This window comes from Flavitalea flava (assembly GCF_054461575.1).
Genome location: NZ_JBTLQH010000031.1, coordinates 1 through 57,671, shown reverse-complemented (window position 1 = coordinate 57,671; position 57,671 = coordinate 1). Strand labels below are relative to the sequence as shown.

At 46.3% G+C, this 57,671-nt stretch carries 50 protein-coding genes (1 of these 50 running past the window's edge); 17 read left to right on the top strand and 33 right to left on the bottom strand.

From position 1 onward, the window contains the following. On the bottom strand, positions 1-35 hold the 5' portion of the coding sequence (locus ACX0G9_RS22735; protein ID WP_459067262.1) for a VOC family protein. Its footprint begins 433 nt before the window's first position; only the first 35 of its 468 coding nucleotides appear in the window; the start codon lies at positions 33-35; the stop codon falls past the left edge of the window. 280 nt (positions 36-315) lie between these two features. Here ACX0G9_RS22735 and ACX0G9_RS22730 point away from each other — a divergent pair, with 280 nt between their 5' ends. Both ACX0G9_RS22730 and ACX0G9_RS22725 read left to right on the top strand, forming a co-directional pair. Next, positions 316-711 (top strand): cupin domain-containing protein, encoded by a 396-nt coding sequence (locus ACX0G9_RS22730; protein WP_459067261.1) that lies wholly within the window; start codon positions 316-318, stop codon positions 709-711. A gap of 45 nt (positions 712-756) precedes the next feature. Then, positions 757-1,137, top strand: a complete 381-nt coding sequence (locus ACX0G9_RS22725) for a putative quinol monooxygenase (protein WP_459067260.1) — start codon at positions 757-759, stop codon at positions 1,135-1,137. Positions 1,138-1,151: 14 nt separating this feature from the next. Here the strand turns inward: ACX0G9_RS22725 and ACX0G9_RS22720 are convergent, their stop codons facing one another. The 14 genes from ACX0G9_RS22720 to ACX0G9_RS22655 all read right to left on the bottom strand — a co-directional run bounded on the left by ACX0G9_RS22720 (position 1,152) and on the right by ACX0G9_RS22655 (position 18,431). Continuing rightward, on the bottom strand, positions 1,152-2,195 hold the full coding sequence (locus ACX0G9_RS22720) for a cyclase family protein (protein ID WP_459067259.1): 1,044 nt from the start codon (positions 2,193-2,195) through the stop codon (positions 1,152-1,154). Positions 2,196-2,355: 160 nt separating this feature from the next. Beyond that, entirely contained in the window at positions 2,356-2,604 is a 249-nt protein-coding gene (locus ACX0G9_RS22715) for a DUF4287 domain-containing protein (RefSeq protein WP_459067258.1), read from the bottom strand. A 50-nt stretch (positions 2,605-2,654) separates the two neighbouring features. Further along, on the bottom strand, positions 2,655-3,053 hold the full coding sequence (locus tag ACX0G9_RS22710; protein ID WP_459067257.1) for a VOC family protein: 399 nt from the start codon (positions 3,051-3,053) through the stop codon (positions 2,655-2,657). Between the two features lie 168 nt (positions 3,054-3,221). Further along, a complete protein-coding gene (locus ACX0G9_RS22705; RefSeq protein WP_459067256.1) occupies positions 3,222-3,650 on the bottom strand; it encodes an AraC family transcriptional regulator in 429 nt (142 codons plus the stop codon). A 74-nt stretch (positions 3,651-3,724) separates the two neighbouring features. Further along, positions 3,725-7,420, bottom strand: coding sequence for an alpha-L-fucosidase (locus ACX0G9_RS22700; RefSeq protein WP_459067255.1), 3,696 nt, complete (start codon positions 7,418-7,420; stop codon positions 3,725-3,727). Between the two features lie 308 nt (positions 7,421-7,728). Beyond that, positions 7,729-8,052 carry an ArsR/SmtB family transcription factor gene (locus tag ACX0G9_RS22695; RefSeq protein WP_459067254.1) on the bottom strand — a complete coding sequence of 108 codons (324 nt, stop codon included), beginning with the start codon at positions 8,050-8,052 and terminating at the stop codon, positions 7,729-7,731. Next, positions 8,033-8,485: an SRPBCC family protein gene (locus ACX0G9_RS22690; RefSeq protein WP_459067253.1), complete on the bottom strand. Its 453-nt coding sequence runs from the start codon at positions 8,483-8,485 to the stop codon at positions 8,033-8,035. Before ACX0G9_RS22690 ends, ACX0G9_RS22695 begins: the two co-directional genes overlap by 20 nt. Before the next feature lie 45 nt (positions 8,486-8,530). After that, positions 8,531-9,301: a ceramidase domain-containing protein gene (locus ACX0G9_RS22685; protein ID WP_459067252.1), complete on the bottom strand. Its 771-nt coding sequence runs from the start codon at positions 9,299-9,301 to the stop codon at positions 8,531-8,533. 70 nt (positions 9,302-9,371) lie between these two features. After that, the gene (locus ACX0G9_RS22680; protein WP_459067251.1) at positions 9,372-10,373 is read right to left on the bottom strand and encodes a nucleotidyl transferase AbiEii/AbiGii toxin family protein; all 1,002 of its coding nucleotides are present in this window, start codon (positions 10,371-10,373) and stop codon (positions 9,372-9,374) included. Beyond that, the gene (locus ACX0G9_RS22675) at positions 10,345-10,983 is read right to left on the bottom strand and encodes a DUF6088 family protein (protein WP_459067250.1); all 639 of its coding nucleotides are present in this window, start codon (positions 10,981-10,983) and stop codon (positions 10,345-10,347) included. Before ACX0G9_RS22675 ends, ACX0G9_RS22680 begins: the two co-directional genes overlap by 29 nt. Before the next feature lie 399 nt (positions 10,984-11,382). Then, a complete protein-coding gene (locus tag ACX0G9_RS22670) occupies positions 11,383-12,825 on the bottom strand; it encodes a RagB/SusD family nutrient uptake outer membrane protein (protein WP_459067249.1) in 1,443 nt (480 codons plus the stop codon). An 18-nt stretch (positions 12,826-12,843) separates the two neighbouring features. Next, positions 12,844-16,149: a TonB-dependent receptor gene (locus tag ACX0G9_RS22665; protein WP_459067248.1), complete on the bottom strand. Its 3,306-nt coding sequence runs from the start codon at positions 16,147-16,149 to the stop codon at positions 12,844-12,846. A gap of 214 nt (positions 16,150-16,363) precedes the next feature. Then, complete coding sequence (locus ACX0G9_RS22660; RefSeq protein WP_459067247.1) at positions 16,364-17,695, bottom strand: FecR family protein; 1,332 nt, start codon at positions 17,693-17,695, stop codon at positions 16,364-16,366. Between the two features lie 124 nt (positions 17,696-17,819). After that, positions 17,820-18,431 (bottom strand): RNA polymerase sigma factor, encoded by a 612-nt coding sequence (locus ACX0G9_RS22655; RefSeq protein ID WP_459067246.1) that lies wholly within the window; start codon positions 18,429-18,431, stop codon positions 17,820-17,822. Between the two features lie 169 nt (positions 18,432-18,600). On the opposite strand from ACX0G9_RS22655, the gene ACX0G9_RS22650 reads away from it, so the two are divergent. Further along, positions 18,601-18,846: a DUF2911 domain-containing protein gene (locus ACX0G9_RS22650; protein WP_459067245.1), complete on the top strand. Its 246-nt coding sequence runs from the start codon at positions 18,601-18,603 to the stop codon at positions 18,844-18,846. A gap of 13 nt (positions 18,847-18,859) precedes the next feature. Next, positions 18,860-19,078 (top strand): hypothetical protein, encoded by a 219-nt coding sequence (locus tag ACX0G9_RS22645; RefSeq protein ID WP_459067244.1) that lies wholly within the window; start codon positions 18,860-18,862, stop codon positions 19,076-19,078. Between the two features lie 74 nt (positions 19,079-19,152). Here the strand turns inward: ACX0G9_RS22645 and ACX0G9_RS22640 are convergent, their stop codons facing one another. Then, on the bottom strand, positions 19,153-20,460 hold the full coding sequence (locus tag ACX0G9_RS22640; protein WP_459067243.1) for an acetylxylan esterase: 1,308 nt from the start codon (positions 20,458-20,460) through the stop codon (positions 19,153-19,155). 291 nt (positions 20,461-20,751) lie between these two features. Between ACX0G9_RS22640 and ACX0G9_RS22635 the strand changes: the two genes are divergently transcribed. Together ACX0G9_RS22635 and ACX0G9_RS22630 are read left to right on the top strand one after the other, a co-directional pair. Next, positions 20,752-23,961, top strand: coding sequence for a SusC/RagA family TonB-linked outer membrane protein (locus tag ACX0G9_RS22635; protein WP_459067242.1), 3,210 nt, complete (start codon positions 20,752-20,754; stop codon positions 23,959-23,961). A gap of 18 nt (positions 23,962-23,979) precedes the next feature. After that, positions 23,980-25,425: a SusD/RagB family nutrient-binding outer membrane lipoprotein gene (locus ACX0G9_RS22630; protein WP_459067241.1), complete on the top strand. Its 1,446-nt coding sequence runs from the start codon at positions 23,980-23,982 to the stop codon at positions 25,423-25,425. A 59-nt stretch (positions 25,426-25,484) separates the two neighbouring features. On the opposite strand, the gene ACX0G9_RS22625 is transcribed toward ACX0G9_RS22630, so the two are convergent. Beyond that, positions 25,485-27,341 carry a hypothetical protein gene (locus tag ACX0G9_RS22625; RefSeq protein ID WP_459067240.1) on the bottom strand — a complete coding sequence of 619 codons (1,857 nt, stop codon included), beginning with the start codon at positions 27,339-27,341 and terminating at the stop codon, positions 25,485-25,487. Positions 27,342-28,604: 1,263 nt separating this feature from the next. On the opposite strand from ACX0G9_RS22625, the gene ACX0G9_RS22620 reads away from it, so the two are divergent. Both ACX0G9_RS22620 and ACX0G9_RS22615 read left to right on the top strand, forming a co-directional pair. Beyond that, complete coding sequence (locus tag ACX0G9_RS22620; RefSeq protein WP_459067239.1) at positions 28,605-28,826, top strand: hypothetical protein; 222 nt, start codon at positions 28,605-28,607, stop codon at positions 28,824-28,826. 68 nt (positions 28,827-28,894) lie between these two features. Then, complete coding sequence (locus ACX0G9_RS22615; RefSeq protein WP_459067238.1) at positions 28,895-29,878, top strand: ThiF family adenylyltransferase; 984 nt, start codon at positions 28,895-28,897, stop codon at positions 29,876-29,878. Positions 29,879-29,917: 39 nt separating this feature from the next. Here the strand turns inward: ACX0G9_RS22615 and ACX0G9_RS22610 are convergent, their stop codons facing one another. The 15 genes from ACX0G9_RS22610 to ACX0G9_RS22540 all read right to left on the bottom strand — a co-directional run bounded on the left by ACX0G9_RS22610 (position 29,918) and on the right by ACX0G9_RS22540 (position 46,816). Beyond that, entirely contained in the window at positions 29,918-31,216 is a 1,299-nt protein-coding gene (locus ACX0G9_RS22610; RefSeq protein WP_459067237.1) for a metal-dependent hydrolase family protein, read from the bottom strand. Positions 31,217-31,397: 181 nt separating this feature from the next. Continuing rightward, positions 31,398-32,033, bottom strand: a complete 636-nt coding sequence (locus ACX0G9_RS22605; protein ID WP_459067236.1) for a peroxiredoxin — start codon at positions 32,031-32,033, stop codon at positions 31,398-31,400. Positions 32,034-32,180: 147 nt separating this feature from the next. Further along, positions 32,181-33,398 (bottom strand): DNA polymerase IV, encoded by a 1,218-nt coding sequence (gene dinB, locus ACX0G9_RS22600; RefSeq protein ID WP_459067235.1) that lies wholly within the window; start codon positions 33,396-33,398, stop codon positions 32,181-32,183. Then, the gene (locus ACX0G9_RS22595) at positions 33,374-34,336 is read right to left on the bottom strand and encodes a PfkB family carbohydrate kinase (RefSeq protein ID WP_459067234.1); all 963 of its coding nucleotides are present in this window, start codon (positions 34,334-34,336) and stop codon (positions 33,374-33,376) included. Before ACX0G9_RS22595 ends, dinB begins: the two co-directional genes overlap by 25 nt. Before the next feature lie 268 nt (positions 34,337-34,604). Next, complete coding sequence (locus ACX0G9_RS22590) at positions 34,605-34,961, bottom strand: hypothetical protein (protein ID WP_459067233.1); 357 nt, start codon at positions 34,959-34,961, stop codon at positions 34,605-34,607. Between the two features lie 174 nt (positions 34,962-35,135). Continuing rightward, on the bottom strand, positions 35,136-35,525 hold the full coding sequence (locus ACX0G9_RS22585) for a hypothetical protein (RefSeq protein WP_459067232.1): 390 nt from the start codon (positions 35,523-35,525) through the stop codon (positions 35,136-35,138). 32 nt (positions 35,526-35,557) lie between these two features. After that, positions 35,558-36,034 carry a hypothetical protein gene (locus ACX0G9_RS22580; protein WP_459067231.1) on the bottom strand — a complete coding sequence of 159 codons (477 nt, stop codon included), beginning with the start codon at positions 36,032-36,034 and terminating at the stop codon, positions 35,558-35,560. A gap of 5 nt (positions 36,035-36,039) precedes the next feature. Further along, positions 36,040-37,104, bottom strand: a complete 1,065-nt coding sequence (locus ACX0G9_RS22575; RefSeq protein WP_459067230.1) for a FecR family protein — start codon at positions 37,102-37,104, stop codon at positions 36,040-36,042. 37 nt (positions 37,105-37,141) lie between these two features. Further along, on the bottom strand, positions 37,142-37,732 hold the full coding sequence (locus tag ACX0G9_RS22570) for an RNA polymerase sigma-70 factor (protein WP_459067229.1): 591 nt from the start codon (positions 37,730-37,732) through the stop codon (positions 37,142-37,144). 209 nt (positions 37,733-37,941) lie between these two features. Continuing rightward, a complete protein-coding gene (locus ACX0G9_RS22565; RefSeq protein ID WP_459067228.1) occupies positions 37,942-38,757 on the bottom strand; it encodes a hypothetical protein in 816 nt (271 codons plus the stop codon). A 112-nt stretch (positions 38,758-38,869) separates the two neighbouring features. Further along, positions 38,870-39,469, bottom strand: coding sequence for a short chain dehydrogenase (locus ACX0G9_RS22560; RefSeq protein ID WP_459067227.1), 600 nt, complete (start codon positions 39,467-39,469; stop codon positions 38,870-38,872). Positions 39,470-39,646: 177 nt separating this feature from the next. Further along, entirely contained in the window at positions 39,647-41,119 is a 1,473-nt protein-coding gene (locus tag ACX0G9_RS22555) for a RagB/SusD family nutrient uptake outer membrane protein (RefSeq protein WP_459067226.1), read from the bottom strand. A gap of 62 nt (positions 41,120-41,181) precedes the next feature. Continuing rightward, on the bottom strand, positions 41,182-44,490 hold the full coding sequence (locus ACX0G9_RS22550) for a TonB-dependent receptor (RefSeq protein ID WP_459067225.1): 3,309 nt from the start codon (positions 44,488-44,490) through the stop codon (positions 41,182-41,184). Positions 44,491-44,743: 253 nt separating this feature from the next. Beyond that, positions 44,744-46,015 carry a FecR family protein gene (locus ACX0G9_RS22545; protein ID WP_459067224.1) on the bottom strand — a complete coding sequence of 424 codons (1,272 nt, stop codon included), beginning with the start codon at positions 46,013-46,015 and terminating at the stop codon, positions 44,744-44,746. A gap of 189 nt (positions 46,016-46,204) precedes the next feature. Then, positions 46,205-46,816 (bottom strand): RNA polymerase sigma factor, encoded by a 612-nt coding sequence (locus ACX0G9_RS22540; RefSeq protein WP_459067223.1) that lies wholly within the window; start codon positions 46,814-46,816, stop codon positions 46,205-46,207. 275 nt (positions 46,817-47,091) lie between these two features. Here ACX0G9_RS22540 and ACX0G9_RS22535 point away from each other — a divergent pair, with 275 nt between their 5' ends. From ACX0G9_RS22535 to ACX0G9_RS22495, 9 genes are all read left to right on the top strand, one after another. Next, on the top strand, positions 47,092-48,501 hold the full coding sequence (locus tag ACX0G9_RS22535) for a DHA2 family efflux MFS transporter permease subunit (protein WP_459067222.1): 1,410 nt from the start codon (positions 47,092-47,094) through the stop codon (positions 48,499-48,501). 134 nt (positions 48,502-48,635) lie between these two features. Then, complete coding sequence (locus ACX0G9_RS22530) at positions 48,636-50,078, top strand: PAS domain S-box protein (protein ID WP_459067221.1); 1,443 nt, start codon at positions 48,636-48,638, stop codon at positions 50,076-50,078. A gap of 72 nt (positions 50,079-50,150) precedes the next feature. Next, complete coding sequence (locus ACX0G9_RS22525) at positions 50,151-50,519, top strand: transmembrane 220 family protein (RefSeq protein WP_459067220.1); 369 nt, start codon at positions 50,151-50,153, stop codon at positions 50,517-50,519. Between the two features lie 30 nt (positions 50,520-50,549). Continuing rightward, the gene (locus ACX0G9_RS22520) at positions 50,550-51,440 is read left to right on the top strand and encodes an EboA domain-containing protein (RefSeq protein ID WP_459067219.1); all 891 of its coding nucleotides are present in this window, start codon (positions 50,550-50,552) and stop codon (positions 51,438-51,440) included. Positions 51,441-51,470: 30 nt separating this feature from the next. Next, positions 51,471-52,475 (top strand): TatD family hydrolase, encoded by a 1,005-nt coding sequence (locus ACX0G9_RS22515; protein ID WP_459067218.1) that lies wholly within the window; start codon positions 51,471-51,473, stop codon positions 52,473-52,475. A 53-nt stretch (positions 52,476-52,528) separates the two neighbouring features. Then, positions 52,529-53,482 (top strand): UbiA-like protein EboC, encoded by a 954-nt coding sequence (gene eboC, locus ACX0G9_RS22510; RefSeq protein WP_459067217.1) that lies wholly within the window; start codon positions 52,529-52,531, stop codon positions 53,480-53,482. Positions 53,483-53,554: 72 nt separating this feature from the next. Next, a complete protein-coding gene (locus tag ACX0G9_RS22505) occupies positions 53,555-54,694 on the top strand; it encodes a 3-dehydroquinate synthase (RefSeq protein ID WP_459067216.1) in 1,140 nt (379 codons plus the stop codon). A 12-nt stretch (positions 54,695-54,706) separates the two neighbouring features. After that, positions 54,707-55,933 carry a metabolite traffic protein EboE gene (gene eboE / locus ACX0G9_RS22500; RefSeq protein WP_459067215.1) on the top strand — a complete coding sequence of 409 codons (1,227 nt, stop codon included), beginning with the start codon at positions 54,707-54,709 and terminating at the stop codon, positions 55,931-55,933. Between the two features lie 2 nt (positions 55,934-55,935). After that, positions 55,936-57,321, top strand: a complete 1,386-nt coding sequence (locus ACX0G9_RS22495; protein WP_459067214.1) for an alkaline phosphatase family protein — start codon at positions 55,936-55,938, stop codon at positions 57,319-57,321. Here the strand turns inward: ACX0G9_RS22495 and ACX0G9_RS22490 are convergent. Beyond that, on the bottom strand, positions 57,277-57,671 hold a 395-nt coding region (locus ACX0G9_RS22490), incomplete at its 5' end, for a phosphatase PAP2 family protein (protein ID WP_459067213.1). The genes ACX0G9_RS22495 and ACX0G9_RS22490 overlap by 45 nt on opposite strands.

Genomic DNA, 57,671 nt, shown 5'->3' with positions numbered 1-57,671 from the left:
TTGTCGAACCAAAGGAAAGGACTGATCTTTTGCATAAAATGATTTTTTATGGTTTGTCATTAACTACAGCAAACCTTGTTCCCCGATCTGATTTCCTGACGTCTACTAATCTCCGAAAAAACATAATAATTTCGGATTACAAACCCATAATAGCATAATTATTTCGGGATTGGAAAAAGGAATTGAATTAAATAACTGTAAATGAGCTGTTTATATTTAATAATCAAATAACCTATCTTTCAGGGATGCTCCGCTTCCCGTTTATCGGTTTCATAAACAGGGGAGTCTTTTATAAATTTTTTAAAAATAACAGATATGGAAACGCAGAATTTAATAAGCCAGGGTTTTAAAGCCGCCCCCTCGGAATATTTTACCGGAAAAGTTTTTTTAAAGGTATTGGTTGCGGCTGATGCCATTACCAATTGTAATATCAGCGATGTAGCTTTTGAGCCGGGTAGCCGCAACAATTGGCATACCCATCCATCCAACCAAATATTGATCGTAAAAGAAGGAACTTGCTATTATCAGGAAGAAGGCAAAGGCATACAAAAAATTGCTGCCGGTGGCGCGATAAATATCCTTCCCGGAATCAGGCATTGGCATGGCGCTTCACCCGATGCACCTATGGTACATATCGCCATCAACATCAATACGGAAAAAGGACTGGTAAATTGGATGGAGGCCGTTACAGATAAAGAGTATGACCAATAAGAATACCTAAAAACGAAATATCCTAACCGCAAGATCATTCAAACCATGAAAGTTATTTTACTGATCGCCGCATTATTCATTATGGAAAAGAACGTTTCAGCACAGGATACCAAACCGGTAACCCGTATAGCCAGGATAACAATAGACCCTTCCAATCTGGAAATCTATAAGGCATTCCTGAAGGAGCAAATGGAAGCAGCCGTCCTGGTTGAACCAGGGGTAATTAGTTATACCGTCTATGCGGATAAAGACAACCCCGCTAAATTAACCCTAGTAGAAATTTACGCAAATAACAAGGCCTATCTGGCTCACCGGGAAACGCCGCACTTTAAAAAATATAAAGCCGCAGTTGCTGATATGGTCAAGTCCCTGGAACTATCGGAGGTTGATGCTATTCTGACTTTAAAAAAAGAAAACAAGCAGTAACCGTTCCATGCTGTTTATTTATTTTTCCCAAAGGGGATGGCCATAGGCCTCATAGGAGCCGCGCTGGCACCCCGTAATTTGAGGGGTAAACCAATAAAAAGAAACTCCCGGATATCAGCTTTCGATAGTTCTTCCAGATATACCAGTTCCATAAACATGACTCCTTTTTGGGCCAGCAAATAAGTATGTACCGGTAGCCAATTGGTGCTGTCTGAAGAAGGAAGTGCCTCCAAAGCCAGATTGTCTGCTCCCAGGGTCATAACGCCTTTTTCCTCCACCAGCCACTTCACGGCCCCCAGACTGATACCTACGCCGTTGGCTGAAAATTTTTCTTTATCCGTATAAAAATATTTCATCAGCCCTGTGCGGATAAGCACGATGTCACCCTTTTGAATCTGGATATGTTGCGTCTTCAGCAGGTCCTGCAGATCGTTCAGGGTGATAACATAATTTGCAGGAAGTATATCCAGGCCTTTGTATTTGGCCATATCTATCAGGACACCCCTGCCAATGATGGGCGGTATATTTTCTGCTCCTGCCTTTTCCCATCCCCTGTCACTGAGATATTGTTCTGCAGCATAGCCATTCCATATTTTACCATGCAAGCCAAAATGGGCTAACGCATCGATATGGGTACCGGTATGGGTATACATCGATAGGGCATCGCCGGTATAACTCACTTTGTTGTTCATGCTATCGCCAAGATGGGTATGATTGCCCACCAGGGTGCCATGTGGTGTGTGGGTCATCCAGAATTGGTAAGGCGGATCACCCAAGGCGGTAAAGCTGGGCATACCGATAAAATATTCCACGCCCAGGTCATACACTTTCCCCGTCCTGATGGCTGAGAACAGGGCCAGGTTGTTGCTATCGCTCATCATATGTAAACTGCCAATTTCATCTGCTTCCCCCCAAGGACTCACGCCAGGCTGGTCGCGGGTATTGACAGTTTGGGCGAAACCGGAAGAGTACAGGGTAACGAAAAAAGAAAAAAATAACAACCTGGCCCAACCCGGCAACGAGTTTTGGGGGTTTTGGATTTTTAAAATAACCTTCATAACTATTGATTAACTATTTTACTAAAAAATGCTGGGGCCGCCTTTGAGCTCTTTTTATAAAACTCCTGATGAGTAGCGTCCGGCATTCCAAAAGTAGAATATGTCGTAGAAGGGTATTTGTAATAAAAGAGGTATTTGTTGTACAAACAGAGGTTTGGCTTTAAACCTGATTTCCCTGGAGAATGTGATAAATAGCCATCGCATGACCGCGCCCTAATCCAAATTCATCTTTTAACCAGGTAAATATTTCCGTAGATTTTATTTTCGGATCAAGAGTTCCTTTAACCATGAACCCCTTTTTCCTGGCCAATTTCTTAAAATCATCCGGAGTATTACCTGTTTTAGTTTTGATGGTTTCAAAATAGGCTGTTAAATTAATACTCATATTTTCTGTTTTTTTAATGGTCATTCTTTTCTACCAGATCCCTGTCTATTTTTGTCCAGGGCTGTTTATGGTTGTTATGCCTGTTGCTGTAAGGAGAACCAATTCCCCGAATCGTCTTTAAATAAGGCTTCTGTGCCGTAAAATTCTTTGGTAGGCGGTTTCATAAACTCTACCCCTTTGCTGTTTAGTTCTTCATAAGTGGCATAAATATCTTTGCAGGAAAAGATTCCTGGCCCGAATGTTCCTTTCCTGATAAGAGTTGTCATTGATTTTACTGTTTCTTCGTCAAACATTTTACCAACAGCAACAGGGAACAAGGCAATTTCTAAATCAGGTTGTTCTGGTGGCGTTACGGTAAGCCATCGGGCATTTGCACCTATCGGAACATCAGTCTTTACCTTAAAACCGAGTTTGTTCGTGTAAAAGTCAAATGCGCTCTCCTGGTTGAGGACATAAACGCACACGTCTGTCATTCTGCTAATCATTTGATTTCCATTTTTTATGATGAGATAAGGATTGCGAAACAGGGCTGCTATGCACTGATGCTTTACAGGGTTACCTTAAAGTAATACTGTCTTTGATACTGTATTGTGATGTGCTAAAGGTCAGCAATGATTTAGTAAGTGGCTATTTCAAAATTGCTATTTTTCGCCCCAGCCGTGTTGATGGATAAAACAACCCGGAACAAACTTCAAGGGGGTCTCTGAGATTTGTATTTTCATTTGCAGTTGTTCTTCCAGGAAAGCAGAAGGTGTCCGGCCAACAAGCCGTTTGAAAAGGCTGCCGAAGGAGCTCAAACTTTCGAAGCCGACAGCATGGCAGACTTCAGAAACAGATTTATCCGTACACAACAATTGGACAGCTTTTTCGATCCGCACAAAAGTCAAATATTGATGAGGCGTTTTCCCATAAATATTTTTAAAAAGGCGGATGAAATGAAATTTTGAAAAGTAAGCCTCGTCCGAAATGTTGCCAAGATCTATATTGTCTGCATAATGACTGTCAATAAAAAGTTTTGCCTGAACTATTCGTTTGTATAAATAAACCTTTGGGTATTGTTCAGTTGTCATTTCTTCTTTTGTTAATAGCTTGCCGGGGCTCCAGTTATTAACTTAAAAGTAGCGATTATTTTTAGGTTTAGCATCTATAAAACCTTGTAAAGTCTTACCGATGCTATGACCGGGCAAGCCAATGCATTCAAAAAGGTAATTCTCACTTTCGAAGCGGTGACATTATCAAACTTTGCTAACTTTTTACTACCGATGGTAGTTCCCTTGAATACCTGCATCCATTTTCCTTGTTGGTCGACTTCAATAAGGAAGGACTGGATACGTTGCCCCAATCTTATATATTCCTTTATCTCAAAACAGTTAAAGGTGTTTGCCTGGGGAAGGGTAAAGGTGAGCGAAGCGGTCCTGGTTGAGTCGTTGACAGTCCAAAACAAAAGGTTGTCTTTATCAGGTTCCTTGGCAGAAAGCACCTTGGGAGATGGTACATGGGAAGCAAGTACATTGGAAGCCGCATATTCTTTTGAGTTCCCCCTTGTTTCAGAGGCCTGGACTTTTGCGCCTTGCAAAAGATCTTTTGAAAATGATTTTGTCAAATAATCCTGAAAGGCATCCAGGGCCTTGATATCATTCGCATTGATCCGGCCTGTCCGGTCGGGAGGAAGGTTCAGGTTCCAGCAGGCGCCGTTGCCAATTGATTTAAAATAGATTTCCTGCAAACTTTTCAAACTTCTCACTTTAGAGTCTTCGTTCTGGTGATAAAACCATCCCGGACGAATAGAAACATCCACTTCCGCAGGAATCCACGCTTCTCCATTCAGCGTGCCGGTCTCCCCTTCCTCAGACCTGGTGTTTCCTATGCCCGGTCTGTCACCATTTGGTCCATGAGCCGTATAGGGCGCCCAGCAGGAATCATTGGTATAACCGCTTTCGTTTCCGCACCACCGCGCATCCGGGCCGATATCACTAAAAATGCAGGCGTTGGGTTGTAATTCCCGTATGATCGACCAGGTATTCGCCCAATCATAATAAGTAGTGCGGTCGATCTCCCGTTTCTCCTTAGCTCCTCCATAATAGCCATCCCCACCATTGGCACCATCCAGCCACACTTCGAAAATGTCGCCATAGTTGGTCAGTAATTCCCTGAGCTGGTTCCGGTAATAGGTAATATATTCAGGCTTGCCGTACAAGGCGCTGTTCCTGTCCCAGGGTGAAAGATATACGCCAAACTTTATACCGTATTTTTTGCAGGCAGCAGAGATCTCCTTCACCACATCACCCTGACCATTTTTCCAGGGGCTGTTTTTTACAGAGTGCTCGGTATATTTTGATGGCCACAAACAAAAACCATCGTGATGTTTACAGGTCAATATAGCTCCCTTAAACCCATGTTTGGCAATCGTCGATACGATTTGATCGGCATCGAAATTTGTTGGATTGAATACGCTCTCTGATTCGTCTCCCAAGCCCCATTCACGGTCTGTAAACGTATTCACAGTAAAATGAAGGAAACAATAGCCTTCCATTTCATGCCATTTCAATTGGCGTTCGGAAGGTAATACTCCATAAGGTTTAGGCGCAGATGGCTGTTTGTTGAGCAGGCTGGTATTTTCAGCCATCAGCGTGGCTTCCACTTTTTGCCCCCGGGTCACTTCCACTTCATAAATATCGCCGGTCTTCTTTACATGCTTTACATTCCATTGCGGAATTCTTCCTTCAAAGTTGTCCTTTATCCGGAGCGTTCCATTTTTGCCGGCCTCAATACTGAACCAGGTGGTCATCTTATTTTTCCGTACAGCGGAGACCTTATACCCTCCTTCAGCCCTTAAATCATGAAAAGAAACATCCGCCCATTTCTGCGGCGTTGCCGGGAAAATTCGGATTATTCCGGTATTGATCTCACCTGGTGTCGCGCTCCAGCTTTGCAACAACATTTCATGAACCGCCTGGGATGCCAGGAAGTTCCCTTCCAGGGTGAATGGCCGATAGGTCATATCGGAATAACCGCTCCTGGTCTGATCGCCGTTGGCATGAAACCCGTTACGTAATACGAAGGCCTTTACGAAAATATCCAGGTCCTTTATCGCGGTTTCCGCGTCCCCTATTCTTGCTCTCAGGCAACTCATCCACGAGAAAGTATAACCGCACCATTGGCTGGTACCCAGGCTGTCCCACCGGTGCAAACTGGCATTGATCGTTTGTCCGGTTTTTCCGCCGCCTTCGCTGGTAACCAGGTTAAAAGGGTATAGACCCATAAGATTGGATAAATGACGATGGCTGGCTGGCAATTCATTCCTCTCATCTACCAGGAGCGTGCCGTCTGCCCGGGTATGAAAATCTCCCAGCGCTGACGCGGCGTCTGCCCATTTTCGGATGTCCCTGGTTTTGCCACTGGCAGTTGCCATTTCCTTCAAAGAAAGGAATAACATTTTCAGACACATCAGGTCATAATTGCTATTGGGTTCAACCCAGGCTCTGGGACTATTGTCGAAAATTTCCGGAGATGAAGACAGCGGCAATTTCAATAGTCCGGCAGCATCCGGTTTCAACAGACCCAGCATACATTCCCCGACGGCAGAACACCAGGGATAAGCCTTTTCCTGCAGGAAATGATCATCTGCCGTATACAACCAATGGAGATAAAACAAATGCGCGCTCCACGCGCTCATGGTTGGGGACATACTATATTGCCCCCATCCGCCCAATGGCTGTCCGGAATAGGACATCACTCCCGGGCAGGCAAGACCGCCAGTTCCATAAAAATCCCTGGCAAAAGCACGAAATGAATTGCGGCGGTCCCAGAGAAAATCCAGGTAAGAAGAGCCTTCCTCAAACCGGCCGGCTTCCTGGTAAGCGATATAGGTCATCTGGGTATTCAGGTCATTATGATAGTCGCCTTTCCAGGGCGGAAGCACGCCGTTATCTGCCGTCCAAACGCCCTGCAGCGGCATGGGTGGTGCTTTTAAACGGGAAGCCGCCCCGTAAAAGTATTGTACCAGGTTGTATTGTTTTTGAACAGCCGTATCTGGTACGTTCACGCTGGATTTCTGCCAGAACGCATTCCACCATTGTATATGAGGGACACGAAGCGCGTTATAACCCTTATTCAAAGCCGAGGCGCAACGCCCGCGTGCCAGGGACAAAAAATCAGCCGCATCTGTTGTAGAGGTAATGCTAACGGCCAGCAAGGTCTCGTTACCGGATTGTTTGGTTTCGACATACACACAATACTTTAGCCCTTCGGCAGCTTCCTGTATATACCATTGTGCATGGCCGGATCTTCCCTTTAAGGCTTCCGGGTAACCAAGCTTGTCTATTGATCCGCCGCTGCTCAGCCCGGCGTCTCCTCCGGCATTTTTACGATATACGTCCAAGGTACTTAAAAGATTGACCGAATCCGGAGCAACCCCTTTGATCAGCAGCAGGGCGACCGGTTCACGGGCACTGTATATCGCCCTGATGACCGCACCGGAATTCAAACGGGCCTCTCCTTCTGCGGTAGCCAGTTTCAATTCAAATTCTTTCACCAGTTGATTGACCGGCAATTTGATTTCAATACGACCGGCGGGTAGTTTGGTTGGGGTGACCCCGTTATATGGCCCGTCCCACCAATTATTCACCTCATCGAATTTCTTTTGGGCGACCATCTCCGCCCCTTTTTGATAGGTATATTTTTTCCACCATTCCTTTTCACCAGAGGTCCGGTCATCCCACAAATCCCCCCTGTCCAAAGACAATCTGATCGTGTTATCTTCCCCCCAGAGTAACCCGCCCATTAAGCCATTGCCTAAAGGAATAGCCTCATCCCAACTGCTAATGGGAGCCTTAAGCATCAAATTATAGCGTGCATCCGGCAATCCGGGTAATCCCGAAGATCCAGAGGATCCAATTAATCCGGAGGATCCAGGTAATTGAGAAGATCCAGGCAATTGAGCCTTCGTAACCAATCCGCACGCAAGAAGTAAGAAAACCAGGGAAGATCTACAGGAAGACCTAAACGGAAGTAGCTTATGCATCATTTATTTACAGTTGAGGGGATGATCGGTCAACCCGCAACCAAGATAAGAAACCCACCACTGTAATCTTCCTTGTAATCCAAAATCACGCAAACGATTGCATCTCTCAAAAGGCCGTACCAGGCTTAGTTTTTCATTTTTTTACTTAACAGTGCTTCCAATTTTGTCAGTTTTGACGTCCAGAACGCATCAAAGTAATTGATCCATTCCTGCAGTTCCCTGAACCCTTCCTTTTTGAGCGTGCAATATCTTTCCCGGCCAATGTCCTGGATAGAAATAAACCCCGCTATGTTCAATATTTTTATGTGTTTTGAAACTGCGGGACGGCTCATGTCGAAATTGTCTGCCAGGGCATTGATCGTTAGACTATCCTTTGAAAGCAATCGTAATATCTGCCTTCTGCTCGGATCGGCAATTACCTGGAAGGTATCAAGTGTTGGTTGTGCCATTTTTTGCAGCGTTTATATGTTTTTCTATCTTTTGCAGATTTTTAAGCCAGCCATCGGTCATGCCTGTGAAAAAGGAGAAGTTTTCCGGTATCGAAAAACCGCCATGCATCAGGGAGAGTTCCGTGCCTTCCCCTTTTCGCTGCAATGTCCATACGACTAAGGTATCAAGCGTAATCTTGCCTTCCCCGGGACCGCCCTTCCAGGAATAAGAAAGTTTTTGGAAGGGAACGAGCTCCAATACCCTGCAATAACAAATACCGTCGAAATCGAGACTGGGTATCGGGTTTGTCCTGAACTGAAAGTCATGGCCTATGACTGGCTGAAAATCATTTTTCATCAGCCATAACTGCAACAAATCAGGGTTCGTCAGGTATTCCCAAACCACCTCAGGAGAATGATCGAAGAAATACTGTTGATTTATACTTTTCTTCATTATACGTAACTTTTAAGTTACTCAAATATATAAGTAACATTTGGATTACGCAAATATTTTTTGAAAACAATAATTCCGCTGGAACATTCGGACCAGGTAATAGGTAGCAGCAGCAGCAGCCAGGTGTTTCAGGGTATGGCCGCTGACAAAACCTGTAAGAGAATAGATCTCTTTGTCGTAATGTTCGAATATCTTGGCAACAGCATAACAAATAATGGCGCCGGGCAATTGCCATAATCCCCGGTTGTAAACCGGTGCGGGAAACAGCAGGAGAATGAGGGGAAGGAAGACCATTGGGTAGTATTGAACCAATCCGTATAAACGAAGATCCCCCTTTCCGATACTTTCGGTATAATACCAGTAAAGCGCACTCACCAAACCCAGGGCGATCAGCGGCCATACTATCAGAACGCCGGCTTTTTCATGGATATGTTCTGCGATTGTTGCCGATAAGAGAGCCATAAAAACAACGGTCATCGGAATACGATCAAAGATCAATGTATTATTACCGGGGGTATAATGATAATAAGCCGATCCCCAGCCGACCAGAAAGATTCCCGTAAACAATATGGCATAAACGGTTTTAATGCCGGGTGAGCCATTGGCCTTACGCAGCAGGCCAAGCCCAAAAATTCCTACAAGGACAAAGGGAAGATTACTTAACACATTCCAGCCATTTCGTATGCCCAGTATAATTCTTTTGCCCGCAAGATCATGATAGGATGAGGCTTGAGGATAAGTGCTGTGTCTGAATACAACCACTATGGCAATAAGGGTCAGCAAGGCCAGGAAAAATAATTTAGTGGATTGTTTCATAGAAAAAGGTTTATTTTCTTTCGGTAATAATACAAAATGATTCCGGCCGGGGAATTATCTTTTATAGCCTTTATATCGAGTTCTTGAAACGTACTAAGAGCTCTTTTAAACGTTCCATTATTACTGGAAATGGTTTGGTATTTCCATAGAACATTGTTTCCCGCATTGAATTATAATCCGACTCCCAGGCATCGATAACATTGGCTGGTGGCAGAAATGAAATGGTTTGCTTTGAATGGGTATTATAATCCACACCAGGTAATCGATTAAATATTGACCGATGCTCAATGATAGACTGGTATAGGTCTTTATCCTCCAATGCGTTGATACCGTGAGCTGTATCCATAAGCATATCCAGATCATATAAATGCCTGGACATTCTGTTGCTTCTTATTTTTTCAACAGGTTTCATAAATTCTTCATGTAATAGAAATGCCTTTTCAAGGAATGTCCTTCTTGGCTCTACCGTAGGTACCTTAAAGTTAGGCCCGGCAAAAGATTGATCAATATAAACGACATCTATTAAAGAATGTATCGGCCTATTGCTCCAGGGTTCCTTTAAGGATCGGCTTCCAACCTCAATCTGCACTTCACTTTTGATATAGGGTAGAGTATCGAGCAGGGACTCATATCTCAAAAAGAGTTGCTGAGGATCTTTATCCGGATCTATTGTTTTCGCTGCTGTAAGAGAATATATATCCGCCGGAACTCCCAATTGCAAGAGTTGTTTCTCTATAGCCATCCTTAATTCGGTGCTGATAAATTCACAAGCCTTTCTTTTGAGCTTTTTAATCTGAGAATTGGTTGGGTTGCCTGAAAATCCCAATAAGTCCCGGTCAATGGCCATGTCGATATCCTCAGAAAAACGCTCTACCAGGTTCCAGGACTTACTTAGCGACGTCCCTCCTTTAAAAAGCAGATAGGGTTCATATGGCGTCTGGAAAGTAGCTTTTAGTGCGAGAGTTACCCACCAATCCTTTTCAATAGCTTGTAAAGGCAGATTAGTTTGCCTGTTGACTTCGAAAAGAGTATCCAATCTTTGCTCATTCGTTAGCTTTAGCCAGTTTGTCATCCTTTGTTTTTTGTTGAAGTATGTTGTAAAAAAGCCTCGCAATCCAGGCAGAAGTTAATTTTGCGTCATGCCTGAGAAAAACTGTTTTTTCCATTTTAAGGAGATCTGTTATTTTATTCAGGATCTCCGGTGTAAGTTCTTTTGGGCCCAGTTCTTCCAGTGCCTGAATAACAAGCCCGCTGATTGGGCCTTTTGTTGCCAGTTTTTTTGGTATTGTCGCCTTAAATTTGATATTTCTTTTACCAATTTTTATACTTCGCGCCGCTCCATCTGTTATATAAACATAATTCATGGGAACCTGGGTTGATAATCCAAGACGATTGAGTGCGTATGCCCCTGTAGGTTTTATATTCACGTTATCACGTTCCGCTAATGCTTTGGCTATTTCTTCAGTGGGTGGGTATATTTTACCGAGCATTGGATCTACTTTTGGGTTTATATAAATACCATGTGCCAACCGCTCTACCTTATTTTCTTTGACTAACCTCGACAAACTCATTTTAATGGCAGACTCACTCCCTATTTCAAGAAATTGCGAGGGAAAGATGAGGCTTCCTTTAGGTAATTTCCCCAAGGAGCCTGAAATCTGGCGATGAATTGATTTTATCATTATTTGGTCTGTTTTGTTACAAATTTATTAAAAATAGGTAACAAATAAAAATTTAACCTGTTACTTATTATTATAAAAAAGGTAACAAAAATTTATTTAATTTAAAACTTAAGTACATGATTTACAATAATTTAAGATAATAGTATTTTTTTATATTATACGTTACCAAGATCATTTCTTCCTCAAAACTATAATGAACTATAAAAACACTTCTACCAGAAAAAAGTACTAGTCATTTTGCAGTTATTTTTTCATTTAACAAAACTCTCCCCAGATCAAGGTCATAAAAAAACCCGGCCAGAAGATCAAGTCTTCCGGCCGGGGTCAATCAGGATACAAATTCACTTAGGATACAAACTCAATTCGGATAAAAAATCAATAGGGTACTAAATCAATCTATTATTGTACATAGCCGGGATTCTGTCCGGCAAGGGTATTCGTTTGCGTTTCTGTCAAGGGAAGCGGAGCGATCAGCTGATGGGCGTCGATCACGATACCGACTCCGGGGAATTCATGAGCCAGATTCGAATTCATAATACTGAGTGCTTTGGCAGTACCCATTCTCAGCAGATCATGCCAGCGATGGCATTCGAAGGCCAACTCCACCTGGCGTTCATGCATGACCTTGTCGATAAAGGTTCCCGGTGTGGCGGCACTGATCGGTCCCAGATTGGCGCGGTCACGGACCAGGTTGATCAGATCGTAGGACTCTGTTGTCTCTCCCAGGGCTTCTGCCAGCAGCAGCATGGCATCCGCATAACGTAATATGGGAAAATTATTACGGGCATCATTGCCCACGGAAACAGCCGGGTCCTTGAATTTCAGAATATAGGGCCGCAGGACGGGATCGTAGGCTAGCGAAGCGTTCAAACGGATATCGCCGGGTTCATAAGCATCGATCAGATCCTGTGTAGGCGTATTGGGGGAAGTGTTTCCATTGTTGCCACCCGGTACACCGAGAGAAGTGGGTGCGAAATAGTTCCAGAGATTTGAACCATTCAACGGCGGCAGGAATTGCAGCTCGAAGATGGACTCTGCCGAATTTTTCGTAGCCGGATTCCAGAGATCGGCATAATTGGGGAGCAGGGAATACGGAGATCCGGGGAACACCACCTTCCGTAAGGCGGCAACGGCAGCGGTATTGTCTCCTTTTTGCAATTGAACCTTGCCCAGCAATCCATAGGCGGCATAAGAAGTGGCGCGTCCGATGTCAGCTCCGGTATAGTTTGCGGGAAGCGATGCCGATGCTGTCGTCAGATCCCCGATGATCTGCAGATATACTGAATCTACCGAAGACCTGGCCAGATTATTATTTCCGCTCAGGGCCACGGTCTCATGCAACCGAAGGGGAACGCCGCCGTAATCCTGGAGCAGCAGGAAATAAACCTGGCCGCGAATAAACAGGGCCTCTCCTATCAATTGTTTTTTCTTCGTATCATCCATCTGAACGGCCGGTGCCCGGTCGATCAGTGCATTGCATAAATTGATACAGTTATAAGCAGACGACCACATACCGGAGACGGTAGTACTGCCGGCCTGCATGGTGAAGTTATCGGCGGCCTTATGTTCGGTCTGCCTGCCGTAATTCTGATTGGTGTTATCGGAACGGGTCTCCTCCAAATTGTAAAGAGCCAGTTCGTTGGAAATATAGAGGGTCTTCTGCGCAGAATAGATCCCATAGATCGCTGCGGTCAGATCCGATTCTGTTTTATAGAATTCCTGTTTGGGGATCCTGTCCGTCGGAACGACGTTCAAAAAATCTTTGGAGCATGAGGCCAGGATGGAAATGCATAAGACGGCCATCAGCAAGCTCCCGTTTGAATATTTATATTTTTTCGACATAATAAAAGTCTTTACAGGTTAAAAGGAAAAATTGATACCGAGCGTAAATACACGCGGGATAGGTGCAGTAGCCACGGAATTAAGTCCTGTTGTCCGTTTGTCACCGAAGATCCGGGTATCAAAACCATTCCGGCTTGCCTGCGGATTTCCACCTCTGTAATTGGTGAACGTATACAAATTCTCCACAGAAATATAGGCTCTCAGATCGTTCATCCAGAACTTTTTGCTGATGTCGGCGGGAATGGTATAGGAAAGATTCAGATTCCTGATCCGGATAAAATCCGTGGATTGTACTTCCCAGGAAGAAACGGCGCCTACATCGTTATATCCTGCCCTTGGTGTTCTTCCGTTACCCGGCTCTGCTTCGGAAATATAGCGGCCGTCAAAGAAATTAACATCCATATTGGTGTTGTTGGTATGAAGGCTCATGATCTGGTACACAAAATCCAGGATCTTTCCACCGGCCTGTCCCTGTAACAAAGCGGAGAAACGGAAATTTTTATACCGCACCGTGGTATTAATACCATATAACCATCTGGGATTATTATCGCCCACCAGTACACCATCCGCTCCGTTAAAGGCATCGATCAGCCCGTCTTTGTTGTAATCGAGGAATTTATAATCCCCTGCCTGATCGCCCACTGCTTTTTTAGCAACCCCGGCATCGATATCTTTCTGCGAAAGGATCCCGATCTGTTGCAGGGCATGTTCCTGCTCCAGCGGACCGCCGATCTTGGTCACGAGAACGGCAAAGAACTGGTAAAGCGGAGCGCCGGTTGGTCCAAGGGTCAGCACTTTCTGGCGTTGATGCGACACGTTGAAACCGACATCCCATCCGAAATCCCGTTGTTTGATCACACTGCCATTCAGCGAGAGTTCATAACCCCATTTTTTCATACTGCCGATATTCATCAGGTTACTGCCGTAGCCGGTGGAGGTTGGTACATTCACTGCCAGTAACAGATCCTTGGATATATTATTATAATAATCGAAGGTCAGGGAAATACGGTTGAACAGCCCGAGATCCAAACCTATATCGGTTTGTTTGGATTTCTCCCAGGAGAGATTCGGATTGCCCGGATCTGCATTGACAAACCCGATCACCGAATTATTTCCAAAAGAATGATTGACGAAGGTCATACTTGCCTTCGAGGTAAAATCACCGATGAAATTACTTCCATTGCTTCCGTAACTGGCCCGGATCTTCGCATTGTCGATAAAACCGACTTGTTCCATAAACCGCTCTTTGGATAAATTCCAGCCTGCTGCCACGGAAGGAAATACACCCCAGAGATTATTGGCGCCAAAACGGGAGCTTCCGTCCCGGCGGATAGTAGCCGTAAGGAGGTATTTATCCTTATAGGAATAATTCGCCCTGGCCAGATAGGATAACAAAGTATTTCCGCCTGACTTGGAGAAAGGCGTTTTCACCGTTCCGAAATCGATGGTCTGCGCCAGGTTGCTGGGAAAACCGCTGGCATTGGAACCTTCCATTTCATAGGTTGCCTTTTGAACAGTATAACCACCTAACAGATCGAGCCGGTGATCGTTGTGAAAAACAGCTTTATAATTCAGTGTATTTTCACTCAGCCAGTTCACCGTCCGAGAAGAATTTAATTCCAGGGCAGTAACCGGGTAAAGGGCCTGACCGCGCATTCCCTGTGGTTGGAAAAAACGATAGCGGTTATCGGATACATTTCCGCCTATGGAACTTTTGAAGGTCAGTCCTTTCAGAACCTCGATCTGCGCATACGCATTCGCGAGGAGGAAAAAATTCTTTTGGGTATTATTATAATTAGCCGCAATGGTCAGGGGATTCACCATAGTATTATTCAACACGCCGAAGGAGTTAGGATCCGATGGCGTACCATCCTTGTTATAGACCGGGATAACCGGAGGAAGTAAAACTGCAGCGCCGGTAAGGGCGGAAAAATCATCCTCCGGAGCGCTCAGCCGCTGAACGGTAAAGTTGGGCGCCATATTGATCCCGATGGTGATCCTTTTGGAAGCCTTGTAATCCGCTCTGAAACGCGCGGAATATTTATCGAATCCGGCCTTCAGCAGAATATCTTCCTGGTTCAGGAAACTTCCGGAGAACAAATAGGTTAATTTATCGGTTCCACCGGAAACCGTTACCCCGTAGTCCCGGAAAGGAGCAGTCCGGTATATTACATTCTGCCAGTCGGTACTCGTTCCATCCCAATTGGTAACCCAGGATGGAACAGGGGTTCCCGCAAACTGTGCTTTTTCCTTATACCATTCTACATATTGAGCGCCATTCAATACCTTATAAAAATCGTGTTTGTTAGCCTGTGAGAAACCTGTCTTCAGACTTACATCTACCTTGGACTGTCCGGCTCTTCCCGATATGGTGGTAATGATGATGACCCCATTGGCACCTCTTGAACCATAAATGGAAGTAGAAGAAGCATCCTTGAGGATATCTACGGAATTGATATCCCCTGGATTGATGGCAGCAGCATTTGTGGCATCCGTTGGAAAACCGTCTACTACATACAAAGGCTCGCTGTCTCCCGAAATGGTCCCTACCCCGCGAATTTTGATCTGGGCGACATTACCCGGGCGGGCGCTTCTGGGCGTTACATCGATACCGGGCGCAACGCCGGCAAGAGCGTCCTGGTAAGCGCTCACGGGACGCTGTTCCAACTGGGCGGAGCCAACCGAGGCGATCGAACCGGTTAGGTCTTTTCTTTTCTGGGTGCCATAACCAACGACGACAACTTCGTTTAATTTTTGGTTATTCAAAGCGAGGGTAATCGTTCCGGCATTTTCATCACGTACCCGTAATTCCCTGGATTGATAACCCACATAAGAGATAATCAGGGTGATGCCCTTGTCCACCTGCCGGATGATAAAATTTCCGTCATTATCGCTGAGCCCGTTCTTGTCGGAACCCTTTACCAGGACCGAAGCACCGGCTACAGGATTACCGTTCTCGTCGATTATCCTTCCTTTGATATCGATCAACGGAGGAGGAATGGGCAACAGCGGCGTTGAGATGATCTCTGCTGGTTTCTCTTTGACGATGATTAATTTATTCAGGATGGTATAGGTGAATTCCTGGCCTTTAAAACACAGATCCAGCACTTCGGCTAAAGGGAGGTTGGACACGTGGAGCGTGATGGTTTTGGCTTTTTGCAGGAAACCCTGGGTATAGACGAATTTAAAATCCGTCTGTTTCTCAATCTGATCGAAAACCCGTTGCAGAGAGGCATCCCTTTCTGAGATCGTTATTTTCTGGGCCAGTCCTTTGGCGTTGACCTGCAGGAGAGTGGCCAGAAAAAGAACCACGGTTAATTTCATTTTCAAGCAATTTAGTTCGGCCAATAACAGCCGGTAACGACTGGCAGGCCTGTCTTGGCAATTAGCAATCAATAGCATAACTTAGCGATGTTTGGGTTAAACAATAAGCAGTCTCTCAAAAATTGTTTTTGGATTGATCCAAAATTTACCGGATCCTGATGGCGTCAGGGTTCGGTTTTTTATTTACTTTTTTTTATCCATCCATTCCAGGGTTTTAGGGTTTGATAATCACTTTCTTTCCTTCAATGGTGAAATGAACTTTTTCTGTAAGTGATAAGGCTTTTAATACTTCTGAAATATTTACATTCCGGGGGATCTTCGCATAGAATCGTTCCTGGATTTCCGCCGTCCCGAAATCCGGATCGATATCATACCAGCGGGATAGCTGCCGCATAACGGTATGTATATCTGCACTTTTAAAATAGAAAAGCTGGTTTTTCCAGGCTACGATCTCATCTGCATTGACATCGGTGGTCACCTTTATTCCTCTGCCCTGCCCGCCTCTCTCCTGCTCCACCCGGGCCTGTTCGCCGGGCTTTATCAGCCGGGTATCCTCTCCATGGGTGACACTGACCGCGCCTTCCAGTAAGGTGGTCGCAATGACCGTTTCATTGGCATAGGCATTCACATTAAAATGAGTGCCCAGGACTTTAATATCCGTTCCTGCCCCTTTTCCCGAAGATGCCGCAACCAGAACGCGGAAAGGCTTACCGGGATTTTTGGCTATTTCGAAATAGGCTTCTCCCGTGATCTCCACCGTTCTTTCCCTGCCGGTAAAAGCAACGGGGAAACGGATGGATGAAGCTGCATTGAGCCAAACCTGCGATCCATCGGGTAGTACGATCTGGTACTGGTTACCCCGTTGGGTCTGAATAGTATTATAAGGGATCTCGTTGGCTGTTGATGAGTTGGAGTTTGCACCTGATGGATTGGAGCCTGCGGCTGAAGAGTTGGAACCTTCTGCTAATTGTCTGGAGCCTGCAACTGATTTATAAGCCAGTTGACCGTTCAGATTAACCACTGACATATTACCCTGATGGCTGATGATCCCGTTTGCCGTACTGTCCAGGGCGATCCGTTTGCCATCGGCCAGCGTGAGCACTGCCGCCATCGTTCCGGGGGGAATATCCTGTTTGACCCGGGGGCGGCTGGAAATAAGATCTGCAGGTTTTGTTTTTGATAAGGACAACCACCAGGCGCCCGAACCGGCCAGTAACAGGAAAACGGCGGCAGCAGCCCACCCGATCCATGTCCGTCTTTTTTTGTAAAACGGAGCGCCCATCGGAATAACAGGGGTCTGGTTGTCTTTTCCCGCCAGCAGGATCCCCTCAAAAAGTTCTGCGGCCCGCTCTTCATCCAGCGGGTCCTGCATTTCCAAACCCTCTTTTTCCAGGAAGGTCATCTCTTCGGTTATCAGTTCTTTTACCATTTCCCGCCGGGAAACCGAATTGATCATTTCGAAAAATGCCTGTCGTTCTTCCGGGGAGGCTTCCCCGGACCTAAACCGTCTGAACAAATATTGTAACCTGGAGAAAATGGGATCCATATGCAAGTGTTTAAACGTTTAACACGGACAGGTGTTATCCTATCAGACACGCGGGAAAGAAAAGGGGGGTAGAAAAAAGGGGACGATTTTTAAGATTTATCAAAAAACTGGTATCCAGGCGGATTTACAGGCTGGTAAAAAATAGCAAAAACAACAGTTGGACAAGGCTTTCATGAGTCCGGAGCTGTTTACGGAGGGTATGAAGCGCCTCTGAAATATGTTTTTTGACGGTCTCTTTGGAAATATTCAATAAAACGGCAATTTCATCATGCCGGAGGCCTTCCAGGCGGCTTAACTCGAATGTCTTTCTTTGCTGGGGGGTAAGGTTGGCGATCGCCTTCTGCAGTGCGCCTTGCAATTCCTGGTAGGATAAGGTTTGGATAGCAGTGCTTTGATCGGTCCCGGCAGGGGTCGAATTATACCGGGTTGCCAGACCGCCAATGAGTTTTTCTTCATTGGCCAATTTTCGCAAGGCGTTATAAATATGATTTCGGGTGATGGTATTCAGATAGGCCCTGAAGTTGTTGATTTCCGGCAATTGTTCCCGGTGTATCCAAATCTTTAAAAAAATCTCCTGCAGGACGTCTTCTGCCAGACTATCTGATTGCAACAATTTGCGGGCTATATAAAAGACCTTATGACGATACCGGGCAAAAAGCATACGGAAAGCGTTTTCATCGCTTTTCGCTACTTGAGCAATAAGAGCCTTTTCCTCGTGTATGGAGATATCGTTCACAAGCAAGCTAATCAGGTTATGGATTTAAAAGTACGAAAAAACCCGAAACCAGAAACTTTCTCCTAAAAGACCTGTAATCCCCAAAATAAGACCGTTAGGTAATTGGCGGGTCAGGATGGCCGCCTCGCAAGTTAGCTTTATACTCAAGAAACGTCCTTAATTTATACATATGAGAGAATTCATTTTTATCTGGCTGCTTTTAGCCTGCACCGGGCATCTGCCGGCCCGCGCTCAGGAAATAAAGATTCCGCAGCCCAGCACCACTCAAAAAACAGAACAGGAATTCGGATTGGGCAAAATTGTCATCACGTACAGCCGACCGAATACAAAGGGCCGTAAAGTATTTGATGGCATGGAGCCGTATGGAAAGGTTTGGCGAACGGGAGCAAATTCGGCAACCATTATTAAATTATAACCATATCAAAGACATGAATACGGCGCTGTCCTGGATAAAGGAATTCGAACGACAGGTTCCTGATGCGGATAACGCCAAATACTGGAAGGCCAGGATCCAGTTACGACAAGGAGATAAGACAGGAGCCATAACAACGGCAACCGAAGGTCTCAAACTGGCAACGGATGGACATGATACAGAATATATCCGGTTGAACAAAGAGGTACTGGCAGAAGCTGGCAAACAAAATTAACATCAACTACTACAGAAGAAAAAATGCCCGGCTAAAGCCAGACATCTATTATTTTTATCTTTAATGTTACTTGCTTATTTAGCAGACTCCTTCCGCAGACTTTCGATCAGCCAGTTGGTTAATTTTTCGTTTTGTTCCGGATAGGTCCAGTGGCCGGTTTCCAGGGCCAGCATCAGGGTCTTGGGAGCCGATATTTTATTATATGCCGCATACAGGGAAGTCGGCGGGCATACCTCGTCATTATAACCCCAGCTATAGATACCCGGTACTTTCAGCCATTTGGCAAAATTTACGACATCATAATAAGAGGAGGTGTTGATCTCCGTTTCGACCCGGTGCTGGGGATTGTTCTTATCGAATACATGCGGCCATCCACCCGCCCGGCCATGGAGGTAACCGGTCATATCGGAGAGCGCAGGATAATAAGCGGCCAGGTATTTCACTCTCGGGTCCAGGGAAGCGGTAACGATCGATAAGGCCCCACCCTGACTTCCCCCCATCACACCGAGATTAATGCCATCGAATTGCGGCAGACTGATCAGGAAATCATTCGCCCGTACACATCCCAGGTAAACTCTTTTATAATAATACTGGTCCCGGTCCTCCAGGTTATAGGCCCAGTAGCCGCTTAAGGCGCCGGCGCCCAGATCGTCGTAAACCTGTTTATCCATCGTGACCGGGATTCCGTGAATGCCGATCTGAAAAGTGATCACTCCTTGTTCCGCTAAATGTATATCTCCGCTATAAGGCCTTATTCCTGCTCCCGGTACTTCCAGCACGGCAGGATATTTCCCTTCTTTTTTGGGAATACATAATATTCCATATTCTCTGGCGCCGGGCCGGTAATTCTGCAGATTGACCTGGTAAACATCCACCAGACCGGTACAACGGTCCGGCAATAAGGTCATCCGCGCATCTATCGGGATTTTTGCATTAGCCGCCTTCGCTCCATCCCAGAATTGGATAAAATCTGCAGGCTCCTGCACCGTGGCCGGAATGCTTCCCGGTTCGAATCCGGCGGTTGCCAGATTACGGTAGGACTTCCCTTCCACAAAGGCGGTCACGATGCAACGCAGGAAACCAGGGGAGTTCATGGTCCCACCGTCCAGCACAATTTGTCCGGCTGAGAGGGATATGGAATCCACCTTGACGGCATCCATTTTTTCAGGACCGATCTCGTAGCGGATCCCGGCATTGCGCACCGGGTTCCCGTTCTGAAGCACAGTCACGGTAAAATTGACCTTTTCGCCACGGGCATAGGTCCAGTTGGCATGATCCGGGGATACAATAACCTTTACCATTTGCTGGGTTGGCTGGGCAAATGATCCAATGGCTATCAATACATAAAGACAAGAGAAGACAATCGTTTTGATTTTGTGCATGCTACAGGGTTTTAAAAATAGGGTCTATGACTATTTGCCTGGAAATTACAAAAATATTGGTGTAAAATCTGCATATTCCCATCGTTTTGTCAATTGAATACTCATTTTGACAGTTGTTTACAGCCACAAAATCGTTGAATACTACCAAAACACAAATCGCAGCAAGCCCTGACAATTCGTCGCATTTATAAATTTTATCGGAGTGGCAAAAAAATAATAGTCTACAAATCAAGTAGGGATATTTATATTTGCAGTTCGAAAAAAAACATTGAGTCACTTAAAAGAACGGGAATGAAAAAAATGCTAACTGGGAATTGGAGAAAAAAACCTGGCCTATGGTTTAGTCTGCTGATCTTATCGCTGTTGCTCGCCGGAAACACCGCGCAGGCGCAGTCTTTCCGAATCAACGGCGTTGTTACCGCCAAAGCCGACGGGCAATTGCTCCAAGGCGTCACGGTTGCCGTTAAAGGCGCCCGCGGTGCAACGCAGACCGATGCATCCGGAAAATTCGGCATCGCCGTTTCACCCGGTTCGGTCATACAATTTAGCTTTATCGGCTATCAGACAAAAGAAATAACTGTCAATGCTGCAGGCGAACCTTTGTCGGTTTCGCTGGAGCCGGCACAAGGAACCATGAATGAAGTAGTGGTTACCGCCTTGGGTATCGCCAAACAAAAAAGATCCCTGGGTTATGCCGTTCAGGAATTAAAAGCAAAAGATATTTCTGAAGCACGCGAGAATAATCTGGTCAATGCGCTGGAAGGTAAGGTCGCCGGTGTGCGTGTAACCAGCAGCCAGGGCTCTATGGGGTCTTCCCGTATCGTCATCCGCGGGGAAACTTCCATTTCCGGAAATAATCAGCCCTTATTCGTCATCAATGGTTTCCCGGTGGATAACACGCAGAATGTCCCTGCAGGCAGTTCGCGCGATTTTCAGAATGCCATCGCCGATATTAACCCTGACGATATCGAGTCCATCAGCGTGCTGAAAGGCCCCAATGCAGCAGCCCTTTATGGTTCCCGCGCTGCTCACGGCGTTGTGCTCATCAAAACAAAGAGCGGAAAAAATAAAAAGGGATTAGGCATCACTGTTAATTCCAATACCAGCTTCGAGAATCTCCTTACGCTTCCAAAATACCAGAATGTTTTCGGTCAGGGTTCAAACGGAGAATTCGCGTATAAAGATGGTAAGGGAGGCGGCACCAATGACGCCGTCGACGAAAGCTGGGGACCAAAAATGGACGGGCAGCTGATCCCTCAGTTGTTTGACGGTACACCTGCTCCATTTGTCGCCCATCCGAACAATGTAAAAGATTATTTCAAAACAGGGGTAGGCTACAGCAACGGGGTTGCCATTGCAGATGCCAGCGATAAATTCGATTACCGTTTCTCGGCCAATACCCAGAAGAATTTCGGGGTTATCCCCAATACCGATCTGGGAAGAAATTCCTTTTCGCTGAATACGACCTTGCGGATAGATCCGAGGCTTACACTGACGGCAGCGGTCAATTATATCCAGACCAATGCCGGCAATCTTCCCGGCTCAGGCGGCAAACGTTCTACCAGCACCATGCTCCAGTTCACCTGGTTCGGACGGCAGGTGGATATGAACCAGCTCCGTGACCATTATAAAAAGACGGGAAGCCCGCTGAACTGGAACAATGCCTATTACAGCAATCCCTTTTTTATTGCCGAACAGAATACGGTTGGTCAGACCAGGGACCGCGTAATCGGTAATCTCGGGCTGAGTTATAAGATCATCGACGGTCTTACCGCCAATCTGAAGACCAGCACCGATTATTATACGGATCGCCGTAAGGTCCGCATCGCCTATGGCACCAGCGGAACGCCTTTCGGTTCTTATGAAGAAGATGCTTATACCGTACGGGAATCGAATACGGAAGCTACCTTGAATTATACCCGCAAACTGAATTCCGATTTTAACCTGGAAGCGCTGGCAGGCGGCAATTTACGCACCACTTCCTTCCAGGACAATGACCAGAAGGCGCCCAAACTGGCCGTTGCCGGTCTGTATACCCTGACCAATTCAAGAGATCCCCTGATCTCTTCCGATTCATTTGCCCGCTCAAAAATTTACAGCGCATTCGGTTCCGCAACCCTTAGTTTCCGGAATTATGCGTTCCTGACGTTCACCGCCCGCAACGACTGGTCTTCCACTCTTCCTGTCGAGCATCAGTCCTATTTCTACCCTTCCGTTTCGGGATCGGTAGTGCTGACCGACGCCTTTGATATAAAGAGCGATCTGCTTAGTTATGCCAAGGTCCGCGGAGGATGGTCCAAGGTCGGTAACGATGCCGGACCATATCAGCTGATCAATTCGTATCCATTTATTACGCCGCCTTTTGGCTCGAATCCGCAGTTAACGACTGGTTCCCTGAAATTGAACCCGAATCTGAAAGCGGAGACGACGACTTCCTCCGAAGTCGGTGTGGAAGCGGGCTTTTTTAAAAACCGCATTCGTTTGGACGCCAGTTATTACAGCTCGAGCAGTTATGACCAGATCCTTAAAGTGGATGTAAGTTCCTCCACCGGTTATCAGCAGGAGCTGATCAATGCGGGCCGTCTGAACAATCATGGTTTTGAAATACAACTGGGTCTTACCCCTGTCAGGATCAAGGATTTCACCTGGGATATCAATCTGAATTATGCCCGCAACCGGAGTAAGCTGATCTCCCTCGATAACGGAGGTAATCTGAAGAATTATTCCCTGGGTAACGACGGAACGATCCAAACCATCGCCACAGTGGGCCAGGCCTATGGCTCCCTGTTCGGTCTTGCTTTCCTGCGTGATGATAAAGGACAGATCATCGTCAATGATGACGGATCTCCTGCAACCAATCCCACTGAAAAGATCCTGGGGAAATATACCCCGGATTGGACCGGTGGTATCACCAACACCTTTACTTATAAAAATATCAGCCTAAGTGTCCTGATCGATGCCAGCATCGGCGGTTCACAATATTCGGGTACCAATGCGACCGGTTCTTATACCGGCGTCCTGGCTTCCACACTAAATGGCCGTGATGCTCAACACGGCGGCTTGTCTTATTATTTTCCCGGCAACGATAACTCCCAGGCTGCTGTAGCCGGTAGTTCCGCTCCCGGTGGTGAAACCATTCACGATGACGGGATCATCTTCAAAGGCGTAACAGCCGACGGCAAAGCCAATAAAAACATTTTGCCCGCACAGCGTTATTATGAAGGTCTTTACGGTTTTGATGAAGCCTGGATCTATAGTTCTTCTTTCGTGAAATTGCGCGAAATAAAATTAGGTTATGATCTTCCCACTGCCTGGCTGAGCCATATCGGTTTTGTCGGAGCACGAATCGCCCTGGTAGGACGTAACCTCCTTTTCATTCACAAAAATATCCCGAATGTGGATCCGGAGACGGCCTTCAATACCGGCAACGGACAAGGTCTGGAAGATCTCAGTCTCCCCGGAACCAGGAGTTTTGGATTTAATATCAATCTGCGGTTTTAAAGTTTTAAAAATACTAGTATGAACACGATGAAAAAATATATAATCCTTTTACTCGCCGGTATGGTACTCTTGGTATCCGTATCCTGCAAAAAAGAGCTGGCGGATGTCAATAAGAATCCAAACGGCACGGAAAACCCACAGCCCGATTATTTGCTGACGGCTGCGGAGAAACTAACGGCCGACGCCTATTGGGGAGTAGATATCAATATCAATTCCTCCCTGTTGTTCGTTCAACATTGGGCAAAGATTCAATACACGGACCCCGATCGGTATATTCTGACCAACAGCAGCTTTGTGACGCTGTGGAGAACAGGGTACACACAAAGCATCAGCAATTTGAATAAGGTGATCAGTCTGAGCGCAGATCAGGGTATTCCTAATTATAAAGGGGTGGCGCTGGTCCTGAGGTCCTGGGTTTTCCAATTACTGACGGATTCCTATGGAGCGATACCTTTCCGCCAGGCCGGTAATATCGATTCCTTTCTGACCCCTGTTTACAATACGCAACAGGAAGTATATCATGGTTTGCTGGACGATCTGAAATCCGCACAGGCTTCGCTCGATCCTGCAGGAACGGGGATACAGGGCGATCCCATTTATAATGGAAATATCCTTTCCTGGAAAAAGTTTGCCAACTCCCTGCGTCTGCGTATCGCCCTGCGTATCGCCGACAGGGAGCCAACCCTGGCCAAACAGGTGCTTGACGATATCCAAAGTGAAGGCGGAACGTATATCGATGGCAATGCGGCGATCGCAGAACTGATCTATCAGAATTCCCCGAACCAGAATCCGATCAGCAATACCTTCGATACCCGGGATGATTACCGGATCAGTAAAACGATCGTAGACACGCTGGCCGCTCTGAACGATCCCCGTTTGCCCATCTTTTGTGCCCCTACAAAGGATGCTCCTTTCGGATATGTAGGTATTCCCAATGGTCTGACCGTCGGTGATGCCGCCAACCTGGGTTTTACCAGGACTTCCAAACCCGGCACCTATTTCAGTGCCCCGCTGGCACCGGCAGTCATCATCAGTTATGCCGAAGTACTCTTCGATCTGTCGGAAGCCGCTGCACGGGGTTTTACCAATGATGATCCTGCAGCACTTTATGGCCAGGCTATCGGGGCTTCACTGAACCAATACGGGATCACCGATGTAACGATCGTCAATAATTATAAGAATCAGCCTGCCGTTCAGTACAATGCGGCTAATTATAAAAAATCGATCGGTAATCAGAAATGGATCGCTTTATTCGGCCAGGGATTGGAAGCCTTCGCGGAATGGAGAAGACTGGATTATCCGCAATTAAAACCTGCCGTGGCAGGAGTACTGAGTGGAAGCCTTCCGGTACGGTTCATTTACCCTGGCACCGAACAATCTCTTAACGGTGCGAATTATACCGATGCCGTTACCAAACAGGGAGCGGATCTGCTGACGACCAAACTTTGGTTCGATATGTATTAGGATAATACTACACCTGAAGATAAAAAGCAGCGGTTACAGAAATGTAGCAGCTGCTTTTTTTATTCTACTACTTTCTCGAAATGTAAGGCATATCCCCTTTTATCAACCCCTTCCAGAACTACTTTAAAGGGGCGTATATTCGGATTTGGCAAGGTAAAGCGGTAGGTTCTTTTATTACAGTAAGGTACCCATAACAGCGTGGTCCTGTCCGGATGTTCCCACCGGAGTGGTTTATCGTAACCTTTAAGACCAAGCCGGTTCAGTCTTCCCGGAATCGCCCGCAGATCTTTGTCCTTCCGCGTGTAGATGCAGATCATACAGGAAGGGGCATTGTCTTTTCCTGTAGGGTTATTAAATGTGGCAAATTCATCTCCCCCGATTCCCGATAATTGGCGGATAAACCGGCCATCGTCTACAAAATCCTCGATTACCTTCACATAGGCTATTTCCATCATCCTGGATGCCTTCAGGTCCTTCCAGTTGATCAGTTGTTCGTTCAGGTAAAAGGTGGCAGGCTTGCCCCGGTAGGTCGGGTACAAGGGCTCTCCCTTTATCATTTCCGCTGCCGGAGGCGGCAGCCTAAAACCTGACAATTCGTGCGTCAGGTAAGTTAGTATATCTGTAGGGTATCGCATATCCGCCTTGGTCAGGTCGAAGGAAAAATGGACGGGCGCTGTAAAACGTCCGGCAGAATAACGTCTGTCGATAGCCTTATTCCGGTCTGCATAACGGGACGTTACGATGGCCGCCTTCAAATACTTAAGGGTATCAAAGGTGGGCATTTCAAAAACAGGACTATTATTCAACGTATCGAGCCGGAAGTGCAGACTATCCGGAGGGGAAAAGACAGGATATTCCGGTGGAGTCATTACCCATTTAATCTCTTCGGGACGGGTATATTGCGATCCGTTCAACATGTAATTGACATAAACCGTATCAAAAAAATACATATTAGATAAGGTAGCCTGGCCGGCAGAATCTATATCAACCACCCGTGTACTTTGGGAAGAATCTTTTTCCGTCACCACCACCATCTCTTCTGCCTGGATAACAGGAGCTCTCCGCGTATTAAGTCTCACCGTCCCTTTAAAATTAAGAAATGAAGTATCCATCTCCTTTATCTTTCCCGGCGGAGCCAAAGCGTACAGGATATCCGGAGAATGAACCTCCCCGGTAAACCGTGACACCGAAAGCGAATAGTTCCAGGTATTGGTCGTATCCAATATGGTCAGCAGGTAACTACCAGTATCCCGGGTCAACTCCACAGGAAACTGCTTTTGCGGAATGAACAGGTCCTGGCGGACCACCAGGGTGTCGGCATTATAATAGAGCAAACTGGCATAACCCCGGAAAGACCCGCTAAGGCTATCTGCCTCCAACAGGAAATTTCGTTGATGCCCTTTATTCAGGATAAAAGGATACTGCCCCGTGATCGAGTCATAATATTTCAGCACGAGGGTAAAAGGTTTGTCGTTATAGATATTACCCGAATGCGGGAAGATCGTACTCGATATTCCCTGGGGGGTGTTGGACGTAACAAAGGTCAAACCACCCGTATCGGTCATAATCGGAGTTCCTTTTTCGTTTAGGATATTCCGGACGATCAAGGGCTTGTCCGGGTCCCGGATAGTGACCGACGTGAGGTAAAAGGAAGAATTCCTGGTGTAGCTTCTTAGCCAATAAAGACCTGGTCTTTTTGGCAAAGGCAATTGGCCGATAATAATGCTGCCGGAAATAGGGAAAATTTCCCGATTGACCAGCTTATTTGAATCGTCGTAAAGTTCCAGGATTAAGTTAGTGCTTATATCGGAGAGAAACTGGTTATTAAACAGAAAACCTCGGAACCAAAGTGAGTCCGATGGGTAGGCCACTGTTTTGTCGAGTTGCAAATGCAGGCTCTCGGTTTGAGCCGACAAAGTTGTTGTGAAATAAAGTAGGATAAAGGATATACTAGCAGATAGTAAGGTTTTCAAATGTCACCTGTTAAAAAAATTTTTAATATTAGCCGGATACCTAAAGTCCCTTTTGAGGCAGATTCCCGAAGACGCTGTACCAGGATAAAAAAAGGGAATAATATTACATTCAACCTAATATTTGTCTTCTTCGATTGAAAATTTTCAATATTCCTTAAAAAATGTCCTGAGCAACAGCAGAAAGAATGTATTTATAAATGTATCTATAAATACGCCATATCAATGGTGTATTTAATTGAAATGCCAGAAGCAGCATTTCATATTCCCAAGCGGGAAGGTTTAGAGACGGGGGAGATGGCAAATTCTCGGTTTGCCAGTATGGTATTGTTTTGTTTTGGGCTTCGTTGAACAGAAAATTCAAAACAAGAACATATACGCAAAAAAAACATACGAATTTGAATGCGTTTTAGATTTTTTGCTGTCCATTATTTCATTTTCCTTTTTTTGTTGATGGAGTATTTCAAATCGAAATAACCAACTAAGAAATTGAAAATAAGAAATTGAGAAATCGAAACCCAGGAATTATCCCGACCTAAAAAATCGAAATCCGAAAAATGGAAACCCGATCAACAAATACTGCGTTTGATTTTCTGACAGCTCAAATCTTCACGTTGGAAATGCGAAAGAAATACTGATTATTCAAAAGGAAAAAATGATAGGGAATCACAAAAAAAGAAGAAGAAAAGAGGACGAAAAAAGGATGAAAAGAAGAAGAAAAGAAATGGAAAACAAAGAAGATAAACCAGCGTTTGCCTTTCAAACACATCCTTAATCAAGCTTCCACGCATCCTTAATCACCCGATAAACTATAGTTTTCATGATTTTCCGAAAGTAAATCCAAACTTTTTTAAAAATATATTTCAAGTCACTATCGATGCGAAACCTGAAGGAATCAATGATAGTCAGTTATGCAAAATTCAAACGGTAAGCAATAAGCTATTTTATGGGTACGACTACTGAAACACCAGTTATATCAATGCTTTCAACGATTCACTACCGATATAAGCAATCAAAAAATTTCAACAATACTCAAAATTAAAAACACATTAACGACGTAAAAATCATTTAGAAACGATTAATGTCCATAACAAAAAAAACGCACTTTAACAGTTGCATCACGAAATTTATCTTTCAAATCAATATATATAATGTTTTTATACTTATATTTGCCTAGCAATTATTTACTAACCATAAATTCGCAACAAAATGGCAAAAGCAAAAAAAGCTGCACCAAAAAAAGCCGCTAAAAAAGCAGCCCCAAAGAAAGCAGTAAAGAAAGCCGCTAAGAAAGCAGCTCCTAAAAAAGCAGCTAAGAAAGCAGCTCCAAAGAAAGCCGCTAAAAAAGCAGCTCCCAAAAAAGCAGCAAAGAAAGCAGCAAAAAAAGCCGCACCTAAGAAGAACATCGGTGGTGGCGCTGTAAAAAATTAATAAATTTTAAAGCCTCCTTCGGGAGGCTTTTTTTTATCCTATGTTTTTTTTAGATGACGCAAAAATAGATGACGCAAAAAGAGGTATTTACCCACTTAGGTTTCATTACAGAAGATAATTTTTTACGGTCATCTAAAGGCCGGTTGATCGGACTCATCAATCCAGGCGCACATCTTCGGTTCCAGGATCACAAATCCCTCCATATTTACGCTCACGGAACCCTTGGATTCTACCGGATCGATAACATTCCCCAAAAAGAACTGATCAGACGATTATTCTCCTGTAAATTTTTATTGCGCTGCCGGGAAATCGATATTCCAACCATCACTCCCCTTCTCAGCCATCATCCTTTAAGCAGAACCATCTCCTATCTGATGAATTTTGTAAAGGATTTTTCTGCCTTTCAGGTACTCTTTACCCGAATCATGCAAAGCCGTGTGTTTATCGTCGGATGTGGTGGAATAGGCTCGAATGTATCCTTTTTACTGGCAGGTCTGGGTTGCCGGAATTTCCATCTGCTCGACGGCGATAAAGTAGAGCGAACCAACCTGAACAGACAAACGCTCTATGCAGGCCCCGATATTCACCGGTATAAAGTGGATGTCCTGAAAAAAGAGCTCCGGGAGCGTTTTTCAGATCTTTCTATCGTTTGCACTCCTCATTTTTTTGATCTTAGTGCCTTTAAAAAAAGAACTCTCCCTTACGATCAACCTTATGACCTTATCATTGTCAGCGGGGATAATCCCCCGGATCTCTACAAATCCATTGCTGCCAACCGAAAGAAAAGCGCCGTTTTTTTAGGCGGCTATCAACTGCTGGATGGAATAGTCGGGGTTTTTACCGGGGAGGAGAAAGGAAACAGGGACCGTAGTTCCCATAGCCATCACGAATCTTACGCCTTTCCTGCAATAGATATTCCCCCCAGTTCCGGCCCCATTAATTTTAAAGTAGCGGCAAGTCTTACAGAAGCGGTCATCGATTATTTGCTGCATGCCCGCAAAAAGAACCAGATCAGGCGGATCGGATTCCTGGATGCGGCGGGTAAATATTAAATGCATATTAGATCCTACAAGGTAGGATGGGGTCAACGCTTATTCGTTCTTATACACCACACCATCCTTCATGACAAAGGTCATTTTTCCCATGACATGAATATCCTGGGTGGGGTCTCCATCAACAGCAACAATGTCCGCCAATTTTCCTTTTTCGATGGTACCCACTTTATCATAGATCCCGATTAAGGTAGCAGCATTGATGGTTGCGCATTTTATAGCTTCCAGCGCAGGCATGCCACCTTCGGTCATATAGATGAATTCCATCCAGTTCTTGCCATGGGCGTATACACCGGCATCTGTGCCAAAGGCAATTTTGACACCGGCCTTATAGGCCCTGATAAAGGTGTTCTGAATCATCGGTCCGATAGCAATGGCTTTACCGGCGATTACCTCCGGATAATAGCCGGGTTTCCTGGCCGAATCGGCGACGGATTTTCCGGCGATCATCGTTGGCACATACCAGGTACCATACTTTTTGAATAAACCGATCGCTTCCTCATCCATGAGCGTACCGTGTTCGATGGAGGTTACTCCTGCACGGATGGCACGTTTCATGGCTTCTGCCCCATGCGAATGCGCAGCTACTGCCATCCCATAATCCTTCGCCGTTTCAACAATAGCCCTGATCTCTTCTTCGGAGAATTGAGGGCCCGTTCCATCTTTCTCGAGGCTCAGTACGCCGCCCGAAGCAGTGATCTTAATCAGATCGGCGCCTTCCTTATACATCTGGCGGACGGCCCTGATGGCTTCGTCTTTTCCGTCCACTACAGCCTCGGTATGTTCGGGGTCGGTGCTCAGACCTTTGCGGTATCCATTGGTTGGATCGGCATGACCGCCTGTTGAAGCAAGCACTTTACCAGAGGTATACATTCTCGGTCCGACGATGATCCCTCTTTTTATGGCATTGCGCAAAGAGATATTCACACCGTCGCCGCCCACATCACGTACCGTAGTGAAACCTGCCATCAAAGTTGTCCGGGCATAACCAACAGAAAGAAAGGCTTCATCGGCATCATTCTCGGTAAACCGTTTGAGTTGTTGGCCGGGGCTGGTCTCATGGGTAAGGTGGACATGCGCATCGATCAGACCGGGCATTACGGTCCGTCCCTTGAGATCGATGATCTTATCACCTGCCGCAGCAGTGATATACCCTTTTTGAAGATCGCTGATCTTGTTACCGTCCACAATGACAGACATCTGGGTAAGTACCTGCTGCGTCGCAGGATCGATCAGTTTGCCGCAATAAATAATAGTCTTTTGAGCGAAAAGGAAGGGAGTCAGGAAAAGCAGTTGCAGAACGCAAATAACGATGCTTTTTGGCCAGAATTTTCTCATATCAGGGATTGATTTAAAGCAATTTGGTAAAGCGCTAATTATAATCAATATACCGATAATCGGCGGAAAATGGAAGGGATTCATCAACCAGGGCACAAAAAAAGGACAAGCCGGTTGAACAGCTTGTCCTTTATAAAATATCCGGGCTTGCCCGAAAGATAGTTTGCCTAATCCGACGTTCTTATTTATTCGGTTGCGGCGTATACCGCAAATAAGGTTTGATGACCTTTACGCCCTTAGGGAATTTCTTCTGTGCATCTTCTGTGCTGATGGAAGGCACAACGATCACATCTTCGCCTTCTTTCCAGTCGGCAGGAGTAGCTACGCTGTGATTGGCAGTCAGCTGCAGGGAATCGATTACCCGCAGTACTTCGACGAAATTTCTTCCGGTGGAAGCAGGATACGTGATGATCAGTTTCACCGTCTTGTCCGGTCCGATAATGACTAAAGAACGGACAGTTGCCGTAGCCGAAGCATTCGGATGGATGAATTCATACAGACCACTTACTTTCCGGTCATCATCGGCGATGATGGGAAATTCAACGCTTACGTTCTGCGTTTCATTAATATCTTTTATCCAGCCTATGTGTTTGTCAACAGGATCAACGCTGAGCGCCAGAACTTTTACATTACGTTTGGCAAATTCATCTTTCAGACCAGCGGTCCTTCCCAGTTCGGTTGTACAGACAGGCGTATAATCTGCGGGATGGGAGAATAAGACACCCCAGGAATTTCCCAGGTACTCATAAAAATCAATCTCTCCTAAAGAGGTCTTTGCCTGAAAGTTGGGAGCTGTATCCCCTAAACGTAAACTCATATACAAAAATTTGAGGTTAAAAAATGCCCGGATTTGACGCCAGCCGGATTGCGAAGATATTAATTCCCTATCAATAAGGTAGACTGGAATGTATTTTTTTCGTTAATTTATATATTAACCCTAACCCCTGAAGGGGGTTTGGCGGGGTTAGGGGGTTTGGGGGCGTCCCCCGGCTTTCACGACCGCATCTTTCCCAAAGCGGGATTTGACGTCATCGATAGCTTTATACAGTTCATTTTTCTTTTGGTGGTTCTGGAACAGGTTGGTTTGGACAGAACTTCGTCGGAGCATCGTCCCTTGCTCCTTCTCGTTCGGAACCTTCGTTAACTTGGTTCCACCGTTAAGTTCGCTTAACCGGACGCCAAGCAGACGGATGGGCTGGCCCTGGCGGTATAATTTGTGGAAGAGCTCTTTTGCCTTGGCAATCAATTCGTCATCGTAAAAAGTATAGGGTATGGCCACCTGCCGGGAGGTGGTCTCGAAGTCGGGATAACGGATCTTGACCGCTATACAACCGGACGTTTTATTATCCTGGCGTAGTTCAAAAGCTATTTTTTCGGTCATCCGGACCAGTTCCGCCATTAAAAAATTAAGATCGGTCTTATTTTCTTCAAAGGTATTTTCTGTTGAAATGGATTTTGCCTCATAATAGGGAATTACCTCCCCGGTATGCTGTCCCCTGGCCTTATTCCAAAGATCGTGTCCGTATTTACCGAACCTCCGCTCCAGTTCTTCTATGGGGTGCCGGCCCAGATCACGGATCGTCCGGATATCCATGGCCAGCAAGGCCTGATAGGTATGATCACCCACTCCGGGGATCTTGTTCACCTTCAGCGGCGCGAGGAATTCTTCCTCCATACCGGCCGGAATATGTAGATAGCCATTGGGTTTGGCTTCGTCGGTACCGATCTTGGCGATCATTTTATTGGAAGCCAGCGCAAAGGAAATTGGCAGTTGGGTAGCCCGGATGATCTCTTCCCTTAATTCGATCGTCCATTTATAGGGATCGAAGAACCGGTCCATACCGGTCAGGTCCAGGTAAAATTCATCGATGGAGGCTTTTTCAAAAAGAGGGGCTTTTTCAGCGATGATCCCGGTAACCCAGCGGGAATACTTGCTGTATTCGCCCCGTGTGCCGCCGATCACAGTGGCATGCGGGCAAAGACGCATGGCTGTCTTCATCGGCATGGCGGAATGGATACCATATTTTCTGGCCTCATAACTGCAGGCCGCCACTACGCCGCGATCGCTGTGACCGCCTACGAGCAAAGGTTTGCCCTTGAGCGACGGATCGTTCAGGCATTCGACGGATACAAAAAATGCATCCAGGTCAAAATGGGCTATGGTTCGATGTACTGTGGACATTCTTCGGGGTGGACCAGCTGACGACGGCCGCCGGGCCCAAAGATACTAAAGACATTAGCATATTCCTTGCTATTACGTAATAAGCGCAGGACGTCTTTTTTATTCCCGGTAAAAGGCCCTGAAGATTCGATCTTCATGCTCGCCATGGCAGAGGCGAATTCCCCGGATTCCTGTATGGAATTCCCGTTGACGCGCTGATAAAGATAGCCGGCCATATAAGTATCCCCGCAGCCGGTGGCATCTACTACCGGAGTCAGGGGAATAAAGGCAGGTATATTATAATAGGTATCGTCGCTGTAAATTACGGACCCTTTGCTGCCCAGGGTGATCACTACTTCTTTTACCCCCCATTCGGCCAGGATCCTGGCGCTGGTGCGGACATCCCTGTTGCCGGTCAGCACAAACATCTCATATTCATTGGCTTTCAGGATATCCACATACTGAAGAGCTTCCTTTTTAGCCGGCCAGTCGATGGCCACTACGTTCCCATTCTGCACTTTGCGCAGATAACCCTGAACATCGAGTGAGACCCTGCCTTTTGCAGCGAGGGCTTTGATCGATTCTACGGGTATATCGTCCGCCAGTAAGGGACCGAGATGAAAAAATTTGGCCTGAAAGGGTAATAATTGTTTGGCGGTAAAGGGATCCGCCTTCTGCGATACTTTTTGGGTTCTGTGATCCTGGTTGCCGGAATAGATATTTTCGAAATAAACGGTATGTTTACTCGGTAACACATTCACATTGATGCCTTTAGCACGAAGATCGGTAACGATACTCATTTCCTGTTCCGCCAGGGCAGTGACCAGCGTATAACTCAGCTCCATATTCCGGATAGCATTGGAAAAATAGAAAGAAGTGCCGCCTGCCATGTGGACGACTGATTTGGTCGTGACCACCTTGTCTAAAGTGATGTGTCCTATACAACAAATTTCGTACATGTACCCTGTTTAAATTCAGAATTATCTAGTGTCTTAGTCCCGGGCTTATGGCAAACAATGGGCAAATTTAACAAATAGAGCCGAATTTTGCCCTAAACGCTGCTTTTTGGCCTGCTTTAATCGGCAATTCCCTTGCTTTTGCCGGTTAATCGATGACTTTTAGCCGTTTAATCACTTATTTAGCCTGCTATTCGACTGCGGCGGCCTTCCCGGGTTTAATGGGATAAAACACATTTGATGCCAATAAGTTCAAGGGAGGGGTGGGGAATTAATGATTTTGATAGCTAATGGTTCCATCGTTTTTAATCATCATTGTCATGCCAACTCCTACATCTGTCAATGGAATAGAAATGCTATAATCCAATTCAATAGAACCATTTGATATGGCCAATGATGGACAACGTAAAGTTGCATAGTCTTTTAGCGGGGAGTCAAGAAATTTTTCAAAATCCTCCTTATAGATCGTTCTTTGAAGAATTGTCTTATTATTCTTATCCAGTCTCACCTGGGTAACGAAATTGTGTGTGACAAAGCTGTCTAATTTATACATATAAACATATGCTTTGAATAATTGATTTGGCGTGGTAGACTTATATGAACCAATTTGTTCTTGATAATTACTCAAAGGTTATATGGTTCTCATCTGCCTTCTTCCCATCCACCTGGCAGCAAAAAACAAAAAGGCCGTGATAACAACCGCATTCATATTGGCGACTTCCGGATAATCTATGAGATTCATGATGGCCGGCATATCGTTACAATCATTCCATCGGTCATAAAAGAGAAGTTTATGAATAGCCTATAAATGCCCCTTATAGTGCCGTAAAAATTTTAAACCAACGAACATAATAATCAACCCAACAACCAAGGCGTAAGCAATTAAATAATTTACGGCTTTATGTACAAATTCTTTTGTGATCGTATATTCTTTCAATGCATCCTCTTTGATTGTAATTCTAAGTACGAAAAAAATAAAACCAAGTGTTAAAATAGAAGACAGGAGAGATGGCATTCTAGGATCGACACTAAGATAATATTCATAAAATTTTGGATAAACTGCTGTAAAAATAAATAAGACCATTAACAAAGTTATAATTACGTAAAAAGTAGCCATTATAAGTGCCATAAAATAATTCATACCCCGAAATGAATATTTTGAATAATTCTCATTAGCATAGAATATTCTCATAATATACTTTAAAAGTTTTATCATTTCTATTTTTATTTATCGCCGAATATGCTTCCAAGCCCTTTATAAAATGCATCTGTAGTACCCGTTAAATCAAGAATAGTAAGTCCTATTCCAATTAAAGGATTTAATCGTTCAAATCCTGCAAGAGCCGTTATAACGACATTCCCTACCACCTTAAGTCCATTTCCTAAAGTGGGTTCATTATAAAATTCCTTACCCGCTTCATATGTAGCAATTGCCCCGGCGGCCGACACCTTTTTTTGTTGTAGCGCCAGTTCGGTACTATAGGCAAATTTAAAAGGGATCTTATATTCAATGATGGATAAGGCTTCCTGAAATGGGCTGTCTTTCAGGGTGACCGTAATATGGATTTCCGTAATTTTTTTTTCCTGTCCTAAGACCTGAGCGAAGGATGATGGAGAACTTAAAAAGAAAAGGGAGAACAATAATGCCAGGACATGGTTTTGGTAACGCGCAGGAAAGAAGGATAGTTTATATACAGACATAGATTTTAGGGATGGGCCTCGGTATCTTTGGTTTTTACCCAATACACTCCGTCCGTTTCCGCGTATTCCAGGTTTAAAGAAGCACAAATAATTCTAAGGTCATTATCAAAGGTCTCTCCATCCAGGTGAACGGTCAGTCTTTTTTGTGCGATCGCCGTATCATTCAGCCTTATCTTTTTGTCGAATACCTTTTGCAGGGCATTGATCACCTCCGACAATGGGGCATTATCAAAACGCAGGGAGCCGCCGCTGTTTGCCGGATCCGTTGTCCTCAGTTCCCCGAAATGGTGTTCAGCAATATAATAACAAAGGGAATTGCCTGCGGATAATTCCCTGGATTCCCCGGTCTCCTTTTTTATAAAGGCTACCTTACCGCTGGATACGATGACTTTTATACTGTCTTTCGTTCTTTGAATGGTGAACCCGGTTCCGATATCCTTAACACTGGCGCCGTCCATCTCTACCGTAAAAGGGAGTTGCTCCCGGTGAGAGATCTCAAAATGAGCCTCCCCCCCGGCGAGGATAATTGTCCTGCCGGTTTTATTATAGCCGGGTACAATCCGGATATGGGTTTGCGCATGTAAAGACATGGTCGAACCGTCCGGCAGGGATATTTTTTTCTGCTCGTTAAACGCCGTCTCATACAGCATAGCGGAACTTTTCCCGGAAATATACCACCAGCCCGCTCCGGCAACGAGTGTCAGGACTGCCGCCGCGGCTGCCAGGCGTCTGGCCAATGTCCTTCTTTGATTAAAGGCGCCGTCGATTTCTTTGACACCGCTGATTTTTTGGACACCGCTCATAGCTTTGACGCCGCTGTTTGCTTGGGAGGGTTCGATCCTTTTCCGGAGCGCGTCCCAACCCTTTGTCGCATTCGCTTCCCGGTAAAAGCCATAATCCTCCATTCCATCCTTCCAGCTATGCTGCAGCTGATCGTATTTTTGTCGATTCTCCTGGGAAAGAGCCAGCCATTGACCGAACCGAAGGTCCTCGTCAGGAGTTAACCCGCCCTGCAGGGCGGCTGCGATCAGTTCCCAGGGAAGATCATCATATGAAGGCTGCAAATCCATAGTTTCGGTTATAAGACATAAAAAATAGCCCATGGACCTAGTGTCCGGGCCAAAATATTTCTTTTATTACCGCCAGAACAATTACGGGGATCGACCCCCAATCCCGCAGGGCGATGGTCAATTGTTTCAGGGCATGGGTGATATGGTTCTTTACGGTTTTAATGGAAATGCCAAGCTGGTCAGCAATCTCCTGTTGTTTTAAGGCTTCGAAACGGCTCATTTTGAATACCCTTTGGCACTGCTCCGGTAATTGGTCGATCGCCCGGTACAGCCTTAGCTTCAATTCATTTTCTTCCATTTCCCTTAATTCGACGACCGGTTCCGGTAAACGGTTCAGCTCTTTCTGCAGTTGCCGTTCCCGTTTGTTTTTATTCAAGGCATTCAGGCTTCTGTTAATGACGGCACGATAGATATAGGATTTCAGGGATGAATCGATATGGATCTTCTCCGCATCCTCCCAAATGGTGACAAACACATCATTAACGATTTCCCCGGCAAGCCCCGCATCTTTAAGATACTTACAGGCCCCCAGGAAAAAATAGGTATAATGCTCCTTGTAATAATTTTCAAATACCTGCCCGTCTTTTTGCTGAATGGATCTCCAGGTTATTGTTTCGTCCGGATTCATTGGCCTGAAAAATATGAAGTTGCGGTTAATAATGGTCTGTGAGGTCGGGCCTCCCTGCTTATGGCAGCAATATTATAATATTTTGAGGAATTTCAGGATTTTCTGTGGCTCTTCCGCGGTTTCTTCACTGGTTCTTCCGTATCCGTGGAAAATTATCTACACAAAATGGGGAATCCATAATTCAGAGAATTATAATTTACAAACCTGCTCTATTCATGGGTATTAAATAAGGAGGCAGTTGTTTTTTCCAGCATGGTATTGGCCAGGCTTTGACGAAAAAGTCGGGAAACGGCCGTTCTTCCGTAGGCACCCATTACCAGGATCTGGCTGCCGCCAAACCGGTTCACAAAACCAGGTAACTCTTCCGAAACTTTCCCGGTTAATCCTTCCACTTCAATATGATCGAAATGCATACTTAACCAATCACCAATATGTTTCTGGTAATCGGGTTCTTTATTTTCCTTTGTGCGGATAGTAACCAGGTAAGCAGGCAGGGAACGCCAATAGGGAAAAAGATAGCAAAAAAGTTTAAAAGCATAAATGCAGGAAAAGTGACCATCATATGCCAGAATTATCCTTTCTATCTGGCTGATGTCCTCCCTGAGTAATAACACGGGACAATGGGCATCCGAAAGAAGATCCTTAAAGGTGATATTCAGCGGAAAGTACAAAAGATCCGAAAGACTGATCCGGGCATCAGCCAATATAACATCAGCGAAAGCAGTGTTTTCCAAGACTTCATCCAGGGTGAAATTTCCTTCCTCTATAGAATGGCTCACTCCGGTTCCCGAAAAGGTATGCCGGATCTGAACCAGGTTATCCTCCAGTAATCGTCTGTCCTTTTCCTGCTCTTTTTCCATGACAGAAAGATCGGTGGTCAAAGGATGTATAAGGTTCGAAATATAAGACCGGCGTAAAAGAATGACCTGTACAAAAGATTTATCCGATTGCACGATGCTTAGCACCGAAGTTAGCAGGTGCGAGGAATTATGTACTCCATCCAGCAAGAGCAGTATTCTTTTCATACGGCGTTTATAGGACTGCCGCATATCCTATGCCATGCGGGTAATGGACCGCCAAAATATAGTTGTATCAGGCCCCAGCCCTCTGTGGCGTAACGACATACTAAAATATCGCTCAATACACCCGAAAAATCTCCCCGGAATTCAGCCCCTCGATACTGTTCTTATAGGCCTCGACTAAACGTGCCATCGTAACAGGTTTCAAATCAGGGAACAAATGCTGGTAATCGCCAGCCGAGTCCTCGGCCATTCCAGGACTTACAACATTTACCCGGAGACTGTCTTTTAGTTCCAATGCCGCAGAAAGAGCAAAACTATGGAGAGCTCCGCTGATCATCCCGCCGCCTGTAACTCCGTGAGCCGGGTAGTCACCAAAAACCCCGGATGTCAGGGTAAAACTCCCACCCGCATTCAGGTATTGCTGACCGATCAATACCAGGTTGATCTGTCCGAATAATTTACCCTTCATATTTTCCAACAGGTCTTTTTCCGTCAGGGTTAGGAAATTATCCATCGCCCCGGAAGCGGCTACACAAACACAGGCATCAAGCCCCGTGACCTTTTCATACAATTGGCGAATGGAATGCTCGGATGTAATATCCACCTGCACATCCCCGCTAGTCCTTCCTGCAATAAGAATCTCATGTTTGGGATCAAGACTTTGAACGATTTTTTTGCCTAAAGTTCCACCTCCGCCTATTATAAGGATCTTCATATGCGTCTATTTAAAAATAAGGACAACCTTAAATCAAGATCAAACTCAAATCAACAACAAAGTTAACGATCCATCCCAAAAAAAATGGAGCCCCTGGAAAAGGGCCCCAAACTGCATGATTAGAAAATTCAAAAGGGTAGATCAAAAAATAAATATTCGGAAATTGGATCCTAAAAACTATAGATTCGGATTAATACTGGCGTCGGATAACGGAACGGGGAACCAATAATTGGCCTTGGTGATCGTTCCGATCGGTTTCAGATCTGCGGAATTTTTGTTGGCATTCACGGATTCCACGATTTCCAAACGTTGCAGATCGAACCAGCGGGTCGTACCTTCTCCGGCAAATTCCCAGGCTCTTTCGTTCACAATGGCATCGGTAAAATCAGGACCGGAAAGGCCGGCGGCCAGATCGGTTAATCCTGCCCTGGCACGAACGGCATTGACTGCTGCATAGGCATCGCCATTGGGCGCTCCGTCTGCACGGGCCTGTGCTTCGGCATAGATCAGGAGTACATGCGCATAACGGATCATATGAACCGGCATGGAGGACCACCAATGGTCGTTGTGTTCGATCCGGAATTTGCCATAATATGGATGACCGGATACGCTGTTCTGCCAGGGCACCTGTGTTCCGTCTCCTTTGGTGAAGATGGTATGGAAAGTAATATCTTTTCTTTTACCTGCCGGGAAATTGAGGAAGAAGTTGATCTCGGATTCATAATCTTCCCATCCGCCTTCTTCAGCAGGAATGGTCGGCGCACCGGCCAGGGAGTTCGTGGAACCACCATAATTCTCCGAAGTATGGAAGGCCATTACTTCTTCTTTCGTTCCGATGGCGCTTGCATTACCGGCCCAAAGGACGGCGAAGTCGACCAGGTCAAAACCATAAAGTGTTTTATTATCAATCACTTCCTTGGCCTTGGATGCCGCCAGCGCATATTTGGAATTATCCTTGATGGGCCATCCGGCTTCGGTCAGGTATACATCGGCCAGCAGGGCTTTAGCCGTTCCTTTGTTTGGTCTGCCCGGATCGCGTTTGGCATCGGGTAATAAGTTTTCAGAAAGAGCCAGATCGGCTTCAATCACCTTATAGACATCGGCGGGCTCTGATTTTTTCATGTTGAGCAATTCCGGCGTGATGGCATCGGCAGGCTCGGTGATCAGGGGAATGGGGCCCCAGCCTCTTGTCAGCCAATAATAACCTAATGCCCGCAGGAAATGGGCTTCTCCGACAATACCATCTATTTTGGTCTGGTCGCCGGAGATCGTTGGCGCACTGGCGATAACTTTGTTGGCGCCCTGGATCATTTTATAACAGCCATTCCAGATCATGGCAATATGCGAATTGGCAGAAGTAACGCTGAACTGGTCGATCTGCCGGAAATCGGCTTTATTACCTCCCACGATCGTTGTCAGATCATCGCCTCCCATGGAAAATCCCTGTGTGCTGGAATTGATAAATCCCCTGGCCCAGGTCCTGGTCACTCCTTTGTAAGAACCCGTCAACGCAGCATCGAGGCTGGTCACGTCGAAGATGGCGGTTGGCCCGTCGATCAGTCCCTTCGGATTTTCATCCAGGAACTTTTTACAACCGGTCATCGATCCGGTTGCAGCGATATAAGCAAAAATGATAAGATACTTTTTCATGTTATACTTTTAAGAACGGTTAATCTATCAGGTTACCACTCATTGGTTTGGTACCCGGCTAATTAAAATACCAGCTTTACGCCTAACGTATAGGTTTTGTTATTTGGATAAGCACCCTGGTCTACCCCTTGCTGGGTATCGGACACAAAACCGCTTCCATTGACCCCGTCGGCCTGGTTGGAATTCGATTCAGGATCTATGCCTTTGTATTTGGTGAAGGTCAGCAGATTGGTCGCACCGGCGAAGATCGACAGCGAGGCCACATTATGCAGGACCGATTTTTTGATCAGGTAGGATAAGCTCAGATTTTTCAACCGTAAGAAATCCGCCTTCTCGATAAAACGTGATGATTGCGACAGGGAGTTGGTGTTCGCACCGCTGAAGGCAGGAATATTCGAGGTCTCATTGGTACCGGGAATATACCTGCTCTTTATATCGTTGAACAGCACTTCTTTGGCATCGGTGCTTCCCAGCATACCGAAAGCATAGGAGTAGTTCAGTTTATCCAGACCGAAAAGACCCTGGAAAAATACATTCAGGGTAAATGCCTTATAGGTCACCGTATTGTTCCATCCCAGCGAAGACGTTGGCAGGGCATGACCGATGATCATATAATCCTTGGTATCGATCACACCGTCATTGTTGATATCGGTGTAACGTGCATCACCCGGAAGCACTTTATATTTTGTCGCTTCGGCCGCATCCTTGGGTTTGTAGGTTCCTTCGAAGTTATAACCAAAAAAGGAACCGATTGGGCTGCCGGGTTTCAGGATGAACTCGTTAAAACGGATATCCTTACGGCCTTTACCCAGGCTGACCAGGGTGTTTTTGATAAAAGATACCGTTACGGAACTTGTCCAGTTGATCTCTTTTCCGTTGAAGGCATTGGTGGTCAGTGAAAATTCCCAGCCTTTATTCTGCATATCTCCTACATTGGAAAGGATCGAATTGCCGCCCAGGTAACCTGGCACCGGCTGGCTTAATAAGAGGTTGCGCGTTTTTTTGTTAAAATAATCAGCCGAGAAAATGACGACTCCCTTGAGCAGTTCGAAATCGGTTCCGATGTTCACCTGTTCGGTAGTTTCCCATTTCAGGTTTGGATTACCGGGATTGCCCAGTGCGATCCCGGATACCAGTGGGCCGCCGTTACCGTTGAATACCGCGCCGGCATCATCGGGATTGGTCGTATAACCGGAGAGCGTACCATAGGGATTGATACCCTGGTTACCGGTCAGACCCCAGCTTCCTCTTAATTTAAGATTTTTGACTGCCGTTACATCCTGCATAAAAGATTCTTCGGAAATTCTCCACGCAAGGGCGGCGGAAGGGAATACGCTGTATTTATTCTTCCCCTGGAATTTGGAAGATCCATCACGGCGTAATGAACCCGATACGAGGTATTTGTCCTTATACCCGTAATTGACCCTGCCCAACACGGATAAAAGGCTCCATTCGCTGTACCCCGAACCTACCTGTGAAGATGTGGAAAGAGACAGATTATTATAAGACTGGTTCGGATAGATCAGGCCGTTAACACCTACATTAAAACCGGAAGCCGTAAATTTCTGCGTTTCGAATACACCCGTTACTTCCAGGCTATGTACTTCATTAAAGATCTTTTTGTAGGTCAGGTTGTTGGTGTTCTGCAACAGGATATTCTCACCCGAGCTCCTGTTGGCGGAAGGCACATTACCGGTGATGGCCGGTCCGAAATAACCCTTGTGCTGATTATTGGTATAATCGATACCCACCTGCACGTCCAGGGATAATTCAGGCGTGAAACGGTAACGCAGACCACCCAGTGCATTCAGATTGGTCCTTTCGTCGCGGTTGTCCGTTTGTTCGGCGAGGGCGAGCGGATTCTGAAAGATGGAACTGGTCGGATCCTTTATCGTGTAGTTGCCTTTATCGTCATAGACCGGGGTCGTGGGTGCCCAGGCCAGGGCCTGTCCTAATGCACCGCCTCTGGCGCCGGTTCCGCCGGTATTGTGATTTTCCCGGCGTATGCCTGCGAAATTAAAACGGATCGAAAATTTATCGGAGATCTGCGAAGCAATATTGGTACGCAGGGAATATCGTTTGAAATCGGAGTTTTTGATCACTCCATCCTGGTCCAGGTAATTGGCATTGATGCGATAACTTGTCTTATCCGATCCACCCGAAAAACCCAGCTGATATTCCTGTGCACCGGCATGACGGAAGATCTCGTCCTGCCAGTCGGTCCCGCCGTTCTGTACAAAGTTCGTTATCTGTGCATCGGTGAAACGGGGTACATAGGTAGACCCGGCAGGGGTCAGGGCAAGGGCACGGGCATTTACCGTCTTGGCAAAATCCCCGGCATTCATGATATCATATTTTTTGATCACGGAGGAAGTGGACACACGGGTCATAAAATCAACCTGCATGGCTCCTTTTTTACCGGTCTTGGTGGTGATGATGATCACCCCGTTGGCACCCCGGCTTCCGTAAATGGCCGTTGAGGAGGCATCTTTTAAGATAACTACATTGGCGATATCTTCTGCATTGATATTATTGAAATCGGCTCCCACAAAACCATCCACTACGTATAAGGGATTGTTGTCCCCGGTCAGGGAGTTGGTTCCCCTGATCCTGATCCGGACATCGCCGCCGGGTGATCCTGAAGAACTGGTCACCTGTACGCCCGTTGCCCGGCCTTGTAAAGCCTGGTCGAGACGGGTTACCGGCTGACTTTCGAAATCCTTACTGGATACGGTGGCCAGTGCGCCGGTCACATCCGTTTTTTTCTGGGTACCATACCCAATCACTACGGCCACATCGATCCTGGCGTCATCCAGTTTCAGGACGATGCTGACAGAACCGGTTTTGGAAACGGGGATTTCACGGGTTTGAAACCCGATATAGGAGATGATCAGGGTGCCGCCGCCATCGGGGACCTGGAGATTGAAATTCCCGTTGGCATCCGCCGTCGTTCCCCGGTTGGACCCTTTCAATTTGATGGAGGCATCGGCCAATGGTTTGCCGCTCTCATCTTTGATCGAACCGCTGATATCCATCGGCGGAGGAGGCGCCTCGATGGTAGCGGCCGTATGTACGATCACCCTGGGTTTGACGATAATGATCTTATTGGATATCGTATATTCCAGGGGCTGATCTTTAAAACAGATGGCCAGTACATCGTCCACTTCCGCGTCCTTGACATGGATATCGATGGGGCGTGCCTTTTTCAGCAGGTCAAGATCATAAAAGAACAGGTATCCGCTCTGGACATTGATCTTTTTGAAAATCTTTTCCAGCGAAGCCTTTCTTTCCGAAAGTGTCACCTTCTGGGCCAGGCCAGTGGCGCTCACCTGGAGACAGGCCGCGAAAAATAAAATGACGGTTATCTTCATGATCCGCATTGTTTTACTGCTTGCCCAGGCGCTTTGGCAAACAGTGATTAGTAGTGGGGGTTTACAAAGAGCCTTAAAATGCATAACTTTAATTGTTTTAGGTTAATTAATAAGCAGTCTTTAGCGGATTGTTATATCAAAAGTTAGCCTGAACTATTCGCCGGGGAGTGCCTCTAACACTACCCGGTTTTTGTTTTTGGTCAACTCGGTAAAACCATATAGGCGGTCACCATATCAGGTGGTCACCATATAATCAGGTGGTCACGGTAAGCCTGTTACCTTCGAGCCGGAAATGGATCTGGTTCAATTCCAGGATCTTAAGGGTTTCAGATAATTTCAGGTTACGGAATACCTTCCCCGTAAACCGGCGTTTGGGCATCGGGCCTTCATACTTTACCTCCAGATCATACCACCTGGCCAACTGGCGCATGATCAGGGGCAGATCGGCCCCGTTAAAGGAAAACAAACCATTTTTCCAGGCCACGGATTCCTCTATATCCGCATCCTCTACCAGGCTGATGCCCGGGTTGCTGCCGCTGCCGCCGCACAAGGCCTGCTGACCCGGTTTCAGCAAGGTGGCATCAGTCCCCTTCAACACTTTCACAGCCCCTTCCAGCAGGGTGGTTTTTTTTACCGTTTCATCCCTATAGGCATTCACATTAAAATGGGTCCCGAAAACGTCCACTTCCATTCCGTCCGTCATTACCTTAAAAGGCATCTTCGCATTGGGTGCCACCTCGAAATAGGCCTCCCCGAGCATCTCCACCTTTCTTTCCTTGCCGGAGAAACCCGTCGGATAAGTGATGGAAGAAGAGGCATTCAGCCATACCTGCGTGCCATCGGGTAAGGTCAGTTTGTACTGTCCGCCTTTAGGAGTGGTCATCGTATTGTATAAAATGGAAGCAGGTGATTTTCCCGGGGCTCCGGGAGCTCCTGCATTATTTGCTCCTCCGGCTGCCTGGTAAGCCAGTTGGCCATTGGCCAGTTTGACGACATGCGTATTGCCCTGCTCGGCCAGGGTGCCATTGGCCGCTCCGGTCAGCGTGACCTTGGATCCGTCCGATAAAGTAAGAACGGCCTTATTGCCGCCGGGCTCTATGTCATTCTTTATTTCGGGAGCCGGTACTTTTACGGCTACCGGCAGCGGGCTGTTATGATTATTGAACCAAAGAAAAGTGCCGGAACCAAGAAGGATCAGGAAGACAGCGGCCGCGGCAGCGGGTCGTTTGAACAGACGAAAGGAACGAAAGGATCTTCCCGTTGATTTGTCCGATGGCTCTTGTTGTATGGAAAGGGTATCCGCTCCCTTTTGCCCGGCCTTGACCAGCATTTGGCGGAACATCTGATCGATCTCTCCTTTATCGGAAAGACCGCTATACGCTCGTTGTTGTAATTTTTCACCCAGGACCTGGCGGAGTATGTCCAGATTTTCAGGTTCTTTGACGGCGTTCAGGAATAGGCTCAATTCGGCAGGATCGAGATCATTCTGCAGGAACCTTTCTAACAAAAGTTCGAATTCAGGCATAGTGCAATCGTTTTTACAGTAACCCGGATGGTTTGGTAGATTATCCGAAGGTTAATTTTTCATATGGGTGCCCAACCGGGTTTTTGCCCGTTCTCTAATAGGAGATGGTCACGTGTCAGTAATAAAGACGGATGCGGGGAAAAATAGGGAGCGCCGGGAAGAAAATATTTTTTTGAGGGCACTCAACCATTAATTAAATCCAGGCAGCATTAAGCTGGCCAGGTACCCAAAAAAGACGGGCAGCAATTCGGCATGTTCGGAAAGATATTTGCGCAGATGGCAGATGGCGCGGACGATATAACTTTTGACGCTTTCTTTGGAGATGCCCATTTTTTGAGCGATCTCTTCATGACGGAGACCCTGGAAACGGCTGAGACAAAAAGCCTTTCGCTGCTGTTCGGGCAGGATACCGATCCCCCGGTGAAGGATCTCTTCCATCTCCTTTAGTTCGAAGCTGTGCGATGGACTTAGGGAGGTCTCGTCGAAATATTCTTTCAGATAGGTTTCATTGCCGGCGGTGAAGACTTTTTGACGAAGACGATCGAAGATCACATTTCGGGCAACGATAAAAAGATAGGATTTAAATTCGTTGACTTCTCTTAATTTTTCTTTATTGACCCAGATGCGTGCAAATACGTCCTGCGCAAGATCCTGCGATAATTCTCTGGACTTCGTAAATAAAAATGCGGTGGAGAAAACTTCGTCCCAGTAGGTGGTAAACAATTGCTTGTAGGCGACCTCATGGCCGTCGGCTACCTGCAGCAGCAGTTCTTTCTCGTTAAGCAAAGCAATCAGTGCCATACCCTTGTCTTCAGCGTTTGGACCATTAAAAATAATAATAAATTAGAATATCTAAGGGTTTTTTTGATAAAGGTTGCCTATTGACGGATAAGGCGGCAATTAAGACTGGTAAAGATATCTGTCATACGGACATTTAAGCAGGGAAGCAGGATGGGCCAGGATGGTTGACCGGTTATCTGCCAATTAAATTGTAAATTCGATCTGCTGTGGAAGGGCAGATGAAATTCGCCTACGAAGAACTTTTCTGATGATAAAGAGGTATGACAAATGAACGCATGAAGCATACAAGAGCGGTTTTGATCACCCTGATGCTGGCCACTTCGATGGCGGCCATCGACAGCAGTATCGTTAATGTATCCCTGCCGGTGATCCGCAACCAGTTCAGGGCGGAGATCGACCAGGTGGAATGGGTGGTCACTGCCTATATGATCTCTTTTTGTTTGTTTATGCCGTTGATCAACTGGCTGAAAAAAAGAGTCGGCTACTATAATCTGTTCCTGCTCAGTGTGGGTGTCTTTACCATCGGCTCCCTGCTCTGCAGCCTGTCGGGCAGCCTGCAAATGTTAGTGGTGGCAAGGATCATACAGGCTACCGGCGGCGGCGCCATCTCCCCTACCTCCCTGGCTATTCTGAGCGAAACTTTCCCGAAAGAAAAGCGGGGCAGTGCCATTGGCTGGTGGGGCATCGGCAATGTCATGGGGCCGGCGCTGGGACCAACCCTGGGTGGCGTACTTACGCATTATTTCGGCTGGCAATCCGTATTTTATGTCAATATTCCCATCGGCATCCTTACGGTATTACTCACGACCAGGTACCTGAATTTTCTGAAGATCCAGCCACGGGAAAACACCAAATTCGATCTTTCCGGGCTCTTCTTTTTTGCGCTCTTCATTGTATCTGTCCAGTATACCATCTCCCTGATCGCCAAACATTCTTTTCTTCCCTGGGAAATGCTTTCCGGGGTTACCGTAATTGTAGCTTCTCTTACCTTATTTATCCGCATTTCACGCAAACCGAATGCTTTGCTGGATCTGACGGTATTCCGGTCAGCTACCTTTATCAATTCCTCCATCATTATCGTCATCCGTTCGGTGGCCCTTTTCGGAGGGATGTTCTTCCTGCCCTTTTTGTTACAAGGTCTTTTGGGGTATACGGCCATCCAATCCGGTTTGCTGATGCTGCCCAATGCCTTAATGATGCTGGTCTCCCGGCCTTATGCCGGTAAGAAGGCCGATCAGGGCTTTATACGAACGATCTCCCTGATCGGGATCGTACTGGTCGCCGTCTCGATGTACCTGTTCTCCCGTATCCATGTGGGCGCTACGATCGCGCTGATCATTCTGCCCATGGTGGTCCGGGGTCTGGGTATGAGCTTCCTGGTGGCGCCTGTCTCGACAGCCCTGCTCAATTCGGTCCGGCAGGACCAGACTGCCTCGGCGACCTCCATGAACAGCTTGTTGCAGCAATTGGGGGGATCCATCGGCATCGCCCTTTTTGGGGTCATCCATAGTTTTATTTACCAGCATTATTTAGCCAAGTCTTATACGGATAGCCTGGCGGAGCATTTTGCACTCCAGGACGGGTTCCTTATCGCTGCCCTGGTGATCAGTCTGGCCCTTATTCCGGGGTGGAAATTGCCCGAAATCAGTGCTCTTACCAGAAAGGATCCGGTTATTTCGGACTGATTACTTAAATTGTGGTGGCCCGGATCTTGCATAAATCATAGATTTTCGCCCATATAAGGAATGCTAAACTCACGAACCGGGTTTCACCCGGTTAATGCCGCAAAATTTGAACAGGCCCTGTAAATGCTAACTAAATGATTGACCAATACCGTTTTGACAACGAGTTTTATAAGAATATACTGGAGAGCCTGGAAGATTACGGCGTTTTTACCACGGATAACGAGGGCATCGTAACCAGTTGGAATAAAGGAGCTGAACATGTATTGGGTTATACCGAAGAGGAGATCTGCGGGCTGTCGGCCACTATAATTTTTACCGAAGAGGACAACAACAACGGTATTCCTGCTCATGAGTTCACCGAAGCCCTGGAAAAAGGCCGGGGAACCGATGAGCGTTATCACCTCAGAAAAGACGGATCCCTGTTCTGGGCCAGCGGCCTGGTCTTTCCCTTATATGACAGCAATGATCTGCATATCGGGTTTACCAAGATCCTGCGCAATCTGAGTAACCGCCGGGAGGCGGAAAAAGAGGTCCTGGAAGCAAGGCGTTATGCCCAAAGCATCGTGGAAACCTCCAAGGAGCCTATTTTGATCCTGAACGTCGATCTGACGATCAATTCCGCCAGTAAGTCCTTCTACCGCCTGTTCCGGCTGAACAAACCGGAAGTGGAAAACAAGAACTTATTCGAAGTGCTCGGAACCCAGGTGGATCCGCAGCCTTTACAAGAACAGATGCAGAAGTACGACAGTTTTGAAAATTTCGAACTGGCCTATATCTCCCACTCAAAAGAAGAACATCTGCTCCAGGTCTCCAGCCGGAAAGTCTTTCAAACCTTCAAATCCATCGGTCAGTTCCTGATGACCTTTGAGGATGTAACTTTTCACCGGAAGATGGAAAGGGCAAGGGAAGATTTTATCAGTATTGCCAGTCACGAACTGAAAACCCCAATCTCCATCATCAAATCCTATGCACAGATCCTGTCCCTGGAGCTGGAAGGCACGGCCAATGAACGGATAACCTCTACCCTGGAACGGATCTTTGTACAGTCCGAACGTCTTACCACCCTCACCTCCTTATTACTGGATGCCTCGACCCTGATGACCGGGACCATCGAGCTCAAAAAAGATCCTTTTGTCCTGCTGGAACTGGTCCTGGAAATCGTAAATGACAGTAAGTCCTGGAATCATAAACACCAGGTGATCATAGAGAAAGTGGCCGATGTTACTGTGCTGGCGGATCGTTTCCGGATCGGTCAGGTCATTACCAATCTGCTCACCAATGCCATTAAATATTCACCCGATGCCGAAAAGGTGCTGGTCAATATAACCGTTGACAAGGTCAAAAAGACCGTTCGCACAGCCATCACCGATCAGGGTATGGGGATCCCGGAAGATAACCAGGCCGATCTTTTCAAACGTTTTCACCGGATCGATAATGTCCGGCGCGCGAAGATCGAAGGGTTCGGAATGGGTCTTTATATTTCCTCCGAGATCATTAAAGCGCATGAGGGTAAGATCGGGTTGAACAGTAAACTTAACGAGGGTTCGACCTTTTATTTCGATCTCCCGCTGCTGTAATCCCTTCAAAAAATCCGAATTTATAGCCAAACCTGAGATTTCAGTGAAGATTTTTGTATAAATTACGGCCTTATGGCTTTGATCATTCTGAACGTAATTTTTTGCATCGCCTTCCTGGGTTTCGCCTATGTTAATTTGAACGATATTGACGCCTGGCTTTGGGTGACGATTTACCTGGTCGCGGCCATTTCCTGCGGGCTGGCTATTTTTCAAAAATTTTACCCTAAAATTTATCTGGGCGCTATTGCCTTTTACCTGGTATATGCCGTCATCCTTTTCTTTTCCAAAGACGGTGTGCGTGACTGGATAACAAAATATAACAGGCAGAGCCTCGTAGAAAGTATGCAGGCCACCAAACCTTATATTGAAAAAACAAGAGAATTTTTCGGATTGCTGATGATCAGCACCGCCTTAGCCATAAACTTTTTTGCTGCGTCTTAAATAGTTATCACTGAAGTTCAAAACCCGACCGTGTTTCCATATCAAATCGAACCCCTAAAAACGCTCCTTTCGGAATTAATCCGATCATCTCTTACCGCTGAGACAGGGGAATGGTTAACAGGCAGAAGTACTCCAACGAATTTAACGGATGCAAAGTCCTTCAACCAGACTTTTGCCATCCTGCCCCGAAAAACGGGTAAATCCATTATCCAGGTAACCAATATACAAGCAAACGAAATTCAACGGCTTCGTCCGGGTTTTTCCATCAACGGCTGGACGACCGACCGTTTATGCCGGGTATGGTTGCTGCTGCAAATCGATCCGTCGGATAAGGAAATCTATTCCGGCCGGATCAACCAATTATTCCGGAATGCAGAAATGAATGAACAGGTAGCTTTGTATTCGGCCCTACCCCTGCTGGCTTATCCGGAGAACTGGAGCAAACTTTGTGCGGAAGGGATCCGTTCGAATATCGGCGACGTGCTGGAAGCGATCCTTTGTGATAATCCTTATCCTTCAGAACAGTTGAACGAACCGGCCTGGAACCAGTTGGTGTTAAAGGCATTTTTTACGGAAAAACCGATAGACCGGATCATTGGGTTGGATCAACGGACAAACCGGGAATTAGCGGGCATCCTGTCGGATTATGCCCATGAAAGATGGGCCGCTCACCGGCTTGTCCACCCCCAGTTATGGCGTTGCGTGGGAAAGTTTATCGATGAACGGATCTTTCCGGATATTAAAAAAATAGCCCTTTCGGAAAACCCGGTCGAACGGGAGGCGGCGGCTTTAGCTTGTGCGGACAGCGATTATGCGCCGGCAAAAGAATTACTGGAAAGTAACAAAGAGCTGAAAACAAGGATAGTCAACGGGTATTTATCCTGGAGATCAATAGCCGGAACATTACCGGGTATTAAATAGTTGGAATTTAAATAATTAAAAAAGAGCCTGATGTGCTGCAGTAATAACCTTCATGAAAAGGATCTTTTGACAGAAAAAGATCTTCAACCGGGAACTGAAGTTCCCTTCTTCCGGGACCAGATCAAAGGCATGCAATTTTTTGATCCGCATGTACATATGACTTCCCGGACAACGGATGATTACCAGGCGATGGCCGATGCCGGTGTGGTTGGTCTGATCGAACCGGCTTTCTGGCTCGGCCAGCCCCGCACGGGTCTCGATACCTTCCGGGATTATTACAGCAGCCTGATCGGATGGGAACGTTTCCGCTCATCCCAGTTCGGCATTAAACATTATTGTACCATCGGTTTGAATTCCCGGGAGGCGAATAATGAAGCCCTGGCCGAACAGGTCATGGAGATCCTTCCCTTTTTTCTGTATAAGGAAGGCGTGGTTGGCGTGGGTGAAATTGGTTTTGACGATCAAACCGTAGCGGAAGAAAAATATTATCGTTTGCAATTGGCCCTGGCTAAGGAAGCGGGTTTGCCGGTACAGATCCATACTCCCCACCGCGATAAAAAAAGAGGAACGGAGCGCAGCATGGATATCGCGCTGGAACATGGTTTGGATCCCTATACAGTGATTGTAGATCACAACAATGAAGAGACGGTAAAGTCTGTATTGGACAAAGGTTTCTGGGCAGCCTTCACCATTTATCCCTTTACAAAAATGGGGAACGAACGAATGGTGGATATCGTCAAAGAATATGGCACCGAACGTATCATGATCAATTCCGCCGCCGACTGGGGCATCAGCGATCCGCTCGCCGTTCCCAAAACCGCTGCCCTTATGAAGGTTCGGGGCATCGACGATGAATCGATCCGCCTGGTGACCTATCAGAATGCCATTACTGCTTTTGCGCAGAGCGGTCAGCTCAACGAAGCCGATTTCGCAGCGGTGAAGGTCATCGACCAAAGCAGCAAGTTTGAGAGCAATACTGTTCTGCGGGGTGGACAACAGCCAAGGATTGATAAAGATTCTTTGATCATTAAGTAGAGATAGATAATTAGATTGGTAGATTTAGTGCTCACTAAAACAGATGTCGATAGATGCAGATGAATAAATTGATAGGTTTTCTCCGTTTAATGCGTTTGGCAAATATTGTTACAGCTATCAGCGATATCCTGGCCGGGATTGCCATTACCGGATTTTTCTATCATTATTTTGAGGGCCCTTTGCATAACGAAATTTCGATACTGCCTGTATGGCTATTGATCATCTCCACCATTGGTTTATATGGGGGCGGAGTGGTATTGAATGATGTATTCGATGCGGACCTGGATAAAGTAGAACGCCCGGAGCGACCCATTCCCAGCGGTCTGATCAAAAAAAGTGAAGCGGCTTTATTGGGCGTCTTATTACTGGTTACCGGTGTTGTCGCCGCCGCGCTGGTCTTTCCAAATGCCTGGTTCGTTTTTTTCAGTCCTGTACACTATTTTCCATTTACACCCTTTCTTTTGGCAATTGGCATTGCTGTCTCGGCCGTCGTCTATGATAAATGGGGCAAACATCATTCTTTTTTAGGCCCTATCAACATGGGGCTTTGCAGAGGGCTGAATCTGTTATTGGGCATCAGCATTGTTCCTATGGCCTTATCCCAGTATTGGATGATTGGCCTGGTTCCGGTTATTTATATAGCTGCTATTACGATGATCAGCAAAGGAGAAGTACATGGCGGTAAAAAAACCACCCTGTATACGGCTGTTGTTCTCTACAGTTTGGTTATCGCAGCTATTGCCTATGTCGCCTTTACCAGGGGCAATCTTTTGCTTGTTCTTGGTTTCCTGGCGCTTTTCGCTTTGCTGATCTTTCCGCCCTTGGGAAAAGCGATCAAAGAACCAAAAGGGCCCCTGATCGGAAAGGCGGTAAAGGCCGGAGTTATTGCCCTGATCGTCATGAATGCCGCCTGGGCCGCAGCATTCGGCACTGTTTATGTCGCTTTGGCCATATTGTTGCTGCTGCCGCTTTCGTTGCGGCTGGCAAAATTATTTGCCGTCACCTGATCCTGTTGAACCTGATTTTGTTATGAACATTCATTACCCTGTTTAATTACTCTGTATATACGTAGAATTGTTATGGATCATTTACAACAACTATTTACCGTTCGTTTTGAGTATAATGTGTTTTTTACGGAACATCTTTTTTCTTCTGCCAATCCGCAGTTCCGCAACTTCTTACTTTCTCAGCAAACCGATACGGTAAAAAAGATCTTTTTTGTGCTGGATGAAGGCATGGCGGGTAGTCATCCCGATCTGCAGCAACAGATAAAAACATATTTTCAAGGGGAAAAGGCCTTTTCCTTGGTGGAAGATATCCTGGTTATTCCGGGCGGCGAGCAGGCGAAGAACACGACGCTTTATTTTGATAAGATTGTAGGTGCCGTCAATCGATACGGCATTGACCGGCATTCTTATATCGTAGCTATTGGCGGCGGTTCCATTCTTGACCTGGTGGGCTATGCAGCTGCGGTATCACATCGCGGTATAAGGCATATCCGTATTCCTACTACGGTGCTTTCGCAGAACGATTCGGGCGTGGGTGTTAAGAACGGGATCAATTATTCCGGTAAGAAAAATTTCCTGGGAACATTCGCTCCTCCGGCAGCCGTTTTTAACGATTCCTTTTTTCTGACTACCTTAACCGATGGTGAATGGCGTTCGGGTATGTCGGAAGCCGTGAAAGTTGCACTCATCAAAGACAAGGCATTTTTTGAATGGATGGAGGTGAACGCCTCTGCCTTGGTCAGCCGGAATATGCAGGCCATGGATTATTTGATCCGGCGATGCGCCGCTCTGCACCTGGAACATATTGCCGGCGGTGATCCCTTTGAAATGGGTTCTTCCCGGCCTTTGGATTTTGGCCATTGGAGCGCGCATAAGTTGGAACAGTTGTCCGATTTTACCATCCGGCACGGGGAAGCAGTTGCCTTAGGGATTGCCCTGGACAGTGCTTATTCCTTTTTATCCGGCAGGCTGAAAGAGGACGATGCCAAAAGGATCATTTCGTTGTTAACGAATTTGGGGTTTGCCATCAGCCACCCGTTGATGGATATCCGCGATGAAGGAAGCAGGATCCTGATCGGTCTGAATGAATTCAGGGAGCACCTGGGTGGGAAACTAACCATTATGTTGTTACAAGACATTGGCCGGGGTGAAGAAGTCCATGAACTGGATACCCTGCTCTTACGGAAGGCCAGCGAATGGGTGAATATTTAATAAAAGAAACGCATGCAAACCTCCTTCGGACATCTTACATATTGCAGCAATATACATGCGGGTGAGACCTGGGCAGCTCATTTTGCGCAACTGCAGGAGCATATCCCGCTAATCAAACAAAAAATAGCGCCCAATCAGCCTTTTGGTATAGGATTACGTTTGTCCAATATCGCCAGCCTGGAGTTATTGGAAGGATCAAACCTGGACGAATTCCGCAAATGGCTGAAGGAGAACGATTCTTATGTATTTACGATGAATGGATTCCCCTATGGGAGTTTTCATCATACCCGGGTGAAAGACCAGGTTCATGCACCTGACTGGACCACTACCGACCGGGTTGATTACACCATCCGGTTGGCCCATCTGTTATCTGTCCTGTTACCGGAGGGAATGGAAGGTGGTATTTCCACCGCCCCTTTATCTTATGTTCATTGGCATAATACGGGTGGCTCGGATGATATCTTTGAAACGACGACCCTGCATATTTTGCTGGTAACCGAAGAATTGATCCGGTTAAAAGAATTGACCGGCAAACTCATTCATTTGGATATCGAACCCGAGCCTGATGGCCTTTTGGGGGAAGGCAAGGATTTTTTTGAATGGTATACCCGCTACCTTTTACCGATTGGTATCCCCCTTTTACAAAATAAGTTTGGGTATGGTGAAGAAGAAGCCACCGAAGCCATAAAAGATCATGTACAATTGTGTTACGATGTCTGCCATTTTGCGATTGGCTATGAAGATCATGCCGCTGCTATTCGACAATTGCGGTCGTTGGGTATCAAAACCGGCAAAATACAGATCAGTGCTGCCTTAAAAGCCGCTATTCCAGCAGACACTACGGAACGGAAATTAGTAGTGGATGCCTTCAGCGGTTTTGATGAACCTACTTATCTGCACCAGGTGGTCGCCAGGCAACAAGACGGTAGCTTTCAACGATATGCCGATCTGCCGGAGGCATTGGCTGATGCAGAGAACCCGCTTACCCTGGAATGGAGAGCGCATTTTCATGTACCCTTGTTCGTTGAAAATTATGGCGTACTGCAATCCACACAAAAGGATATCGAAGAGGTCCTGGCCATTCATCAACAACAACCCTTCACTTCACATCTGGAAGTAGAAACCTATACCTGGGAAGTATTGCCCGATGGAATGCGATTACCCTTGAATGAATCTATTGCCAGGGAATTAAAATGGGTGATCGATTTGTTGCTAATTAATGATCTTAATGAAGCGTAAACATGCATAAGACCGTCGTTATCGATATTGTTGGATTATCCTCTTCCCTGATCGGAGAACATACTCCCTTCCTGAAAAATTATTGCGCAAAAAAACAGTTGCAAACCATTGCGCCGATGTGGCCGGCGGTGACCACTGCCGTTCAATCCACTTATCTTACCGGGAAATGGCCCAAAGAACATGGCATTGTCGGTAATGGCTGGTATGACCGTACCGATTGCGAAGTAAAATTCTGGAAACAATCCAACAAATTAGTACAGGCCGAAAAGATCTGGGACCGGGCAAAAAAAGCCGATCCTTCTTTTACTGTGGCCAATCTGTTCTGGTGGTATAATATGTATTCCACGGCGGATTATTCCGTAACACCCCGCCCCAATTATCTGGCGGATGGGCGTAAAGCCCCGGATTGTTATTCGCAACCTGCGGAGTGGCGGGATGAATTACAAAAGGAACTGGGACAATTCCCCTTATTTAAATTCTGGGGCCCCGGCGCCGATTTGATTTCTACCCAATGGATAGCCGATGCCACCATCCTCACGGATAAAAAATACAATCCTACCCTTACGCTCGTTTATCTGCCTCATTTGGATTATTGTCTGCAGAAATTCGGGCAGGATTTGTCGAAAATCGATAAGGACTTGCAGGAGATCGATAAGGTGGTCGAACAATTGGTCAACTATTTTACAGGAACCGGTGCCAGGCTCATCCTGTTATCGGAATATGGTATCAGTAATGTCAATCAGCCGGTTCATGTAAACCGGATCCTTCGGGAGAATGGCTTATTGAGCCTGCGGGTGGAAAGGGGATTGGAATTACTGGATGCCGGAGCGTCGAAGGCTTTTGCCGTAGCCGATCACCAGGTAGCGCATATTTATATCAATGATCCATCGGTTACCGACCAGGTAAAAAAGATCGTTGCCGGCATAAAGGGCGTGGAATCGGTATGGGACCGGGAGGATCAGAAAAAATACCATTTGGATCATGAACGGGCCGGTGATCTCGTCTTAACAGCAGATGAAAACAGCTGGTTTACCTATTATTACTGGCTGGATGACGCTAAAGCACCGGATTTTGCCCGATCGGTTGACATCTTCAAGAAGCCGGGCTATGATCCTGTGGAATTGTTTATAACGTCCAAAGCCAGGGCTGCTTATAAACTGTTACGCAAAATGGCCGGGTTGCGTTATGTCATGGATGTTATTCCGCTCGATGCAGGGCTGGTGAAAGGCTCGCATGGGAGGTTATCCACGGATACCCGTTTGCACCCGGTTTTGATAACCGATACGGCGGCTGCTCAGAAAAATATACAGGCTACCGATGTTTATGATATTATTTGGGAGCATTTAATTCCATCTTTTCATAAACCAAAAAGAAAGGATCACCCATAGGACGCCCAAACAAAACCCGGCAATGACATCCGTTGCAAAATGTACGTTCAGGGCGATCCGGCTGAATCCTACGATAAGCGCCAACAGGAGTAGCACGGCGATCAGTAGCCCTTTCCATATCGGCCGCATTTTCGAATCCCAGACCAGGTAGCCTACTATGCTACAAAAGATAACCGCAGATAAAGTATGACCACTGGGGAAACTATAAGTGGTCAATCCTTTTATGATCGGTATCTGTGGGCGCTGCCGGTGAAAAACCTGTTTCAAGGCAGCCATCAAACCCGTACTGCTCAGGACTAAGATAGTAATAAACAGGGCATACCGTTTGTTCTTTTTGATCAAAAAGTACC

What these genes read in the sequence shown, in the direction of transcription:
- ACX0G9_RS22660 (WP_459067247.1), bottom strand. Translation starts at nt 17,695, where the DNA reads ATGGATCCCATTTTCTCCAGGTTACAATATTTGTTCAGACGGTTTAGG.
- ACX0G9_RS22540 (WP_459067223.1), bottom strand. Translation starts at nt 46,816, where the DNA reads ATGGCACTGATTGCTTTGCTTAACGAGAAAGAACTGCTGCTGCAGGTA.
- ACX0G9_RS22685 (WP_459067252.1), bottom strand. Translation starts at nt 9,301, where the DNA reads ATGAAACAATCCACTAAATTATTTTTCCTGGCCTTGCTGACCCTTATT.
- ACX0G9_RS22605 (WP_459067236.1), bottom strand. Translation starts at nt 32,033, where the DNA reads ATGAGTTTACGTTTAGGGGATACAGCTCCCAACTTTCAGGCAAAGACC.
- ACX0G9_RS22630 (WP_459067241.1), top strand. Translation starts at nt 23,980, where the DNA reads ATGAACACGATGAAAAAATATATAATCCTTTTACTCGCCGGTATGGTA.
- ACX0G9_RS22620 (WP_459067239.1), top strand. Translation starts at nt 28,605, where the DNA reads ATGGCAAAAGCAAAAAAAGCTGCACCAAAAAAAGCCGCTAAAAAAGCA.
- ACX0G9_RS22575 (WP_459067230.1), bottom strand. Translation starts at nt 37,104, where the DNA reads ATGGATTTGCAGCCTTCATATGATGATCTTCCCTGGGAACTGATCGCA.
- ACX0G9_RS22710 (WP_459067257.1), bottom strand. Translation starts at nt 3,053, where the DNA reads ATGACAGACGTGTGCGTTTATGTCCTCAACCAGGAGAGCGCATTTGAC.
- ACX0G9_RS22570 (WP_459067229.1), bottom strand. Translation starts at nt 37,732, where the DNA reads ATGAATCCGGACGAAACAATAACCTGGAGATCCATTCAGCAAAAAGAC.
- ACX0G9_RS22695 (WP_459067254.1), bottom strand. Translation starts at nt 8,052, where the DNA reads ATGGCACAACCAACACTTGATACCTTCCAGGTAATTGCCGATCCGAGC.
- ACX0G9_RS22585 (WP_459067232.1), bottom strand. Translation starts at nt 35,525, where the DNA reads ATGAGAATATTCTATGCTAATGAGAATTATTCAAAATATTCATTTCGG.
- ACX0G9_RS22560 (WP_459067227.1), bottom strand. Translation starts at nt 39,469, where the DNA reads ATGAAGATCCTTATAATAGGCGGAGGTGGAACTTTAGGCAAAAAAATC.
- ACX0G9_RS22720 (WP_459067259.1), bottom strand. Translation starts at nt 2,195, where the DNA reads ATGAAGGTTATTTTAAAAATCCAAAACCCCCAAAACTCGTTGCCGGGT.
- eboE (WP_459067215.1), top strand. Translation starts at nt 54,707, where the DNA reads ATGCAAACCTCCTTCGGACATCTTACATATTGCAGCAATATACATGCG.
- ACX0G9_RS22505 (WP_459067216.1), top strand. Translation starts at nt 53,555, where the DNA reads ATGGATCATTTACAACAACTATTTACCGTTCGTTTTGAGTATAATGTG.
- ACX0G9_RS22700 (WP_459067255.1), bottom strand. Translation starts at nt 7,420, where the DNA reads ATGCTTAAGGCTCCCATTAGCAGTTGGGATGAGGCTATTCCTTTAGGC.
- ACX0G9_RS22615 (WP_459067238.1), top strand. Translation starts at nt 28,895, where the DNA reads ATGACGCAAAAAGAGGTATTTACCCACTTAGGTTTCATTACAGAAGAT.
- ACX0G9_RS22535 (WP_459067222.1), top strand. Translation starts at nt 47,092, where the DNA reads ATGAAGCATACAAGAGCGGTTTTGATCACCCTGATGCTGGCCACTTCG.
- ACX0G9_RS22555 (WP_459067226.1), bottom strand. Translation starts at nt 41,119, where the DNA reads ATGAAAAAGTATCTTATCATTTTTGCTTATATCGCTGCAACCGGATCG.
- ACX0G9_RS22515 (WP_459067218.1), top strand. Translation starts at nt 51,471, where the DNA reads ATGTGCTGCAGTAATAACCTTCATGAAAAGGATCTTTTGACAGAAAAA.
- ACX0G9_RS22525 (WP_459067220.1), top strand. Translation starts at nt 50,151, where the DNA reads ATGGCTTTGATCATTCTGAACGTAATTTTTTGCATCGCCTTCCTGGGT.
- ACX0G9_RS22545 (WP_459067224.1), bottom strand. Translation starts at nt 46,015, where the DNA reads ATGCCTGAATTCGAACTTTTGTTAGAAAGGTTCCTGCAGAATGATCTC.
- ACX0G9_RS22645 (WP_459067244.1), top strand. Translation starts at nt 18,860, where the DNA reads ATGAATACGGCGCTGTCCTGGATAAAGGAATTCGAACGACAGGTTCCT.
- ACX0G9_RS22680 (WP_459067251.1), bottom strand. Translation starts at nt 10,373, where the DNA reads ATGACAAACTGGCTAAAGCTAACGAATGAGCAAAGATTGGATACTCTT.
- ACX0G9_RS22670 (WP_459067249.1), bottom strand. Translation starts at nt 12,825, where the DNA reads ATGTCGAAAAAATATAAATATTCAAACGGGAGCTTGCTGATGGCCGTC.
- ACX0G9_RS22550 (WP_459067225.1), bottom strand. Translation starts at nt 44,490, where the DNA reads ATGAAGATAACCGTCATTTTATTTTTCGCGGCCTGTCTCCAGGTGAGC.
- ACX0G9_RS22530 (WP_459067221.1), top strand. Translation starts at nt 48,636, where the DNA reads ATGATTGACCAATACCGTTTTGACAACGAGTTTTATAAGAATATACTG.
- ACX0G9_RS22730 (WP_459067261.1), top strand. Translation starts at nt 316, where the DNA reads ATGGAAACGCAGAATTTAATAAGCCAGGGTTTTAAAGCCGCCCCCTCG.
- ACX0G9_RS22665 (WP_459067248.1), bottom strand. Translation starts at nt 16,149, where the DNA reads ATGAAATTAACCGTGGTTCTTTTTCTGGCCACTCTCCTGCAGGTCAAC.
- eboC (WP_459067217.1), top strand. Translation starts at nt 52,529, where the DNA reads ATGCAGATGAATAAATTGATAGGTTTTCTCCGTTTAATGCGTTTGGCA.
- ACX0G9_RS22725 (WP_459067260.1), top strand. Translation starts at nt 757, where the DNA reads ATGAAAGTTATTTTACTGATCGCCGCATTATTCATTATGGAAAAGAAC.
- ACX0G9_RS22675 (WP_459067250.1), bottom strand. Translation starts at nt 10,983, where the DNA reads ATGATAAAATCAATTCATCGCCAGATTTCAGGCTCCTTGGGGAAATTA.
- ACX0G9_RS22580 (WP_459067231.1), bottom strand. Translation starts at nt 36,034, where the DNA reads ATGTCTGTATATAAACTATCCTTCTTTCCTGCGCGTTACCAAAACCAT.
- ACX0G9_RS22650 (WP_459067245.1), top strand. Translation starts at nt 18,601, where the DNA reads ATGAGAGAATTCATTTTTATCTGGCTGCTTTTAGCCTGCACCGGGCAT.
- ACX0G9_RS22635 (WP_459067242.1), top strand. Translation starts at nt 20,752, where the DNA reads ATGAAAAAAATGCTAACTGGGAATTGGAGAAAAAAACCTGGCCTATGG.
- ACX0G9_RS22705 (WP_459067256.1), bottom strand. Translation starts at nt 3,650, where the DNA reads ATGACAACTGAACAATACCCAAAGGTTTATTTATACAAACGAATAGTT.
- ACX0G9_RS22690 (WP_459067253.1), bottom strand. Translation starts at nt 8,485, where the DNA reads ATGAAGAAAAGTATAAATCAACAGTATTTCTTCGATCATTCTCCTGAG.
- ACX0G9_RS22640 (WP_459067243.1), bottom strand. Translation starts at nt 20,460, where the DNA reads ATGCACAAAATCAAAACGATTGTCTTCTCTTGTCTTTATGTATTGATA.
- ACX0G9_RS22565 (WP_459067228.1), bottom strand. Translation starts at nt 38,757, where the DNA reads ATGAAAAGAATACTGCTCTTGCTGGATGGAGTACATAATTCCTCGCAC.
- dinB (WP_459067235.1), bottom strand. Translation starts at nt 33,398, where the DNA reads ATGTCCACAGTACATCGAACCATAGCCCATTTTGACCTGGATGCATTT.
- ACX0G9_RS22715 (WP_459067258.1), bottom strand. Translation starts at nt 2,604, where the DNA reads ATGACCATTAAAAAAACAGAAAATATGAGTATTAATTTAACAGCCTAT.
- ACX0G9_RS22495 (WP_459067214.1), top strand. Translation starts at nt 55,936, where the DNA reads ATGCATAAGACCGTCGTTATCGATATTGTTGGATTATCCTCTTCCCTG.
- ACX0G9_RS22610 (WP_459067237.1), bottom strand. Translation starts at nt 31,216, where the DNA reads ATGAGAAAATTCTGGCCAAAAAGCATCGTTATTTGCGTTCTGCAACTG.
- ACX0G9_RS22595 (WP_459067234.1), bottom strand. Translation starts at nt 34,336, where the DNA reads ATGTACGAAATTTGTTGTATAGGACACATCACTTTAGACAAGGTGGTC.